The 53110-nt window shown below is 70.8% G+C and carries 58 protein-coding genes and 1 pseudogene; 35 read left to right on the top strand and 24 right to left on the bottom strand.

Annotated features, from left to right (window positions below; translation table 11 throughout):
- Positions 1-179, top strand: a pseudogene (locus VF330_RS29470) (acyltransferase); the annotation flags it as partial.
- On the opposite strand, the gene VF330_RS29465 reads toward VF330_RS29470, so the two are convergent.
- The 6 genes from VF330_RS29465 to VF330_RS29440 are packed head-to-tail and all read right to left on the bottom strand — an operon-like array spanning position 142 to position 5426.
- The gene (locus VF330_RS29465) at positions 142-897 is read right to left on the bottom strand and encodes an SGNH/GDSL hydrolase family protein (RefSeq protein ID WP_330854953.1); all 756 of its coding nucleotides are present in this window, start codon (positions 895-897) and stop codon (positions 142-144) included. The pseudogene VF330_RS29470 and the gene VF330_RS29465 sit on opposite strands and share 38 nt — an antisense overlap.
- A gap of 48 nt (positions 898-945) precedes the next feature.
- On the bottom strand, positions 946-2193 hold the full coding sequence (locus VF330_RS29460; RefSeq protein WP_330854952.1) for a glycosyltransferase family 4 protein: 1248 nt from the start codon (positions 2191-2193) through the stop codon (positions 946-948).
- A 4-nt stretch (positions 2194-2197) separates the two neighbouring features.
- A complete protein-coding gene (locus VF330_RS29455) occupies positions 2198-3661 on the bottom strand; it encodes a glycoside hydrolase family 57 protein (RefSeq protein WP_330854951.1) in 1464 nt (487 codons plus the stop codon).
- Positions 3658-4395, bottom strand: coding sequence for a class I SAM-dependent methyltransferase (locus tag VF330_RS29450; protein ID WP_414675482.1), 738 nt, complete (start codon positions 4393-4395; stop codon positions 3658-3660). Before VF330_RS29450 ends, VF330_RS29455 begins: the two co-directional genes overlap by 4 nt.
- A 1-nt stretch (position 4396) precedes the next feature.
- Positions 4397-4738, bottom strand: a complete 342-nt coding sequence (locus tag VF330_RS29445; RefSeq protein WP_330854949.1) for a hypothetical protein — start codon at positions 4736-4738, stop codon at positions 4397-4399.
- Between the two features lie 25 nt (positions 4739-4763).
- Complete coding sequence (locus VF330_RS29440; protein WP_330854948.1) at positions 4764-5426, bottom strand: SRPBCC family protein; 663 nt, start codon at positions 5424-5426, stop codon at positions 4764-4766.
- 113 nt (positions 5427-5539) lie between these two features.
- Here VF330_RS29440 and VF330_RS29435 point away from each other — a divergent pair, with 113 nt between their 5' ends.
- The gene (locus tag VF330_RS29435) at positions 5540-6175 is read left to right on the top strand and encodes a TetR/AcrR family transcriptional regulator (RefSeq protein ID WP_330854947.1); all 636 of its coding nucleotides are present in this window, start codon (positions 5540-5542) and stop codon (positions 6173-6175) included.
- Between the two features lies 1 nt (position 6176).
- Here VF330_RS29435 and VF330_RS29430 read toward each other — a convergent pair whose 3' ends face one another.
- Positions 6177-7019 (bottom strand): DegV family protein, encoded by an 843-nt coding sequence (locus tag VF330_RS29430; protein ID WP_330854946.1) that lies wholly within the window; start codon positions 7017-7019, stop codon positions 6177-6179.
- Between the two features lie 367 nt (positions 7020-7386).
- Here VF330_RS29430 and VF330_RS29425 point away from each other — a divergent pair, with 367 nt between their 5' ends.
- The 4 genes from VF330_RS29425 to VF330_RS29410 all read left to right on the top strand — a co-directional run bounded on the left by VF330_RS29425 (position 7387) and on the right by VF330_RS29410 (position 10626).
- On the top strand, positions 7387-8286 hold the full coding sequence (locus tag VF330_RS29425; protein WP_330854945.1) for a hypothetical protein: 900 nt from the start codon (positions 7387-7389) through the stop codon (positions 8284-8286).
- Entirely contained in the window at positions 8283-8837 is a 555-nt protein-coding gene (locus tag VF330_RS29420; RefSeq protein ID WP_330854944.1) for a hypothetical protein, read from the top strand. The genes VF330_RS29425 and VF330_RS29420 overlap by 4 nt, the downstream gene beginning before the upstream one ends.
- 76 nt (positions 8838-8913) lie before the next feature.
- The gene (locus VF330_RS29415) at positions 8914-9696 is read left to right on the top strand and encodes a hypothetical protein (RefSeq protein ID WP_330854943.1); all 783 of its coding nucleotides are present in this window, start codon (positions 8914-8916) and stop codon (positions 9694-9696) included.
- 123 nt (positions 9697-9819) lie between these two features.
- Positions 9820-10626, top strand: coding sequence for an isocitrate lyase/phosphoenolpyruvate mutase family protein (locus VF330_RS29410; RefSeq protein ID WP_330854942.1), 807 nt, complete (start codon positions 9820-9822; stop codon positions 10624-10626).
- On the opposite strand, the gene VF330_RS29405 is transcribed toward VF330_RS29410, so the two are convergent.
- Together VF330_RS29405 and VF330_RS29400 are read right to left on the bottom strand one after the other, a co-directional pair.
- Entirely contained in the window at positions 10623-10769 is a 147-nt protein-coding gene (locus VF330_RS29405; protein ID WP_330854941.1) for a hypothetical protein, read from the bottom strand. The two genes, VF330_RS29410 and VF330_RS29405, sit on opposite strands and share 4 nt — an antisense overlap.
- A gap of 64 nt (positions 10770-10833) precedes the next feature.
- On the bottom strand, positions 10834-11676 hold the full coding sequence (locus VF330_RS29400) for a DegV family protein (protein ID WP_330854940.1): 843 nt from the start codon (positions 11674-11676) through the stop codon (positions 10834-10836).
- 214 nt (positions 11677-11890) lie between these two features.
- Between VF330_RS29400 and VF330_RS29395 the strand changes: the two genes are divergently transcribed.
- The 7 genes from VF330_RS29395 to mnmA all read left to right on the top strand — a co-directional run bounded on the left by VF330_RS29395 (position 11891) and on the right by mnmA (position 18975).
- Positions 11891-12673, top strand: coding sequence for an electron transfer flavoprotein subunit beta/FixA family protein (locus tag VF330_RS29395; RefSeq protein WP_330854939.1), 783 nt, complete (start codon positions 11891-11893; stop codon positions 12671-12673).
- Positions 12674-12686: 13 nt separating this feature from the next.
- Complete coding sequence (locus VF330_RS29390) at positions 12687-13640, top strand: electron transfer flavoprotein subunit alpha/FixB family protein (RefSeq protein ID WP_330854938.1); 954 nt, start codon at positions 12687-12689, stop codon at positions 13638-13640.
- A 144-nt stretch (positions 13641-13784) separates the two neighbouring features.
- A complete protein-coding gene (locus tag VF330_RS29385; RefSeq protein ID WP_330854937.1) occupies positions 13785-14558 on the top strand; it encodes a GNAT family N-acetyltransferase in 774 nt (257 codons plus the stop codon).
- Complete coding sequence (locus VF330_RS29380) at positions 14555-15427, top strand: lysophospholipid acyltransferase family protein (RefSeq protein WP_330854936.1); 873 nt, start codon at positions 14555-14557, stop codon at positions 15425-15427. The genes VF330_RS29385 and VF330_RS29380 overlap by 4 nt, the downstream gene beginning before the upstream one ends.
- Entirely contained in the window at positions 15384-16727 is a 1344-nt protein-coding gene (locus VF330_RS29375) for an MFS transporter (protein ID WP_330854935.1), read from the top strand. Before VF330_RS29380 ends, VF330_RS29375 begins: the two co-directional genes overlap by 44 nt.
- Positions 16727-17896: a cysteine desulfurase family protein gene (locus tag VF330_RS29370; protein ID WP_330854934.1), complete on the top strand. Its 1170-nt coding sequence runs from the start codon at positions 16727-16729 to the stop codon at positions 17894-17896. Before VF330_RS29375 ends, VF330_RS29370 begins: the two co-directional genes overlap by 1 nt.
- Positions 17893-18975 carry a tRNA 2-thiouridine(34) synthase MnmA gene (gene mnmA, locus VF330_RS29365; protein WP_330854933.1) on the top strand — a complete coding sequence of 361 codons (1083 nt, stop codon included), beginning with the start codon at positions 17893-17895 and terminating at the stop codon, positions 18973-18975. The genes VF330_RS29370 and mnmA overlap by 4 nt, the downstream gene beginning before the upstream one ends.
- Before the next feature lie 224 nt (positions 18976-19199).
- Here mnmA and VF330_RS29360 read toward each other — a convergent pair whose 3' ends face one another.
- The gene (locus VF330_RS29360) at positions 19200-20051 is read right to left on the bottom strand and encodes a pyridoxal-phosphate dependent enzyme (protein ID WP_330854932.1); all 852 of its coding nucleotides are present in this window, start codon (positions 20049-20051) and stop codon (positions 19200-19202) included.
- Positions 20048-20551, bottom strand: coding sequence for a DUF6584 family protein (locus tag VF330_RS29355; RefSeq protein ID WP_330854931.1), 504 nt, complete (start codon positions 20549-20551; stop codon positions 20048-20050). The genes VF330_RS29360 and VF330_RS29355 overlap by 4 nt, the downstream gene beginning before the upstream one ends.
- Positions 20552-20587: 36 nt before the next feature.
- On the opposite strand from VF330_RS29355, the gene VF330_RS29350 reads away from it, so the two are divergent.
- Both VF330_RS29350 and VF330_RS29345 read left to right on the top strand, forming a co-directional pair.
- The gene (locus tag VF330_RS29350; RefSeq protein WP_330854930.1) at positions 20588-21730 is read left to right on the top strand and encodes a hypothetical protein; all 1143 of its coding nucleotides are present in this window, start codon (positions 20588-20590) and stop codon (positions 21728-21730) included.
- 38 nt (positions 21731-21768) lie between these two features.
- Positions 21769-22167, top strand: a complete 399-nt coding sequence (locus VF330_RS29345; RefSeq protein WP_330854929.1) for a hypothetical protein — start codon at positions 21769-21771, stop codon at positions 22165-22167.
- Here the strand turns inward: VF330_RS29345 and paaI are convergent.
- The 3 genes from paaI to VF330_RS29330 form a co-directional block, all read right to left on the bottom strand.
- Entirely contained in the window at positions 22106-22492 is a 387-nt protein-coding gene (gene paaI, locus VF330_RS29340) for a hydroxyphenylacetyl-CoA thioesterase PaaI (protein WP_330854928.1), read from the bottom strand. The two genes, VF330_RS29345 and paaI, sit on opposite strands and share 62 nt — an antisense overlap.
- Positions 22493-22721: 229 nt before the next feature.
- Positions 22722-23213: an SRPBCC family protein gene (locus tag VF330_RS29335; RefSeq protein WP_330854927.1), complete on the bottom strand. Its 492-nt coding sequence runs from the start codon at positions 23211-23213 to the stop codon at positions 22722-22724.
- A gap of 21 nt (positions 23214-23234) precedes the next feature.
- Positions 23235-24575: a cellulose binding domain-containing protein gene (locus VF330_RS29330; RefSeq protein ID WP_330854926.1), complete on the bottom strand. Its 1341-nt coding sequence runs from the start codon at positions 24573-24575 to the stop codon at positions 23235-23237.
- Between the two features lie 187 nt (positions 24576-24762).
- On the opposite strand from VF330_RS29330, the gene VF330_RS29325 reads away from it, so the two are divergent.
- Entirely contained in the window at positions 24763-25764 is a 1002-nt protein-coding gene (locus VF330_RS29325; RefSeq protein ID WP_330854925.1) for a methionine synthase, read from the top strand.
- A 92-nt stretch (positions 25765-25856) separates the two neighbouring features.
- Complete coding sequence (locus VF330_RS29320; RefSeq protein WP_330854924.1) at positions 25857-27710, top strand: glycoside hydrolase family 9 protein; 1854 nt, start codon at positions 25857-25859, stop codon at positions 27708-27710.
- 14 nt (positions 27711-27724) lie between these two features.
- On the opposite strand, the gene VF330_RS29315 is transcribed toward VF330_RS29320, so the two are convergent.
- The gene (locus VF330_RS29315; protein ID WP_330854923.1) at positions 27725-28204 is read right to left on the bottom strand and encodes an N-acetyltransferase; all 480 of its coding nucleotides are present in this window, start codon (positions 28202-28204) and stop codon (positions 27725-27727) included.
- Positions 28205-28299: 95 nt separating this feature from the next.
- Between VF330_RS29315 and VF330_RS29310 the strand changes: the two genes are divergently transcribed.
- The 4 genes from VF330_RS29310 to VF330_RS29295 are packed head-to-tail and all read left to right on the top strand — an operon-like array spanning position 28300 to position 32150.
- On the top strand, positions 28300-28857 hold the full coding sequence (locus VF330_RS29310) for a YdeI/OmpD-associated family protein (RefSeq protein ID WP_330854922.1): 558 nt from the start codon (positions 28300-28302) through the stop codon (positions 28855-28857).
- A 5-nt stretch (positions 28858-28862) separates the two neighbouring features.
- Complete coding sequence (locus VF330_RS29305) at positions 28863-29516, top strand: hypothetical protein (protein ID WP_330854921.1); 654 nt, start codon at positions 28863-28865, stop codon at positions 29514-29516.
- Between the two features lie 23 nt (positions 29517-29539).
- Positions 29540-31657, top strand: coding sequence for an NAD-dependent DNA ligase LigA (gene ligA / locus VF330_RS29300; protein ID WP_414675481.1), 2118 nt, complete (start codon positions 29540-29542; stop codon positions 31655-31657).
- Positions 31650-32150 (top strand): GNAT family N-acetyltransferase, encoded by a 501-nt coding sequence (locus tag VF330_RS29295; RefSeq protein WP_330854919.1) that lies wholly within the window; start codon positions 31650-31652, stop codon positions 32148-32150. Before ligA ends, VF330_RS29295 begins: the two co-directional genes overlap by 8 nt.
- A gap of 51 nt (positions 32151-32201) precedes the next feature.
- On the opposite strand, the gene VF330_RS29290 is transcribed toward VF330_RS29295, so the two are convergent.
- A complete protein-coding gene (locus VF330_RS29290; protein ID WP_330854918.1) occupies positions 32202-32618 on the bottom strand; it encodes a hypothetical protein in 417 nt (138 codons plus the stop codon).
- 102 nt (positions 32619-32720) lie between these two features.
- Positions 32721-32945: a hypothetical protein gene (locus tag VF330_RS29285; protein ID WP_090066770.1), complete on the bottom strand. Its 225-nt coding sequence runs from the start codon at positions 32943-32945 to the stop codon at positions 32721-32723.
- Positions 32946-33060: 115 nt separating this feature from the next.
- Between VF330_RS29285 and VF330_RS29280 the strand changes: the two genes are divergently transcribed.
- Entirely contained in the window at positions 33061-33744 is a 684-nt protein-coding gene (locus tag VF330_RS29280; protein ID WP_330854917.1) for a 3-keto-5-aminohexanoate cleavage protein, read from the top strand.
- On the opposite strand, the gene VF330_RS29275 is transcribed toward VF330_RS29280, so the two are convergent.
- Positions 33741-34394, bottom strand: a complete 654-nt coding sequence (locus VF330_RS29275) for an ACT domain-containing protein (protein ID WP_330854955.1) — start codon at positions 34392-34394, stop codon at positions 33741-33743. The genes VF330_RS29280 and VF330_RS29275 overlap by 4 nt on opposite strands.
- Positions 34395-34625: 231 nt before the next feature.
- Here VF330_RS29275 and gatC point away from each other — a divergent pair, with 231 nt between their 5' ends.
- The 6 genes from gatC to VF330_RS29245 all read left to right on the top strand — a co-directional run bounded on the left by gatC (position 34626) and on the right by VF330_RS29245 (position 41195).
- The gene (gatC, locus tag VF330_RS29270; RefSeq protein WP_189154510.1) at positions 34626-34925 is read left to right on the top strand and encodes an Asp-tRNA(Asn)/Glu-tRNA(Gln) amidotransferase subunit GatC; all 300 of its coding nucleotides are present in this window, start codon (positions 34626-34628) and stop codon (positions 34923-34925) included.
- On the top strand, positions 34922-36406 hold the full coding sequence (gatA, locus tag VF330_RS29265; RefSeq protein WP_330854916.1) for an Asp-tRNA(Asn)/Glu-tRNA(Gln) amidotransferase subunit GatA: 1485 nt from the start codon (positions 34922-34924) through the stop codon (positions 36404-36406). Before gatC ends, gatA begins: the two co-directional genes overlap by 4 nt.
- Positions 36403-36600 (top strand): hypothetical protein, encoded by a 198-nt coding sequence (locus tag VF330_RS29260; RefSeq protein ID WP_330854915.1) that lies wholly within the window; start codon positions 36403-36405, stop codon positions 36598-36600. Before gatA ends, VF330_RS29260 begins: the two co-directional genes overlap by 4 nt.
- Positions 36597-38099 carry an Asp-tRNA(Asn)/Glu-tRNA(Gln) amidotransferase subunit GatB gene (gene gatB / locus VF330_RS29255; protein ID WP_330854914.1) on the top strand — a complete coding sequence of 501 codons (1503 nt, stop codon included), beginning with the start codon at positions 36597-36599 and terminating at the stop codon, positions 38097-38099. The genes VF330_RS29260 and gatB overlap by 4 nt, the downstream gene beginning before the upstream one ends.
- 184 nt (positions 38100-38283) lie before the next feature.
- Complete coding sequence (locus VF330_RS29250; protein WP_330854913.1) at positions 38284-38538, top strand: hypothetical protein; 255 nt, start codon at positions 38284-38286, stop codon at positions 38536-38538.
- Positions 38539-38729: 191 nt separating this feature from the next.
- Entirely contained in the window at positions 38730-41195 is a 2466-nt protein-coding gene (locus VF330_RS29245) for a CHAT domain-containing protein (RefSeq protein WP_330854912.1), read from the top strand.
- Positions 41196-41486: 291 nt separating this feature from the next.
- Here VF330_RS29245 and VF330_RS29240 read toward each other — a convergent pair whose 3' ends face one another.
- Together VF330_RS29240 and VF330_RS29235 are read right to left on the bottom strand one after the other, a co-directional pair.
- The gene (locus tag VF330_RS29240; protein ID WP_330854911.1) at positions 41487-42647 is read right to left on the bottom strand and encodes a PQQ-dependent sugar dehydrogenase; all 1161 of its coding nucleotides are present in this window, start codon (positions 42645-42647) and stop codon (positions 41487-41489) included.
- A 10-nt stretch (positions 42648-42657) separates the two neighbouring features.
- Positions 42658-43560: an alpha/beta hydrolase gene (locus VF330_RS29235; protein ID WP_330854910.1), complete on the bottom strand. Its 903-nt coding sequence runs from the start codon at positions 43558-43560 to the stop codon at positions 42658-42660.
- Between VF330_RS29235 and VF330_RS29230 the strand changes: the two genes are divergently transcribed.
- The 3 genes from VF330_RS29230 to VF330_RS29220 all read left to right on the top strand — a co-directional run bounded on the left by VF330_RS29230 (position 43559) and on the right by VF330_RS29220 (position 45559).
- Positions 43559-44503, top strand: coding sequence for a 2-hydroxyacid dehydrogenase (locus VF330_RS29230; RefSeq protein ID WP_330854909.1), 945 nt, complete (start codon positions 43559-43561; stop codon positions 44501-44503). The genes VF330_RS29235 and VF330_RS29230 overlap by 2 nt on opposite strands.
- 70 nt (positions 44504-44573) lie before the next feature.
- Positions 44574-45305: a DoxX family protein gene (locus VF330_RS29225; protein ID WP_330854908.1), complete on the top strand. Its 732-nt coding sequence runs from the start codon at positions 44574-44576 to the stop codon at positions 45303-45305.
- A gap of 11 nt (positions 45306-45316) precedes the next feature.
- Positions 45317-45559, top strand: coding sequence for a hypothetical protein (locus VF330_RS29220; RefSeq protein WP_330854907.1), 243 nt, complete (start codon positions 45317-45319; stop codon positions 45557-45559).
- Here the strand turns inward: VF330_RS29220 and ilvD are convergent.
- The 3 genes from ilvD to VF330_RS29205 form a co-directional block, all read right to left on the bottom strand.
- Positions 45556-47400: a dihydroxy-acid dehydratase gene (gene ilvD, locus VF330_RS29215; RefSeq protein WP_330854906.1), complete on the bottom strand. Its 1845-nt coding sequence runs from the start codon at positions 47398-47400 to the stop codon at positions 45556-45558. The two genes, VF330_RS29220 and ilvD, sit on opposite strands and share 4 nt — an antisense overlap.
- 77 nt (positions 47401-47477) lie before the next feature.
- Positions 47478-47903 carry a vitamin K epoxide reductase family protein gene (locus VF330_RS29210; protein ID WP_330854905.1) on the bottom strand — a complete coding sequence of 142 codons (426 nt, stop codon included), beginning with the start codon at positions 47901-47903 and terminating at the stop codon, positions 47478-47480.
- A complete protein-coding gene (locus VF330_RS29205; protein ID WP_330854904.1) occupies positions 47900-48376 on the bottom strand; it encodes a PH domain-containing protein in 477 nt (158 codons plus the stop codon). Before VF330_RS29205 ends, VF330_RS29210 begins: the two co-directional genes overlap by 4 nt.
- A 232-nt stretch (positions 48377-48608) precedes the next feature.
- Between VF330_RS29205 and VF330_RS29200 the strand changes: the two genes are divergently transcribed.
- From VF330_RS29200 to VF330_RS29185, 4 genes are all read left to right on the top strand, one after another.
- A complete protein-coding gene (locus tag VF330_RS29200) occupies positions 48609-50441 on the top strand; it encodes an acetolactate synthase large subunit (RefSeq protein WP_414675480.1) in 1833 nt (610 codons plus the stop codon).
- Positions 50441-50947 (top strand): acetolactate synthase small subunit, encoded by a 507-nt coding sequence (gene ilvN / locus VF330_RS29195; RefSeq protein WP_045310681.1) that lies wholly within the window; start codon positions 50441-50443, stop codon positions 50945-50947. Before VF330_RS29200 ends, ilvN begins: the two co-directional genes overlap by 1 nt.
- A gap of 22 nt (positions 50948-50969) precedes the next feature.
- Entirely contained in the window at positions 50970-51983 is a 1014-nt protein-coding gene (ilvC, locus tag VF330_RS29190) for a ketol-acid reductoisomerase (RefSeq protein WP_330854903.1), read from the top strand.
- Positions 51984-52097: 114 nt separating this feature from the next.
- A complete protein-coding gene (locus VF330_RS29185; RefSeq protein ID WP_325522130.1) occupies positions 52098-52361 on the top strand; it encodes a DUF397 domain-containing protein in 264 nt (87 codons plus the stop codon).
- Here VF330_RS29185 and VF330_RS29180 read toward each other — a convergent pair.
- Positions 52294-52860: an AAA family ATPase gene (locus VF330_RS29180; RefSeq protein WP_330854902.1), complete on the bottom strand. Its 567-nt coding sequence runs from the start codon at positions 52858-52860 to the stop codon at positions 52294-52296. The genes VF330_RS29185 and VF330_RS29180 overlap by 68 nt on opposite strands.
- Positions 52861-53110 lie beyond the last annotated feature (250 nt).

The raw sequence follows: 53110 nt of genomic DNA, 5'->3' as shown, positions 1-53110 counted from the left end.
TGCGCGGGGACGTGCCGGACTTCAAGATCGCCGTCGGCATGCCGGCCCGCGTGGTGCGGGACCGGCGGGCCGACTACGAGGCGGACGCGCAGCGGCGGGCGGACATCGCGGACATGGCCCGCAAGGCCAAGGAGGCGCTGGCTAAGCGAGCGGAAGAAGCCTCGGACGCTTCGGCGTGAAGCCGTCGCCCGGCTGCCGGCCGATCAGCTTGTTGCGCGTCCGCGTGTAGGCGACGGGCAGCACCTGGTCGCGCAGCCACCGCCAGTGGTCCCGCAGCGACGACGGCGCCGCGGTGCCGTCGGGCAGGCTCGTCCACGCCGGGTCGAACGGGATGTCGAGCACCGACAGCAGGTGCCCGGCCAACCTCCTGTGCCCCAACGAGGACAGGTGCAGCCGGTCGGGGCCGAAGAAGCGCGGGTCGTGCACGCACGAGTCGGCCTCGACGTCGACCAGGACCGCGCCGTGGCGTGCGGAAGCCGTGCGCAGCGCGGTGTTCAGGGCCTCGATGCGGGGGCGCATCCGCCGGCCGAACGGCATGCGGTGCGAGATGTCGCTCAACGTGAACACGGCGACGGTGGGCGCGAACGACGTCACGGCGCGCACCAGGGCCTCGGCCCGCTCCGCCAGCTGCGCGGGCGTGGCGCCGGACATCACGTCGTTGCCGCCGCCGAACACCGCCACCAGGTCCGGCTCCAACGCCGCGGCGGACGGGACCTGCTCCACCAGCATCTGGTCCATGCGGCGGCCGCGCACGCCGAGGTTGGCGTAGCGGAAGCCCGGCGCGTCCAGCACGGACGCGACGCGGTCGGCCCAGCCGCGGTACCGGCCGTCGGGGAGCAGGTCGTCCAGGCCCTCGGTGCAGCTGTCGCCGAGCGCCACGAAGCGTTGGTATGTCATTCAGTCCTCGGTCACCTCTGGTTAACGGGACCGGCGACTGTAGCTCACCTAGGTGAACAGATTTCCGGTCGCGATCTTGGGGCGGCCGAGCACCCGCGGTTCGCGCACGGCCGCGGCCGAGTAGACGCGAGCCGTGTCCGACGCGATGGTGGACCAGTTGAAGTCCGTTGCCAGGCGCGCTTTCGCGGCACGCGCACGGGTGACGGCGGCTGCGGGGTCCGAAAGCACGTCGCGCACGGCACGCGTGAGTCCGTCCACGTCACCGGGTGCGAACGACAGGCCCGTCACGCCGTCCAGCACCACTTCGCCGAGACCGCCGGCGGTCGAGGCGACCAGCGGCGTCCCGGCGGCGGCGGCTTCCAGCGCCACGATGCCGAACGGTTCGTAGCGCGACGGCAGCACGACCGCGTTCGCCGCGGTGAGCAGCGCCGCCAGCGACCGGTCGGAGAGGTGCCCGACGAACTCCACCGCGCGCAGCACGCGGTGCTTGCGCGCCTGCTCCTGCAACCACTCGGTCTGCGAACCGCCGCCGGCCACGACGACGCGCGTGCCGCGGTGGTGCCGGCGGATCCGGGGGAGTGCGGCGATCAGGTCCTGGATGCCCTTCTCCCACTCGATCCGGCCGAAGAACAGCAGCAGCGGGTCGCCGTGCGGTGAGTACGCGCGCCGAGCCTTGCCGACGTCGGACGGGCGCACCTTCCAGCCGCCGGGCTCGATCCCGTTGTGCAGCACCGAAACGAGGTCGGTGTCCACGTCGAACAGGTGCGCCACCTCGCCGCGCATCGCCGACGAGCAGGTGATCAGCGAGTCGGCGCGGTTGGCCAGCCACCACTCCACCGAGTGCACCTGCTGGTTCAGCGGGTGCGACAGCCAGCCGGAGTGCCTGCCCGCCTCGGTCGCGTGGATGGTCGCCACCAGCGGCACGCCGAACGCCTCGGCGAGAGCGACGGCCGGGTGCGCGACGAGCCAGTCGTGCGCGTGCACGACGTCCGGGCGCCACGGGCCGAGCGCCAGCCCGGCGCGCGTCATCGCGTGGCCCATCGCGAGCGTCCAGGCCAGTAAATCCTTCTCGAACACGAAGTGCGCGGGGTCCTCGGCGACGCGCACCAGCCGCACGCCCTCGCTCACCACGTCCGTCGTGGGGTGCGTGACCGCGTCCGTGCCGGACGGTTGCCGGCACAGCACGACGACGTCGTGCCCCTGCGCGGCCAGCTGTGTCGCGAGCGCGTGGACGTGCCTGCCCAGTCCGCCGACCACCACCGGCGGGTACTCCCACGACAACATCAGCACGCGCATCCCGTTACCTCATTCCTCGCGCGTCCAGCTGCCCGAACGGGCCGTCCGCCGCGCGGAGCTCCGCCGCCCTGGAACGTCCACGACCGCCGCGCGCCAGCGCCGCCAGCTCGCTGAAGCGGTCGCTGTGAATCTTCGCGCGGTAGCGCGCGTAGTCGGCGGCCGAGTCCTTGGTGACCATGAAGGCCCAGTCGCTCGACAACGCCAGCAACGCCTCGCGCACCGCCTGGTCGAGCACCGGGTCCCGCACGTCCGACGAGAAGTCCAGGCCCAGGAGCTCCTGCTGCACCGAGGAGTTCAGCGACACGAGGTCGGAGACCTGCGCGCCGTCCCAGACCCGCCAGTCCTTGCCGCTGCCCCACGACGACGCGGGCAGCTCGACCGGCGCGCCCACGTGCCCCGCCTCGACGGCGCCGCGCAGCGTCGTGACGCGGACCCCCGCCTCCGGCAGCGCCCGCAGCACGGCCTCCAGCCACTGAGGACCCTCGTGCCACCAGTGCCCGTACAGCTCGGTGTCGTACGCCGCCACGACCAGTCCGCCGTCGATCGCGCGCAACCGGCGCACGACCGTCTCGACGAAGTCCTCGACGTGGCGCGAAAGAGCTTCCCGCGCCAGCAGCGGGTCGTACGGCCGCTTGTCCTCGGGTGCGACGTTCTTGCCCGTCACCCGCGACGGCTTCAGGCCCGTCGGGTGGTCGTAGGTGTGAAAATCTCGATACGCGGCATCACCCGGATAGCCGACCTTGGGCGACCACACGCGGTACGAGACCTCGAGATCGCGGCCGAACGCCAGCACGTCCGACGACCCGACGGGGTGCGCGACCGACGTGTCGCCGTGCAGCGCGGGCCCGTCGACCATGAACCGCCGCACGCCCGCCGCCGCGTACCCGGCCTCCATGCCCGGCGAGTAGCCGCACTCCGGCGCCCAGATCCCTTCCGGCGCACGGCCGATCCGCAACGCGGTGTCGTCCAGCCCGGTCCGCAGCGCGAACGTGCGCACCCGCGGGTCCAGCAGCGGCTGGAACGGGTGCGTCGCCGGTCCGCCGAGCAGCTCGATCGTCGAAGAGTCCACAAGGGACCTCAGGATCGGTGAGAAGCCGTGCCGCCAGTGGGTTTCGAACTGCTCCAGCGCCCACGACGACGCGCGGTGCTCGTACGCGGACAGCTCCGGCAGGCGTTCCGCGGCGTAGTGCGAGCGCAGGTGCCAGTTGCCGAGCCAGTCGTGCACGCCCCGCAGGCAGTACGGGTCGTCCAGCTGCGCGGCCAGCACCGGGGTGACGCCGAGCGTCAGGACGTCGGAGCGGCCCTCGTCGGCGAACCGGCGCAGCATGTCCACGACGGGCAGGTAGGAGTGCGCCCACGCCTGGTAGAGCCACTCCTCGCCCACCGGCCACGTGCCGTGGTGCGCGAGCCAGGGCAGGTGGCTGTGCAGCACCAGGCAGAACGTGCCCTCCGACGCCTCCGGGGTCACGCGCGCACCGCCACGGCCACCAAGTCGAGGCACGTGTCCATGTCGTCGGACGTGATGTCGAAGTCCCGCACCGTCACCGACTCCACAGCCTCCTTCAGCTCGGCGGGCCACGGCGCACCGGACAGGGCGACTTCGACCTGTGCGTCGATGATCTGTCCGTTCAGGAGCGTGTCAAGCCTGCTCCCGTGACGCAGCCCCGTCAGTTCGTCAACGCGGAAACCAGCCTCCCGCAGCATCTCGTCCAGTTCGGACGGTGCGAGCTCCCTGGTGTGGAACGGGTTGAGCGGCGTGTCCTGGCCCGGCGAGAACGTCAGCCTGTTCGGTGTCGTCACGATGAGCGTCCCGCCGGGACGCAGCACCCGCCGGCACTCCGCGAGGAACTGCTCCTGGTCCCACAGGTGCTCGATGACCTGCAGATTCGCCACCACGTCGACGCTCCCGTCGCGCAACGGCAACGCCGCGAGGTTCCCCCTCAGGACGTCGAGCTGCGGGTACGCGCGGGCGACGTGCTGAGACGTCAGCTCGTCGTAGTCCAGCGCGACCACCCGCCGCGCCACCGTGCGGATCAGCTGGGCGCCGTAGCCCTCGCCGCAGCCGGCCTCCAGCACGACGGCGCCGGCGCAGTGGCCGAGGAGGTGCAGGTAGGCCGCTTCGTGCCGCCGGAACCAGTAGTTCTCTTCCGCGATACCGGGGACGGTGCGTTCGCCGGTCAGGGGGAGGGTCACGCCCGCCAGGTTACTTGTGAGTAGAGCGCCGGCGAACCACCTGGTGCGCGATGGCGGTGACGACACCGGTCGCCGCCAGCAGCCAGGTCGTCGTCGGGTCCATGTACTTCGTCAGGCTGGGCGCCTCGCTCGGTCCGGTCAGCCACATCGTCAACGGGGTGGCGTAGGCGAGCGTGAGCGCGCCGGTGAACCAGCGCAGGTGCTTCGAGCGGCGGTCGCGCAGGCTCGCGACGAGCGTCGCGGCGATCGGAATCCCGGAGAGCAGTCCGAAGCCGCCGATGACCATGACGGGGGCGGCCCAGGCCGCGACGAGGACGGGCGTCGACGGGTGCGCGGAGGTGGGGGTGGACATGGCGGTTTCTCCTCGTGGTCTCGGGTCACTTCTGGGGCGAACGGGCTTCGGCGGTGGCCTTGAGGTCGGCCAGCCAGAAGTCCAGGCCGGGCGCGAGGTAGGTGATCGACGTCGCCGGGTCGGCCTCCAGCTGCGGGCCCGCCCAGCTCTCCTCGGTGCGGACCAGCACGCCGCCGTCGACCTCGGTGAACGTCCAGACGTGCACGCCCTCGTCGATGCGCAGGCCCTCGCCGATCGCCGGGCCGCGCCACCGGACGCACTCCCGTTCCTGCACGTCGAGCACGGTCGAGGTGATGTTCAGCGTGGTCGCGGCGGTGGTCGCGGTCGCCGGCGCCGGGGTGGTCCACTCGAACTTCGACCCCGGTCGCAGGGCGCCGGAGTCGACCCTCTTCGCGGTGGCGACCGCCTTCTGCCAGCCGGGCCAGCCGTCGATCGACGTCTGCGTCTCCCAGACCGTGCTCAGCGGTGCGTTGATCCGCGTCTCCGTGCGGTGGCTGAGCTTCGTGGCGGGGTTGATGCCGTTGCCGCCGCAGGTCACCGCGCCCGTCGGCACCGCGGAGGCGCTGGTCGGAGCCGTGGAACCGCTGGTGGGGGCCGGTGCGCCGGTCGGCGCGCCCTGGCAGGCGGCGACGGCGAGCAGGCCGGTACCCAGCGCGAGGGCGGTCAGGGCGGAGCGGGTGCGGGTCATGGGAGCGTCTCCTGTTGCTAGATGCAGTCGCGTTAGTTAGAAGCTGTAACTGGAACTAGACGGTAGAGTGCCGCCGAGCAGGAGTCAATAACGGAAGTGAGAGGATCTAACGGATGACGGACTCGGCGCGGAGCCCGCGGGAGCGCTACCGGGAGCAGGTGCGCGAGGAGGTCAAGCGGCACGCGTGGGCGCAGATCGCCTCGGCCGGCGTGACCGCGTTGTCCCTCAACGCCATCGCCAAGGAGATGGGCATGAGCGGCCCCGCCCTCTACCGGTACTTCGCCGGCAGGGACGAGCTGATCACCGCGCTCATCCGGGACGCCTACCGCGGCCTCGCCGACACCGCGCGCGCCGCGGCGGACCGCGGCACCACCGCGGTGGCGCTGGCCGGCGTCATCAGGGGGTGGGCGCTGGAGGACCCGCACCGCTACCTGCTCATCTACGGCACGCCGGTGCCCGGCTACCACGCGCCCGACGACATCACCGCGATCTCGGACGAGCTCCTCGCGGTGCTGCTGGAGGTGTGCGCGGACCCGCCCGCGGGGGAGGCGGAGAGCCCGTTCGAGGCCGAGCTGGGCTCGGGGCACGGGTGGGCGGCCGCGGTGCCGGCGTCACCGGCGACCGTGCACCGCGCCCTGTCGTTCTGGACGCGCGTGCAGGGCGTGCTCTCGCTGGAGCTCGCCGGTCACTTCGCGCCGATGGGGATCGACCCCGGCCTGCTGCTCGCGGAGGAGGTCGCGGCCCTGTAGCTCAGAAGGGCGAGACCGTCACCGCGAGCGCGCCGGGGCCGACGTGCGCGCCGATGGCCGCGCTGACCTGGGTCAGAACGATGTCGCGCGCGTTCGGAATCCGCTTCTGCAGCTGCTGGAGCAGAACGTGTCCGTCCCTCTCGGCGCCGAGGTGCTCCACGGCGATGTCCACGTTGCGCCCGTACGCGACCGCCACGGCCTTGTCGACGAGCTTGCCCAGTGCCCTGTCCCTGCCGAGGACCTTGTCGAACGGCTTGATCTCGCCGTCCACGACCGTGAGCAGCGGCTTGAGCGACAGCGCGTTGCCGAAGAGCTTCGCCACCGCGCTGATCCGGCCCGACTGGCGCAGGTACTGCAGCGTGTCGACGTAGATGATCCCGGTGGCGCCGCGCCCGCGCTGCTCGGCGACGGTGCGCGCGTTGTCGGCGTTGCCGCCCGACTGCACGACCCGCGCGGCCGCGAGCGCCGCGAACCCGAGCGTCATGCCCGTCGAGTGCGAGTCGACGATGAACACCGGCACGCGCGACTTGGCCGCCGCCTGCCTGGCCGACTCCACCACCGCGGACAGCTTCGGCGTCACGTGCACCGACACGATCGTCTCCGCGCCCCTGGCCCACGCGTCCTGGTAGGCCCAGGCGAACGCGTCCGGGCCAGGCGGTCGCGTCGTGATCGGGATCTGCTCCTCCATCGCCCGGAGCAGGCGGTCCGCGGGCAGCTGGCCCTCGTCGACCACTTCCGACCCGATGGTGATCTGCGCGGGAACCGTGATGATGTCGAACCGGTCCGCCAGACGCGCGGGGAGTGACGCGGTCGAGTCGGTGACGACGGCTACTCGTGAGGGCACGAACGAGGAGGTTAACGAAGCGTGATCGCAGTAGCCACCAACGATCGAAGGCAATTCGTGTGATCTAGGCCTGAGTGGTTGCTTTCCGTGCACGACGAACGCGCGCGGTAACCCCCTCGAAATGGGCCGCTGCCTGACACAATCGGGTGACTGCACGTTCTTGGCAGTTGATCTAGAGATCTCTTGTTTGCGCTGCAAGCCGTGGTTGTCGCGCACGGCGGAACGCCCCGGTTCGTCCTTTGTCGACGCTGGTTGGGTGTAACGGGCATGGGTAAGCTCCGCCCAATCTTCGGCCCGGTTGAGCGAGTAGGTGACCATGGGTGCAAAAGAGCAGGAACTAGTTCCGCTGCACACCGCTTTCGACGTTGTGTACCGAGGTTTTCACCGGCGTCAGGTCATCGAGCACATCGAGAACCTCGAGGAGCAGCTGCGCTTCACGAGCCTGGACCGGGCTGAGGCGCTCGCGCAGGCGGCCGATCTGCGCAAGCTGCTGGAGATGACGCGCCAGGACCTGGAGGAGGCGCGCGCCAGGATCGAGCGGCTGGAGACGACGTCGGGGTCGCACGCGAGCGCGACCGAGCGGATGCACCGCATGCTGCGCCTCGCCGAGGACGAGACCGCGGAGATGCGCCTGCAGACCGAACGGGAGTGCGCCGACCTCCGCGTCCGCACCGACGTCGAGCTGGCCGAGCTGCGCGCCGGTGCCGAACGCGAGGCGGCGGCGATGCGGTCGGAAGCCGAGTCGGAGCTCTACGCCACCCGCCAGGACTGCGCGTCCCGTGCGGCGGCGGTGGAGCGCCGCGAGGTCGAGATGGAGCGCCGCTGCACCGATCTCGAGGCCCAGCACCGGCAGCGCGCCGACGAGGTCGAGCGCGAGTGCGCGGAGGCGGTGGCGCAGGCCCAGACCGATGCCGACCGGTTGCTGCGCGAGACGGCGCTGCAGTGCAACTGGCTGGAGGCCGACTCCGAGCGCAAGCGCGAGAAGTCCCAGCAGTTCTTCGAGCTGACGATGACGCGGCGCCGCAACGAGGCCGCGCAGCACCTGCAGGAGCAGGAGGCCCTGGCGCGGGCGCGCGCCGAGTTCGTCGTGAAGGTGGCGTGCCGCGAGGCGAACCGCCGGCTGGCCGAGGTGGCCGAGAAGACCGGCGAGCTGCACGAGCTGCGCCGCTCCGTCCACGCGCAACTGTCGGCGGCGCGCGCGGCCCTGTCGGTCGCCGCGGACCGCGTTGCCCCGGTGCACATCCCGGAGCAGGTGGCCGCGTCGTGAAGAAGTGGGTGCCGTTGGTCGTCGGCGCGCTGATGGTGCCCGCCTCGGTGACGGCGTTCGGTTTCTCGGTGTACGGCGAGGAACTGGAGACGGCGCTGTCGTCCTCGCCCGCCGTGCCCGTGGTGGTGGCGGGCCCGGTGCCGGTGACGGACTTCGTGGCACCGCTGCGGATGGAGCCCGCCGCGCCGGTGGTGCTGTCGGCGAGCGCCGCCCAGCAGACCGTGCGCGAGCTGTTCTCGGCGCACGCGGTCAAGGGCATCACGTTCGCGCCCGGCACCTCGTCGCTGGTGGGCCGCGGCGAGGCCGTGCGGCGCTCGCTCGCCAGCGTCCTGCGCAACGCCAGCGGTTCCGTGACGTTGGTGGCGCACGCGTGGAACGGCGAGACCGCGTCGCACCGCTGCGACGTGCTCGCGATGGAACGGGCCGGTCTGCTGCGGCAGTACCTGGCCGAGCAGGGAGTGCACGGCGACATCACGACCCGCGTGGTCGTGGACCCCGTCTGGGGCCCGCCGGCGGACTCCGGACCTCAGATCGACGTCCTCATCAGCTAGGAGCCTGGCAATGGCAGGGGCAGTCGGGATCGTCTTCGGGCTGTGCGCGCTGTCCTTCACGTTGGGGGCGGCCCTGATGTACGTGCTGGTGCGGCGCCGCGAGGACGCCGCGCCCTCCCCGGCGGACCAGCCGGTGGAGCGCACGTGGGTGGAGAAGCCCGCGGCCGTCGAGCCGGTGGCCGACGACTACGAGACGCGGCCGATCCACCGCAACCCCGTGGTGGGGTTGCCGCGGCTGGAGCCGGCGCTGGCGGCGTTCGCGGAGCCGGTCTCGCGGCGTGGGCCCGGGGTGGACCAGTCGGCGGTGGACCAGTCGGCGGTCGAACAGCCGGTGGTCGAACAGCCGGTGGTCGGGCGGCCGGTGGTGGAGCAGGACGTCGTGGCCGAGCCGGTGACGGCTCCGGAGACGGTCGGGTCAGCCGAACCCCCACTGGTCGCGGAAGCCGCGCCGGTTGCGGGAGCAGCGTCGGCAGCGGAGCCGGTGGAGGCCGTCGAACCCGCGCCGGTCGTGGAAACCAAGCGGATCACCGAAGTCGAACCCACGCTGGTTGCGGAAGCCGAGTCAGTCGCGGAAGCCAGGCCAGTCGCGGCAAACGAACCAGTTGCCGCAGCCGAGCCGGTCGAGGCGCCGGACACTGTCGGTGTCGCTGGATACGATCGGGATGGGGACTCCACGCCCCCCTTGGGGGAGTTCGAAGCCCCCGAACCAACGGTAGCGGCCGGCACCGACATTCCCGAGCTGCCGCCGCCCGCCGCACCCCAGCCGGTCGAGCAGACGACGTGGCTGGAGCGGGAGGACTTCCGCCGCCGCTACCTGCAGACGTTCGAACAGGTCCGGCGCAGGGCGGACACGAACTGACGATCGCCCGACGTCCCAACGGATGCGGCGCGAGGCGGACGCCAACCGGCCGTGTCCGGAAGTCTTCGGTTCGTGTCCGAAACTCGCCGGACCCGCACCGCCTCCCCCTGATATCACTCGATCATGACTTCCACCGCTGACCGCACCGAGCTCTTCCACGCCCTGCACCGGCCCGGCCCGCTGGTCCTGCCGAACGCCTGGGACGTGGCGTCGGCCCTCGTCGTCGAGGCCGCCGGCGCCAAGGCCGTCGCCACCACCAGTGCCGGCGTCGCGTGGAGCCTCGGTGCCCCGGACGGCGACCGCCTCCAGCGCGACCTCGCGGTCGACCTGGTGGCGCGCATCGTCAGGGCCGTGGGCGTGCCGGTGAGCGCCGACATCGAGTCCGGGTTCGGGAGCACCGCCGGCGAGGTCGCCGAGACGGTGAAGGCGGTCGCGGAGGCCGGGGCGTCCGGCGTGAACATCGAGGACGGCCTCGGCGCGGGCCAGCGCGACGTGGGCGAGCAGGCCGAAAGGTTCGCGGCGGCACGGGAAGCGGCGCCCGCGTTGTACGTCAACGCGCGCATCGACACGTACCTGCGCGGTGTCGGGGATCCGGCGGACAGGCTCGGCGTCACCCTGGAGAGGGCGGCGCGGTACCTCGAGGCCGGGGCGAGCGGCATCTTCGTGCCGGGCGTGGTCGACCTCGCCACGGCAGCCGAGCTCGCGAAGGGCGTCGACGCGCCGCTCAACGTCCTCGTGTGGCCTGGCGCGCCCGCCGTCGACGAGTTCGTGGAGGCGGGCGTGGCGCGGGTCAGCCTCGGGTCCGGTGTGGCCGAGGCCGCCTACGCCGTCGCCAGGAGGGCAGCGGAGGAGATGCTGACCCTGGGCACGTACAGCAGCGTCGAGAACGGCATCCCGTACGGGGACCTCAACGCGTTGTTCCAGCGTTAGTGCTTCCTGCCGCGGAACTTGCGCAGCAGCTGCTCGGCCTGCGCGCGCTTGCGCGGGTCCTGGGCCATCTGCCGTGCCTTGGTCTGCAGCTTCTGGCCCTGCGGGCTGCGCAGGAACCTGGTGATCTTGTCCATGAACGCCATCGGTCCTCCAGGTGTCCGTTACGTCCATTTCAACGGACGAAACCGCACCCGGAGTTCCCGGTGCTCACACCGGCGAAACGGTGATGCCCAGCGCACCCGGTCCGACGTGGGCCCCGATGGCCGAACTGACCTGCGTCAGCATGAACTGGCGGACGTTGGGGAGGCGGCGCCGCAGGGTGCGCAGCAACCGCGAGGCCTTCTCCTCCGCGTCGAAGTGCTCCACGGCCACGTCCACCGCTCCGGTGCCCGCGCGCTTGGCCGCGATGTCCAGCATCCGGTTGAGCGCGCGGTCGGCGCCGATCACCTTGTCCAGCGGGGTGATCTGGCCGTCGGTCATGGTCAGCAGGGGCTTCATCGACAGCACACCGCCCACGAGGGCCGCCGCCGCACCGATGCGCCCGCCGCGGCGCAGGTACTCCAGCGTGTCCACGTAGATCAGCTCGGTCGACCTGTCGAAGCGGCTCCGCGCGGTCGCGAGCACCCTCTCGACGTCCCCACCGGCCTCCGCGATCTTCGCCGCCGCCTGGACCGCGTAACCGATGCTCATCCCGCACGTGTGGGTGTCGACGACGTGCACGGGGATGCGGACCCTGGCCGCAGCCGCGCGGGCCGCCTCGACGGTCTCCGACTGGCGGCCCGACACGTGGACGGACACGATCGAGCGAACGCCCTGCGCCGCGAGATCGGAGTACGTCCAGTGGAACACGCCGGGGTCGGGCGGGATCGTCGCCACGGGCACGTTGGCGCGCATGGCCGAGACCAGGTCGGGGACCGGGACGCGGGACTCGTCGTCGGTGTGGTCGCCGATCCGGACCTGGATCTGCACCACCTCGATGCCGAGCCGGTCGGTCAGCTGAGCCGGGAGACAGGCCGTGGAGTCCGTCACGATAGCTTCTCGCCGGTACATGCCGCCGCAGCCTAGTCGCCCGAATGGGTTAGGTCTCAGTTGGTGGCGTCGACGGGTGACTACTGTCACGCTAGCGGGGTGCTTGCTCCTGTTTGCGGGGGTGCTACTGGCGGGTAACATCCGGGTGATGGCAGGGTCGTGAACACCCGGCGGCGCACGTCTGAAGTCCTCTGTGCAGCGTCGCCGCCCGTCCGCAGGAGGTCGAAGAGGACCTATGAACATTGTTGTCCTGGTCAAGCAGGTGCCTGACACCTGGTCCGAGCGCAAGCTCACCGACGCCGACCACACCCTTGACCGCGAGTCCGCGGATGCCGTGCTCGACGAGATCAACGAGCGCGCCGTCGAAGAGGCCCTGCAGCTGCAGGAGGCCCACGGCGGTGAGGTCACCGTGATCGCCATGGGTCCCGACCGCACCACCGACGCCATCCGCAAGGCGCTGTCCATGGGTGCCGACAAGGCGATCCACGTCAACGACGAGGCGCTGCACGGCTCCGACTCGCTGGCCACGGCGAAGGTCCTCGCGAAGGCGATCGGCACGGTCGAGAACGTCGACCTCGTCATCGCCGGCAACGAGGCCACCGACGGCCGCGCGGGCGCCGTCCCGGCCATCCTCGCCGAGCTGCTCGGCCTGCCACAGGTCACCCAGCTGCGCAAGGTCACCGTCGAGGGCACGACGATCAAGGGCGAGCGCGAGACCGACGAGGGCGTCGCGTTCCTCGAGGCGTCGCTCCCGGCCGTGGTCTCGGTGACCGAGAAGATCAACGAGCCGCGTTACCCGTCCTTCAAGGGCATCATGGCCGCGAAGAAGAAGCCCGTCTCCACGGTCACCGTGGCGGACCTCGGCATCGACGCGTCCGAGGTCGGCCTCTCCGGTGCGTGGACGCAGGTGCTGGAGGCTTCTCCGAAGCCGCCGCGCAGCGCGGGTCAGCGCGTCGAGGACGGCGGCGACGGTGGATCCAAGATCGCCGAGTACCTCGTCGGCCAGAAGCTCATCTGAGGGAGGGGAAGTCATGTCTGAGGTACTGGTTCTCGTCGACCACGTCGACGGCGAGGTCAAGAAGGTCAGCTACGAGCTGCTGACGGCCGCGCGCCGCCTGGGCACCCCGGCCGCCGTGGTCGTGGGCGCTCCCGGCACCGCGTCGAAGATCCGCGAGTCGCTCGGCCGGTTCGGCGCCGCGAAGGTCTACGCCGTCGAGTCCGACGACGCCGTCAACTTCCTCGTGACCCCGAAGGTCGACGCGCTGGCCGCTCTCGCCCCGAACGCGTCCGCGGTGCTCGTCTCCGCGACCGCCGAGGGCAAGGAGGTCGCGGGCCGGCTCGCCGTGCGCATCGGTTCCGGCTGGCTGGTCGACGTCGTCGACGTCGAGGCCGACGGCACCGGCGTGCAGTCCATCTTCGGTGGCGCGTTCGTCGTCAAGGCGAAGGTCAGCAACGGCACCCCGGTCATCACCGTCCGCCCCGGCGGCGTCGAGGCCGAGGAGTCTGCGGCGGACGCCGTCCTGGACGAGTCGGTCTCCATTTCCGTGGACGCCGCCAAGTCCGCCCGCGTGACCTCGCGCGAGACCGTCGTCGGTGGCGACCGCCCGGAGCTCACCGAGGCCTCGGTCGTCGTCTCCGGTGGCCGCGGCGTCGGCTCGGCGGACAAGTTCTCGACCGTCGAGGACCTCGCCGACTCGCTCGGTGCCGCCGTCGGTGCCTCGCGCGCCGCCGTCGACTCCGGCTACTACCCGCACCAGTTCCAGGTCGGCCAGACCGGCAAGACGGTCTCGCCGCAGCTGTACGTGGCGCTGGGCATCTCCGGTGCCATCCAGCACCGCGCCGGCATGCAGACCTCGAAGACGATCGTCGCGGTCAACAAGGACCCCGAGGCCCCGATCTTCGAGATCGCCGACTTCGGCGTCGTGGGCGACCTGTTCGCCGTCGCACCGCAGCTGACCGAAGAGGTCAAGAAGCGCAAGGGCTGAGCCTCCCGCTCAAGCACAGGGCCGTCCCGTTCACGGGGCGGCCCTTCCGCGTTCACGCGACTACCCGCGGTTCACCGACCTGCCACTGACCGGTCATCGTTCCGACCTGCTGTCATTCGCCTGCACAGGATCACCCTGGTGCCCATGACGCAGCCGGAACTGCTTGTCAGCACCCCCGTCCAGCAGGACGGGGACGCCCCCCGCTACTCCCTCCTCGTCGCCCGTGACGGCGAAGAGGTCGTCGCCGCGCAGCGACTGCGCTACGAGGTGTTCGCCGGTGAGATGGGGGCGACGCTGCACACCGCCGTGCCCGGCCACGACGTCGACGAGTTCGACGAGCACTGCGACCACCTCGTGGTGCGCGACGACCGCACCGGCCGGATCGTCGGCGGCTACCGCATGCTGCCGCCGGAGCGTGCGAGGGAGGCCGGACGTCTCTACGCCGACGGCGAGTTCGACCTCTCGAACCTCGACGAGCTGCGACCCGGCATCGTCGAGACCGGCCGGTCGTGCGTGCACCCCGACCACCGCAACGGCGCCGTCGTCAGCCTCGTGTGGGCGGGCATCGCGCGCTACATGCTGCTGAGCGGCCACAAGTGGCTGGTCGGGTGCGCCTCGATCCCCCTGCAGGACGGCGGGAGCTTCGCCGCCGGGGTGTGGGACACCGTGCGGGCCAAGCACCTCGCGCCCGAGCAGTACCGCGTCACGCCGCGCAACCCGTGGGACGTCGACTCGGTCGAGCGGCCCGCGAAGGCCGCGCTGCCGCCGCTGCTGAAGGGCTACCTGCGGCTCGGCGCCAAGATCTGCGGACGGCCCGCGCTCGACGCGGACTTCGGCGTCGCCGACCTGTTCATCCTGCTCGGCATGGACCACGTGGACCAGCGCTATCTCAAGTTCTTCCTGGGGGAGACGGCATGAGTCACGCCTGGATGCCCTCGTCGCCGTGCGGCGACGGCTGCGTCAGCGGAACACCACGAGAAGTCGGCAAGGTCAGGCAGGTGTGGCGCGCGGTCACCGCCGTCACGGCGATCCTGTGCGGCGCGCTGGTCGCGGTCGCGCTCCTGTTGCCGAGCAGGCAGCGGGAGCGCGTCGTCCGCCTGTGGTTCCACGCGGTGCTGAGGGCGTTCGGGGTCAGGCTGCGGGTCCACGGCGCCCGCAGGTACCAGGAGATCCCCGAACGCGGCGTGCTCGTCGTGAGCAACCACGTCTCGTGGCTGGACGAGCTCGCGATCGACTCGGTGCAGCCGATCAAGCTCGTCGCCAAGAAGGACATCAAGAGCTGGCCGGTGCTCGGCCCGATCATCACGGCCGTCGGCACGGTCTACCTCGACCGCGAGAAGCTGCGTGACCTGCCGCGGACCGTCGGCGAGCTCACCGCGACGCTGCGGGGCGGCAGCGCGGTCGGCATCCACGCCGAGGGCACCACGTGGTGCGGGCTCGCCTCCGGGCGGTACCGGCCCGCGCTGTTCCAGGCCGCGCTCGACGCCGGTGTGCCGGTGCGGCCGATCGTGCTGAAGTACCGGATCGGCGACCACCCCACGACGCAACCCGCGTTCATCGGCAGCGACACGCTCATCGACTCGATCCGGCGCGTGCTCAAGGTCAGGGACCTGGTCGTCGAGGTGCACGTGCTCGACGAGATCGCGCCCGGCCGCGCCGCGACGCGCCGCGAGCTCGCGAAACTTGCCGAAGAGCAATCAAACCGCTTGACCTCGACCGAACTGGAGATAGCACCATCAAGGGGTGACAGTCACCGCGCCCGCACCGTCTCGCCTCTGGTCGCCTGACCGCCGCTGGCCCACCACGGGCATCCTGCTGCTGGTCACCCTCCTCGCCTTCGAGGCGATGGGGGTCGGCACGGCGATGCCCACCATGGTCCGCGAGCTGCACGGCGAGTCGCTCTACGCCTGGCCCTTCCTCGCCAACCTCGCGGCCAGCGTCATGGCCACGGTGTTCTCCGGACGGCTCTCCGACCGGAGAGGCCCCAAGCCCGCGGTGCTGGTCGGCGTGGTCCTGTTCCTCGCGGGGCTCGTGGTCGCGGGCGTGGCGGAGTCGATGGCCGTGCTGCTCGCCGGTCGCGCGCTCCAGGGCTTCGGCGCCGGGTTCCTGATCGTCGCGGTCTACGTGCTGATCGCGGTCGCCTACCCCGAGGACGCCCGGCCCGCCGTGTTCGGCGCGCTGTCCGCGGCCTGGGTGGTCCCGTCGCTCGTCGGACCGGCCGTCGCGGGCTGGGCGACCGAGCACCTGACCTGGCGGCTGGTGTTCCTCGCGATCGTGCCGCTGGTCCTCATCGGCAGCGTGCTGCTCGTGCCGGTGCTGCGCAGCCTGCCGCCGCACTCCGCGACCCCGCCGGTGCGCCGCCACCTGCCGGTCGCCGCCCTGGCCGTCGGCCTCGGCGTGGCGGGCCTGAGCTGGGCGTTGCAGCACCGGACGTGGTGGCTGCTCGCGGTGGCGTTGCTGCTGCTGGCGCCCGCGCTGCGGATCCTGCTGCCCCGGGGCACGCTGCTGGCCCGCCGCGGCCTCCCCGTCACGATCCTCGCCCGCGGCATGCTCGCCGGCACGTTCTTCGCGGTCGAGTCGTTCATCCCGCTCACGCTGACCGTCGTGCACGGCTACTCGCCGCTGGAGTCGGGCCTGCCGCTGACGCTGAGCGCGCTCGGCTGGGCGGGCGCGTCGAACTGGGCGTCGCGGCACCCGAAGATCGAGCGCCACACGCTGGTGCGGACCGGGTTCCTGTTCACCGCGACCGGCATCGCGGCCGTGACGCTCATCGCACCGTCGTGGGGTCCCGCCTGGCTGACGCCGGTCCTGTGGGCCGTCGCGGGCGCGGGCATGGGCATGGCGACGTCGAGCGTCGGCGTGCTGATGATGGCCGCGTCGCCCGAGGCCGACCGCGGTTTCAACTCGGCGGCGCTGCAGATCTCCGACATGGTCGGCTCGGCCACCATGATCGGACTCGGCGGCGTGCTGGTCGTGGCGACCGCGCCGACCGCGGGCGTGGTCGCGCTGAACCTGTCCATGGCGGCGTTGGCCGTGGTGGGAGCGATTCTGACCGGGCCCCGCATGCGGGCTACGCTTGAGCCCTGATGGCTTATCTCGACCACGCGGCCACGACCCCCATGCACCCCGAGGCGGTCGCGGCGATGACCGAGGCGTTGTCCACCACGGGCAACGCCTCGTCGCTGCACACCTCGGGCAGGCGGGCGCGCCGCGCCGTCGAGGAGGCCCGCGAGACCATCGCCGACGCCCTGGGCGCCCGGCCGTCCGAGGTGCTCTTCACCGGCGGCGGCACGGAGAGCGACAACCTCGCGGTCAAGGGGATCAGCTGGGCCAGCGGCAGGCGCCGGGTCCTGGCCTCGGCCGTCGAGCACCACGCCGTGCTGGACGCCGTCGAGTGGCTGGAGCAGCGCGGCGCCGAGGTCACCTGGCTGCCGACCGACCGCTTCGGCCGGGTGTCCGCCGAGTCCGTGGCCGAGGCGCTGGACGACGACGTCGCGCTCGTCACCACGATGTGGGCGAACAACGAGGTCGGCACGATCAACCCGGTGCACGACATCGCCCGCGTGTGCGCGGAGCGCGGTGTGCCGTTCCACACGGACGCGGTGCAGGCCGTCGGCGCTGTTCCCGTCGACTTCGCCGCGTCCGGCGCCTCCGCGCTCACGATGACCGGTCACAAGGTCGGCGGCCCCTACGGCGTCGGTGTGCTGCTGCTGGCGCGTGACGTGAAGTGCGCGCCGTTGCTGCACGGTGGCGGCCAGGAACGCGACGTGCGGTCGGGCACGCTGGACGTGCCGGCGATCGTCGGCCTGGCGCGCGCGGTGCGGATCGCGGTGGACGAGCAGGAGAAGCGCGCCGTCGAGCTGGCGGCGCTGCGCGACGAGCTGATCGCGTCGGTGCGCGCGGTGGTGCCGGACGTCGTCCTCAACGGCGACCCGTCCGACCGGCTGCCCGGCAACGCGCACCTGACGTTCCCCGGCTGCGAGGGCGACAGCCTGCTGATGCTGCTCGACGCCCGCGGTGTCGAGTGCTCGACGGGGTCCGCGTGCACGGCCGGAGTCGCGCAGCCGAGCCACGTGCTCGTCGCGATGGACGTCGAACCGGCGCTGGCCCGCGGGTCGCTGCGGTTCTCGCTCGGGCATACCTCGACGCGCGCCGATGTTGAGGAGCTCGTGTCGGTGATCGGTCCGGTGGTGGAGAGGGCCCGCACGGCGGGTCTGGCAGGCATGAGGCGTTCCCGGAAGGTGGTCGAGCGGTGAAGGTCCTCGCGGCGATGAGCGGTGGTGTCGACTCCGCGGTGGCGGCGGCACGCGCCGTCGAAGCGGGACACGACGTGACGGGTGTGCACCTGGCGTTGTCGGCGAAGCCCGGCACGTTGCGCACCGGCGCCCGTGGCTGCTGCACGATCGAGGACGCGCACGACGCCCGTCGCGCGGCCGACCTGATGGGCATCCCGTTCTACGTCTGGGACTTCGCCGAGCGCTTCACCGAGGAGGTCGTCGAGGACTTCGTCGCGGAGTACGCGGCGGGCCGCACGCCGAACCCGTGCCTGCGCTGCAACGAGCGGATCAAGTTCGAGGCGTTGCTGGACAAGGCGATCGCGCTGGGCTTCGACGCCGTCTGCACGGGCCACTACGCGCGGTTGGAGGTGGTCGGCGGCCGTCCCGAGCTGCGCCGGTCCGCCGACCTCGGCAAGGACCAGTCGTACGTGCTGGCGTCGCTGACCGCGGACCAGCTCGCGCACGCCATGTTCCCGCTGGGCGACACGACGAAGGACGACGTCCGCGTCGAGGCGGCATCACGCGGCCTGTCGGTCGCGAAGAAGCCGGACAGCCACGACATCTGCTTCATCCCGGACGGCGACACGCAGAAGTTCCTGGCGAACCGCATGGAGACCAGGCCGGGTCTGCTGATCGACGACGCCACGGGTGCCGTCCTCGGCCGCCACGCGGGCGTGCACGAGTTCACCATCGGCCAGCGCAAGGGCCTCGGCATCGACGGTCCCGCCGCCGACGGCCGCCCGCGCTACGTGCTGGCGCTGGAGCCGGTGTCGGGCACCGTGCGGGTCGGTGCGGCGGAGAAGCTCGCGGTGACGGGCATCTCGGCGTCCTCGCCGGTCGCGCACGTCCTGCTCGACGGACCGGTGGAGTGCGTCGCCCAGGTCCGCGCGCACGGCGGCACGGCCCCGGCGGTGGCCGAGCTCGTCGACGGGGTGCTGCGGGTGCAGCTGCGCGAGCCGTTGCGCGGTGTCGCGCCGGGACAGGCCGTGGCCATCTACCGCGAGGACTCGGCCGGCGACGTCGTGCTGGCCAGCGCGACCATCGACGCGACCAGCTAAATCGCTTGTAGCGCCAGGGGAAGCGGATCTAGCGTTCGCTCTCGTGACGTTCATTGACGCGACGTTCCCGCAGTCGGACCTGACCGCCCGCGCCCGCAGCGCGTTCCGGTGCTTCGTCAGCCCCTCCGACCGGCGCAAGCTGGCCGGTCAGGCCCGTCGCGACGAGCTGCCGGTGTGGGTCGTGTCGCCGTTGCGCCGGTTGGGCGCGCGCCGGTTCCGCCGGGCTAGCTGGGACGCCACTCCGAGTTCGCTCCGCACAGGAGCACGCAGGGCAGATCGGTCGTCACGTCGCCCTTGAGGAACGACGCGAACGCCGCCGCTCCGGCCGGTTCGACCGCGATCCGGAACTCCTCCCAGAGGCGGTCGCGCGCCGCGAGGATCTCGTCGTCGGTCACCAGGGCCGACGTGACGTTGTTGCGCTGCAGGATCTCCAGCGCCAGCGAACCGGCCCGGGTGGCGCCGAGCGCGTCCGCGGCCACGGACCTCACCGTCGAGTCGACGGGCGCGCCGGCCTCCAGCGCGTTGTGCATCGCGCGGCAGTTCTCGGGTTCGACGGCGATGATCCGCCGTCCGCCGGAAGCGAGTGCGGCACCGGCGACGAGCCCGCCACCGCCGGCCGCGACGAAGATCGTGTCGACGTCCGGGACGTCCTCGACGATCTCCTGCGTGACGGTCGACTGGCCCTCGATCACCGTCAGGTCGTCGTACGCCTCGACGTAGGTGACTCCGAAGTCGCGGGCGGCGAGCGCGGCCTCCGCGTAGGTGGCGCCGTGGCGGATCAGCTTGGCGCCCAACGCCTCGATGCGCCGGGTCTTGGTCTCCGGCGCGGTCACCGGGACGAACACGGTGGCGTGCGCGCCGAGCAGCTGCGCGGCCTGGGCGACGGCGATGCCGTGGTTGCCGCCCGACGCCGTGACGACTTCGGACACCCCGAGCGACAGCAACTTCTGCACCGCGCCGCGGATCTTGAACGACCCGGTGAGCTGGAGCTGCTCCAGCTTGAACACCAGCGGCCGCCCGTCGGCGGACGCGTGCAGGACCGGGGTGCGGCGGACGTACTGCGACAACGCTCTCATGTGAACAGCTTCCACAAGAACTGCGCCAGAGTCACGATCCCCAGCAGGAAACACACCAGCACGAACGTGCCGCCGACCATCACGACCAGGCAGCCGCCCCAGGACGTCTCCTCGTCCGGCGTCGCGTCGAGCTCGCGGCGCAGCTCCTCGCGGGCCTCCTCGCGCAGGTCCACCAACCGGGTTCGCGCCGTTTCGGTGGGAGCGTCCTCGACGGTGCCCTGCCACGAGAGCGCTCCCAGTTTTGCTTCCGCGCGCCGGTACGCCCGTTCGAAGGCCGCGGTCTCGTCCGGGTCGCGGTCGTCGGACAGGTACGTCCAGCGGCCCGCCTGGGCCGGCTGGCCGAGCACGCGGTAGACCTCGGCGAGGCGCTCGCGCAGGTCGAGCCGGTGGGGATAGGTGCCGACGAGTCCCGCGACGCGTTGACGTGCGCGAAGCACGCTCGCGAGGTCGCCTCGCCGCAACTCCTCGGCCGCTTTGTGGAGCGTCAGCTCTACCGGCATGGCACACAGTTTTGCAGGTGGGGCTAGCTTTGACCCGTGCTCGGCCTATCGCTGCTGGTCTGCGGCCTCGCCTGGTGGCTGGGGCTCTACCTGCTCGCCCGCGACCCCCGCAAACCGCTGCTGTGGTGGGCGGGCGCCGGGCTGATCGGGTACGCGGTGGCGGTCGTCGTGCCGCACCCGGTGCTGCTCGGAGTGCCCGCGGTGGCGTGGACGGGCGCGATCCTGCTGCTGGCGCGACCGGACCTGATCCGGTGGTGGCTCGCCGCGGTGGTGCCGTTCCTCGCGGCGTCGTTCTGGCTGCCGTGGGTCGTGTTGCTCCCTTTGGCCGTGTCGACGGTGCTAGCCATAAGGAAACGCACTTACTTTTCACTCGTCGGAGTGATGTTCGGGCTGTCTGCTGCCGCTTTCCTGCTCCGCCTGCTGCCCGACGCGGTGACGCTCCCGATGATCGGCTTCGACCTCGTGGTGTTCGGGGTGCTGGTCGCCGTCACCGACGCCGTCGAGGAGGGCGAGGCGATCCGCGCGGACATGCTGCGGTCGCTGGTGATCGCGGGTTTCACGGCGGTGCTCTTCGGGTCGCAGGTGGTGTTGTTCGGCGGTCCCGACCTGCTCGCGTTCACGACGGTCGCGGCCGCCGTCGCCGTGCAGGTGCTCGCGAACCCGCTCGCGTCGGTGGTCGACCGCCTCGCCGTGCCCGCGGTCGCCGCCGAACGCGCCGAGCTGCGCGAGGCCGTGGAGTCGTTGCCCAAGCGCCGGCCGCTGGTCACCGACGACCCCGCCGAGTTCGCGCGTCTCACGCGCAAGGCGTTGAGCCACTACGGCGACCTCGGCAAGCTCGTCGCGAGCCCGTTGATCGCGCTGACCGACGACGGCCCGCCGCTGGACCGCGCGGCGCAGCTGAAAAGCCTGTTGCTGGACAGCATTCGCCGGCTCAAGCCCGCGGACGGCGATTTCGGCACGAGCGACGAATGGCGTTACTACAACGCCGTCTACTTCTATTACGTCAAGGGAATCCGGCCGTATTCGGTGCGGACCAAACGGGAGGACCTCGACGCCGAGGACCGCCGCGCGTTGCAGTGGTTCGTCACGCAGGTGCCGGAGCGGACCCTGCACAACTGGCAGAACGCGGCCGCGCGCCTGGTCGCGGCGGACCTGATGGCAGGTGTTGGCAGCGTTTGACGTGGTCCCGGCAGCGTTAGCCGGGCGATCGTCGGGCCATGTTGAAATTCGCCTTGAAACTCGACGGTGTCGCTTCGTTCGCACTCGGTCTGCTGACGCTCCTGATCCGCCCGGAGGTCGGAGTTCCGGTGGGCTGGCAGATCGGGTTGGGTTCTTTCTGCGTCGTGTACGGCCTGGGTGTCTTCTTCTTGGGAACCCGCGCCGTTCCGGACCGCCGGATCGTGCTGCTGGTCATCATCGGCAACGCCGTGTGGGCGCTGGACAGCGTTCTCACCGCGGCGCTGGGGTGGTTCCCGCTGACCGGACCCGGTGTCGCGCTGGTGCTCGCCCAGGGCCTGGCCGTGCTCGGGTTCGCGGTGCTGCAGGCCGTGGGCCTCAGTCGCGCAGGGTCCGCGAACGACCGCGGAACTCGGCCACGACCTCGTTCGCACGCCTGACGGTGATGTCGTAGATCCCGCTGCGGCCGAACCGGGTCCGTTCCACCGCCTCCGCCACCAGCTCGTCGCCTTCGTGCACGGGCCGGATGAAGTCGATCTCGGCCGTGGCGGCGACGGTGACGGACCCGGCCCGGTTGCAGGCGCAGGCGAACGCCGTGTCCGCCAGCAGGAAGACGTACCCGCCGTGCGCGATGCCGTGCCCGTTGAGCATGTTCTCGGTGACCGCCATCCGCACCAGCGCGTACCCGTCGCGCAGCTCGACCGGTGCGATGCCCAGTGCGGACGAGGCCTTGTCGGCGGCGAGCATCTCAGCAGGACCATTCATTCGTGGCAGCGTAATCACCCTGGCGGTGGTGTCACGCAGCGTTCACGCCGACTTACTGTCCGATTGCATGCATGATCGATCAACTTCGGAGGTGGTCACCATGGGTGGTTGTTCTTGCTGTGGCGGGTGCACGGGTCCCGGCTGCGGGTGCTGCAGCTCCTGCTGACGGTCGCGGGCGAATGAGGAGAAGGCCGGTGCGCACGCCCGCACCGGCCTTCTTCCACAGCGGTCAGGCCTCCGTGGCCCGCACGTCGGTCCCGTGCTCGGCGAACGCCTTGAAGTCCCGCATGTGCAGCAACGACTGCTTGCGGAACGCGCCGGGCACCACCTTCCCCACCAGCCGCATCAGCAGGCCGTCGAACCGGTACTCGTTCTCGCTTTCCCAGAGCGTCGCCTCCGGGCCGGCCTCGGTCAGCCGGTCGCGCGTGGCGCTCCACATGCCGCCGCCGACGATCTCGCGTTCGAAGCGCACGACGCTCCCGGCCGGGATCTCGCCCAGGTCGGCCGGTTCCCGGCGGATGATGGTCTCGGTGACCTCGGACTCCTGCCGCCCCATCCGAAGCACGACCCGCGACCGCGTGCCGACCTGGCCGTGCTCGCCGTTCAGCGGCTCGTGCAGCACCAGACCCCGCAACCACATGGGCAGGTGTGCGGGGTCGGCGAGCAAGCGGGCCACTTTCTCCCGCGGCAGGGCGATCTCGATCGAGACGGTGTACTTCATGCGGTGATTCTGACGGCTGCCTCAGCCCGTGTAGGTCCTGAACAGGTTCGTGAACTCCCAGTTGGACTGCGAGATGCCGCTGCACGTCGGCGACACCCCGCCACCGGGGCAGCCCTTGTCGCGACCGGCGGACCAGAACGCGATCCGGCCGACGTGGTTGGCCTTCGCGTAGTCGACGACCTTGCGCGCGTCGTCCTGCGTCGTCGTCGGGCCCGTGTCGTTGCGTCCGATCATCGGCGTGAGGCCGAGCAACGCCTTCAGTTGCGCGTCGGACTTCGACGGCCAGATGGTGCGCATCTGCCCGAGGGTGGCGTTGGAGGCGGCGACCATCGCGTCGCCCCAGTTGCCCGTGTAGCCGAAGTTCATCAGCATCGGGTTCACCAGCACCGTGACGCCCTTGGCGGCCGCGTCCTTGAGCACGTCCACCGAGTACGGGTCCATGCCGTAGTCCTGGCCCTGGATGCGCATCGTGTAGCTGACGGTCGTGCCGCGGGTGTCCTGCAGGCGCTTCAGCGCCGTGTTGACGACCGCCTGCGGGATGGTCGCTTCCACGTCCACGTCGATGCTGTTGGAGCCCACGGCGTCCAGCACCTTCACGTAGGCGTTGTAGAGGGCGTCCGCGGTGGAGCAGACGTGCTCCAGGTACGGGCCCATCGCGCCGCCGGTCGCGACGATGACGCTGCCGCCCTGGGCCTTCAGCGCCTTCGTGTCGTTCACGATGCGGCTGTCGTTCAACGGGACCGTGCCGCCCCACGCGGGGTCGCAGCCGGCGGACGAGCCCAGCGCGAACGCGAGCGTGAAGTGCTTCTGGCCGGTCGCGTTGGCCACGTCGACCAACGACGGCGACGGCATCGTGATGTCGATGTACGGCGCGACGAGCGCGCTGCCGGGCACCGGCGGCACAACGGACGTCGTCGTGGTGGTGGGCGCGGTGGTCGTCGTCGACGTGGTGGTGGTCGTGGTGGTGGGGTTGCTGCCACCGCCGCACGGGACGCCGTTGAGCTTGCAGTTGGTCGGCAGTGCCGAGCCGCTCACCAGGAAGCCGAAGCTCGTGGAGGCGCCCGCGCCCACGGTGCCGTTGTACTCGCGGTTGGTGAACGTGTGGTGGTTGCCGCTGCTGGTCAGCGTGGCGTCCCAGTAGGAGCCCAGGGTGGCTCCGGCGAGGTCGAACTCGAGCTTCCAGCCGGCCAGCGCGGTCGTGCCCGCGGTGACCGTGGCCTTGCCCTGGTAGCCGGAGCCCCAGTTCGAGTCCTGGCTGATCACCGCGGACTCGCCGGCGGCGGAGGCGGTGGGGGCTATGGCGACGAGTCCGGCCACGAGAGCGGCAGCGGCCCCGGCGGAGAGAAGAGCGAAGCGGGCCATGGAGGTGGTCCTTCCGGCAGGGAGAGGAAGGGAGCGGTGTGGGAACGCGGGGCGCGTCGCGTTCCCACACCACGTCTGTCGGGTGCTTCGACTGTCAGCACCTGCTCAGTCACGGTAAGTGGCCTAGACCACAGCGTCAATGGGTCTAGACCTCTTCTGTCTCGCGGACAGTGGAACAATTCGGCGGGTGCGTGGAGCCACTGGAATCGGATCGCTGCCCGGAACCGACATCGACGAGGCGGCGCGGGTCGTCGTCGGTGAGCTGCCGGAGCTGCCGCACGTGCCGGAACTGCCCGCTCGGGGCGTCGGCGCGGACATGGTCGGCCGCACCGCCGGCCTGCTCGTCGACCTCGCGATCGAGGTCGTCACGTCCGGCTACCGCGTGACGCCGCGTCCCGGCCGTGACCACCGCCGTGCCGTCGACCTGCTGCGCGGCGACCTCGACGCGTTCGACGAGGCGTTGGAACGCGCGGGTGCGCAGCCGTCGGTCGTGAAGGTGCAGGCAGTCGGGCCGTGGACGTTGATGTCGAACATCGAGCTGATGCGCGGGCACCGGGTGCTCACCGACTACGGCGCCGTGAAGGAGTTCTCCGAGTCGCTGGCCGAAGGACTGCGGCAGCACGCCGCGGAGGTCGCCAAGCGGACGAGGGCGCAGGTCGTCGTGCAGATCGACGAACCGGGCCTGCCCGCCGTGCTCCAGGGCCTGCTGCCGACGCCGTCGAAGCTCGGCACCGTGCCCGCCGTGCCGGAACCGGACGCGCGCGCGGTGCTGGCCACCGTGATCGAGGCGCTGGGCGACCACGAGGTCGTCGTGCACTGCTGCGCGCCGCACCCGCCGCTGACGCTGCTGCGCGAGGCCGGCGCGTCCGCCATCGCGTTCGACGCGACGCTGGTCAAGGGGGCGGAGGCGCTCGACGAGATCGGCGAGACCTGGGAGGCGGGCACGACGCTCGCGCTGGGCCTGGTGCCGAGCACGGACCCCGGCGTGCCGGTGACGTTGAAGGAGGTCGGGCAGCGGGCGTTCACGCTGGCGGACCGCCTGGGCTTCCCGCGCTCGATCCTGGACGAGAAGGCGCTGCCCACGCCGACGTGCGGTCTGGCCGGAGCGACGTCGGCCTGGGTCAAGCGCGCCCTGTCGCTGACCCGCGACCTGTCCTCGGCCTTCGCGGAGCCGCCCGAGGGCTGGTGATGTCCGGTTCGTGGGGCTAGTCTGCTGCGCACTATTAGGAAACTTTCTTAACCGAGGGCCTGAGGTCGGGGCCTGGACCGGGAGTTCCCCTCATGCGCATCAGACGTGCGGCTCTCGTGGCCGCAGTGCTCACGGGCGTGGTCGCGGCGCCCGCCCAGGCCGCTCCGGCCGCCCACGTCCGGCTGGACCAGATCGGGTTCGGCACCTCCGAGGCGAAGCACGCCTACGTCCTCGGCGGTGCCGCGAACACCAGGTTCTCCGTCGTCGACAGCCGCGGCCGGACCGTGCTCACCGGGCGGACGGGTGCGTCGACGGGGTCGTGGAGCGAGAAGTTCCCCGCGGTGCACCCGATCGACTTCTCGGCCCTGAAGACCGCCGGGACCTACCGGATCAGGGTCGGCTCGGCGGTGTCGCCGACGTTCGAGATCGACTCGCTGCGCGCGCTGTTCTCGCCGGTCGCGTCCAGCACCGTCGAGTTCTTCCAGGCTCAGCGCGACGGTGCTCACGTGGTCCCCGGCCGGCTGAACCGCAAGCCCGCGCACCTCACCGACCGGTCGGCGATGGTCTACGAGGCGCCGGTGTTCGCGGGCGAGGGCGGCGACGAGATCGCGGCGCCGTTGCAGCCGACCGGCACGCGGGTCGACCTCGAAGGCGGCTGGTTCGACGCCGGTGACTTCGTGAAGTTCACGCACGCCTCGTCGTACTCGACGGCGTCGATGCTGCTGGCGTTGCGCAACAGGCACGACGACGCGCTGTACCGGGAGGCGAAGTTCGGTCTCCGGTGGCTCGACAAGGCGTGGGACGAGAAGTCCGGCGTCCTGTACGCGCAGGTCGGCATCGGCACGGGGTCCGAGGAGTTCGGCTTCGTCGGCGACCACGACGTGTGGCGGCTGCCGGAGGCCGACGACGAGCTCGACGTGCAGCCCGGCGACAGCCGGTACTTCATCAAGTACCGGCCGGTCTTCCGGGCCAACAGGGCCGGCGAGAAGATCAGCCCGAACCTGGTCGGCCGCGTCGCCGGGTCGTTCGCGCTGGCCGCGCAGGTCGAGGCCCCGCGCGACCCGCGCCTGGCCCGGTCGTACCTGGACAAGGCGGCCTCGCTCTTCGCCCTGGCCAAGACGTCGGACGTCGGTGAGCTCGTGACGGCGTTCCCGCACGCCTACTACCCCGAGGAGTCGTGGACCGACGACATGGAGTTCGGCGCGACGCAGCTCGCGCTGGCCGCCAAGTCGTTGAACGACAAGCGTTACGCGTCCTTCGCCCGTGCCGCCGCGCACTGGGCGCACGAGTTCCTCGCCACGGGTGACCCCGACACGTTGAACGTCTACAACATCTCCGCGCTCGGCCACGCCGACCTCGCGCCGTTGTTGAGGAAGGGCGTTCCGGGCGCCGAGGTGACCGAGAAGCAGGTCGTCGGCGACATCCGGCGGCAGCTCCGCAAGGGCGCCGACGCCGCGCGGACGTCGCCGTTCCGCACCGCCGCGAACGTCGAGACCTGGGACGTCGGCTCGCGCACGTTCGGCTACATCACCACCGCCGCGCTCTACCGGAAGCTGACCGGTTCCAAGGAGTACGCGACCTTCGGCACCCAGCAACGCGGCTTCGCGCTCGGCACGAACGCCTGGGGCACGTCGCTGATCGTCGGCGTCGGCACGAAGTTCCCCGAGTGCCCGCACCACCAGGCGGCGAACCTGTCCGGTTCCACGACCGGCGGCTCGAAGGTGCTGGCCGGCGCGGTGATCAACGGCCCCAACGACGCCTCCCTGTTCGGCGACCTGGGCGAGATGCCCGCGGGGTCCGTCGACTGCACCAAGCCGTACACGGTGGAGTTCGACTCCGCGAAGTCCGTCTTCGCCGACGACCTGCGCTCGTGGCCGAGCTCCGAGCCCGCCATCGACTTCACGGCGACGGGGGTGCTCGGCTTCTCGCTGATCGCGCACTCCTGACCGGCGGGCGCCGCTCAGAGCTCGTTGAACGGCTCCGCGTAGCGGAACGGCCCGGCCGGGACGTCCCGGAACAACCGGGCCTGGAAGTGCGGCGCCCACGCGGACTCCGGCGGCGTGATCCCGAACTCGGACGCCAGCCGGAACCCGAACCGCGAGTAGTAGTTCGGGTCGCCGAGGAGGACGACGGCGCGCTCGTCGCGCGCCTCCGCCGCCCCGAGGACGGCGTGCACCAGGGCCTTGCCGATGCCGGCCCGCTGGCGGTCCGGGTGCACGCTGATCGGCCCGAGCCCCAGCACGGGCACCTCGCCGACGTACCCGCGCGTGCACACCACGTGTCCCACCACCCCTTCCACCACCAGGGAGAGCTCCGGGATCCACCCCTCGTCGGCGCGCAGCCGGTCGATCAGCGGAGCCTCCGGCCCGTTCTTGAAGGCGAGGTCGGTGACTTCGCGGATGGCGTCGATGTCTGCGGGCGTCTCCCGCCGGATCAGCATGGTGCGCACTGTGGGCGAACTCGCCGTCGCGCGCCACCGGATTTCGGTTCCGTGGTTCGCTGTGCGCAGTGGACGCTCTGCCTGAGGAGGGTGCGTTGATCGTCTTCGAGGGTCCCGCGGAGTTCGACGCGTGGCTGCACGAGAACGGCGCGACCGAGACCGAGCTGTGGATCAAGTACGCGAAGAAGGGGTCGGGGCTCAGGACCATCACCTACGACGAGGCGTTGGACGTCGCCCTGTGCCACGGGTGGATCGACGGGCTCGTGCGGTCCGTGGACGAGACCTACTACTCGCAGCGCTGGACGCCGCGCACGACGCGCAGCAAGTGGTCCAAGCGCAACTGCGGCAAGGTCGAGCAGCTGATCGCGGACGGCAAGATGCTGCCGGCGGGCCTCAAGGAGATCGAGAAGGCCAAGGCCGACGGGCGGTGGGACGCCGCCTACGCGGGACCGGCGACCATCGAGGTGCCGGCCGACCTCGTCGAAGCGCTCGACGCGAACCCGAGGGCCGCCGAGTTCTTCAAGACGCTGAACAGCCAGAACCGGTACGCGGTGCTGTTGCGCATCCACGACGCGAAAAGGCCCGAGACGCGCCAGAAGCGCATCGCGCAGTTCGTCGAAATGTTGGCCGAGGGGCGCAAGCTCTACGCTTGAGAATCATGAAGTGGTTCCGCCGCCGCAAAGCAGAAGACGTCGTCCCCGCCCACCTGCCGAACGCGGGCGAGGCGGCGCAGCGGTTCTGGGAGCGGTGGTTCGAGCTGGTGCCGGTGGTGAGCGCGGCGCTGGGCGACGGTGAGCCGCACCGCGTCGAGGGCGAGCTGCGGGACCTCGTCGCGGGGCTGCACCCGGACCTCGTCTTCTCCCTCGAACAGGGCCACATGGCGATGTACGCGCTGGTCGTCACCGGTCAGGAGGACCCGCGGCTGCGCCCGTACACCGACGCGTGGATCGCGGCCGCGCCGCCGGCCGACATGGTGTGGGAGTTCCACGACTCGGTGCCGCCCGTGCCGGACCCGACCGAGGTCGTCGTCAACCTCGGCGAGGTCAGGATGCGGCTCGGCGACTACCGGGTGGTGGCGCAGGTGGACGGGGACGTCGTCGACGTCGCGGTCTACCACCCCGCCCTGGCCGAGCTGAGCGACCAGCAGCGGCGGACGATGACGTTCCTGCCGCTGGACGTCACTCTCGGCGAGCGGCTGGCGGGGGAGCGGCTGCGGCGCGTGGAGACCGCGCAGCTCGAACCCGAGGGCACGATCAGCCTGCTCGAGCTCCGGTCGCTCGTGCGGGAGCTCGCCGGGCAGTCGTCCGGCTGAGACTGTCGGACCTGCTCACTAAGCTGTCCCACGTGACCAGCGAGAGCCTTGAAGACGTCCCCGCCGAGGTGCGCGAGCGGCATGCCGTGCTCGCGGAAGAGGTGCGCTCCCACCAGTTCCGCTACTACGTGCTGGACGACCCGATCGTCACCGATGGTGAGTTCGACGCGCTGCTCAAGTCGCTGGAGGCGCTGGAGGCCGAGCACCCCGGCCTCGCCACGCCCGAGTCGCCCACACAGCGCGTCGGCGGCACGTTCTCGACCGAGTTCAAGGCGGTCGACCACCTGGAGCGCATGCTCAGCCTGGACAACGTCTTCGCCCAGGACGAGCTGACGGGCTGGTTCGAGCGCGTCCAGAAGGAGATCGGCGCCGGCACGCACTTCCTGTGCGAGCTGAAGATCGACGGTCTCGCGATCAACCTGCTGTACGAGAAGGGCAGGCTCACGCGGGCGCTCACCCGCGGCGACGGCCGCACGGGCGAGGACGTCACGCTGAACGTCCGCACGATCGGCGACGTGCCCTCGGTGCTCAGGGCCTCCGCCGAGCACCCGGTGCCCGACCTGGTCGAGGTGCGCGGCGAGGTGTTCTTCACGGTCGACGACTTCCTGGCGCTCAACGAGTCGCTGGTCGAGCAGGGCAAACCGGTGTTCGCCAACCCGCGCAACACGGCGGCGGGATCGTTGCGGCAGAAGGACCCCAAGGTCACCGCCTCGCGCAGGCTCCGGATGATCTGCCACGGCATCGGCAAGACCTCCGGCTTCGAGGTCGCGCGCCAGTCGCTCGCCTACGAGGCGCTGAAGGCGTGGGGCCTGCCCACGTCGGAGCACACCGAGGTGCTCACGGACCCGGCCGCCGTGCGCGCGAAGGTCGAGTACTGGGGCGAGCACCGGCACGACGCCGTCCACGAGATCGACGGCCTCGTCGTCAAGGTCGACGAGGTGGCGCTGCAACGGCGCCTGGGCACGACGTCGCGCGCCCCGAGGTGGGCCATCGCGTACAAGTACCCGCCGGAGGAGGCCACCACGACGTTGCTGGACATCCAGGTCCAGGTGGGGCGCACCGGCCGGGTCACGCCGTTCGCCGTGATGGAGCCCGTGAAGGTGGCGGGCTCGACGGTCGCGCGGGCCACGCTGCACAACGGCTCGGAGGTCAAGCGCAAGGGCGTGCTGATCGGCGACCGCATCGTCATCCGTAAGGCGGGCGACGTGATCCCCGAGGTGCTCGGCCCGGTGCTCGCCGCGAGGCCCGACGACGCGCGCGAGTTCGTCATGCCGACGCGCTGCCCCGAGTGCAACGCCGTGCTGCGGCCCATGAAGGAGGGCGACGTCGACATCCGCTGCCCCAACGCGCAGACGTGCCCCGGCCAGCTGCGCGAACGCCTGGCGTACCTCGCCTCCCGCGCCGCGCTCGACATCGAGGTGCTCGGCTACGAGGCGGCGGCCGCGATCACCGAGTCCACCGTCTACACCAACGAGGCCGACCTCTTCGACCTCGACGCCGACGCGTTGCGGCAGGTCGAGCGGTTCAAGACCAAGAACGGCGAGCTGTCCGCGAACGCGCTGAAGCTGCTCGACAACCTGGAGGCGGCCAAGTCGCGTCCGCTGTGGAGGGTGCTCGTCGCGCTGTCGATCCGGCACGTCGGCCCCACCGCCGCCCGCGCGCTGGCCCAGGAGTTCGGGTCGATGGACGCGATCGTCGAAGCTGACGAGGCCGTTCTGGCCGGCGCCGAGGGCGTGGGTCCGACGATCGCCGCGGCCGTCGTCGAGTGGCGCGAGACGGAGTGGCGCCAGGGAGTCGTGCAGCGGTGGCGCGAGGCGGGCGTGCGGATGGAGGACGAGCGCGACGCGTCGATCACCCGCAACCTCGAAGGCCTGTCCATCGTGGTCACCGGCTCGCTCGCGGAGTTCTCCCGCGACTCGGCCAAGGAGTCGATCCTCGCCCGCGGCGGCAAGGCGGTCGGCTCGGTCTCGAAGAAAACCTCTTTCGTCGTGGTCGGCGACTCACCAGGATCCAAGTACGACAAGGCGATCTCCCTCAAGGTCCCCGTCCTCGACGAGGCGGGCTTCCGCGTCCTGCTGGAGCAGGGCCCGGACGCGGCGAGGGACGTGGCCGTCATCGGGGAAGAAGGCACAGATGGCTGACCTGCTCATCCGCCCGGCCCGCGAGGCCGACCTGCCCGTCGTCGGCGCGATCACGGTCGGGGCCTACAGCGCCGACGGCTACGTGAACGAGCACGACGACTACGCGAAGACCCTCGCGGACGCCGAGTCCCGCTTCCGCGACGCCGAGGTCCTGGTGGCCGTGGACGAGACGGGCGAGATCCTCGGCTCGGTCACCGTGGTGCACCCCGGCACGCCCTACGCCGAGATCTCGCAACCGGGCGAGCTGGAGTTCCGCATGCTCTCGGTCGCCGCCGCGGCCCGCGGCAGGGGCGTCGGCGAGTCGCTGGTGCACGCGGTGATCGACAGGGCGCGGGCCGCCGGGGTGAGCCACGTCGTGCTGTCGTCGTCGGAGAAGATGCTGGCGGCGCACCGCCTGTACCAGCGGCTGGGCTTCACCCGCCTGCCCGAACGCGACTGGTCGCCGCTGCCCGGTCTCAAGCTGATGGCGTACGCCTACGGCCTGCCGCTCTGAGCGGGGCCGGCGCCGGACGGCGGGTGGCGTGGCTTCGAGCCGCGCCACCGGTCAGAGTGCCGAGATGATCCGCGCCCGCAGCTTGAGGTCGCCGGCCGCCTGCTCGTACAGCAGGTCGCGCAGCACCTCCGCGGGCAAGGCTCTCAGCACGTCCTTGAGCTCCACGTCCTCCGCGTCGGGCGGCGGCACCGTCTCACCCCGGTCCAGCAGCACCAGACCGACCGCGACGCAGTGCTTGCAGAAGAACCCCTCCGAGCCGTGCGGGCAGCTGCAGGCCCCCACCAGGTGCGTGCCGGACCACGACAGCTCCACCGCGTAGGCGTCGTCGTCACCACCGCGGACGCGGGCGGCCACGTGTCGGCTGTGCACCCGCAGGGACAGCACGGCGTCGCGATAGGTCAGGCCGCGCCAGTACGACTTGGTGCCCGCGCGGTGCAGCAGCAGTTCGGTGGTCAGGTCCGTCGACACGGGGGTCATCCAACCGGGTGACCACACCCGGGAACAACATGATCGTGATCGGCCTGCTCAGCCGCCGGACGGCCCGCGGGGCGAGCCGTCGCGGCCGGCGCGCTACCGCGCGGTGGTCTCCAGGTCGAGCAGGGTCACGGCGGCGCGGAAGTACTTGTTGGTGCCCAGGTCCCGCACCGTCTTGATGTTGAAAGCGGCCTTCAGCTTCTCCGCGTCGCCGGGGCTCACGCCCTGCAGCGCGTCGACCGGGGCGTCCAGGATCTCGGTGAGCGGCAGGTTCTCGTAGGCCTTGTCGAGCAGCATGTCCAGGTTCACGGTGATGGCCATGATCTTCATACCTCCTGGGGGGAGCGGAACGACCACGGCAGATTCTCGAGCGGGTTCCCCGATCCCGCAGAAGATGCCCGACACGTGCACGCGTTCGTGTGGGACCGTGTGAAGCGTGCTGCAAGCCTGTCTGAACGGCTCCCGCACAGCCGAGGAGCACCCGGCCCTGCCGCTGACCCCCGAACGCCTCGCGGAGGACGCGGCCGACGCCGCCGCGCTCGGCGTCACCTCCGTGCACCTGCACCCGCGCGACGTCATCGGCGCCGAGACGCTGGCCGGACCGGAGATCGCCACCACGATCGCCACCGTCAGGGCCGCCGTGCCGGGCGTCGAGATCAGCGTGTCGACGAACGTCCCCGGCCACCGCGAGACCCTCATCGCCAGCTGGGGCCCGCTCGCCGCCGGCCGCCCCGACGTCGCGAGCGTCCACGCCGGCGACCCCGCGTGGCGTGAGCTCGCGCGGGCGCTGCACCGCGTCAACGTCGCGGTCGAGCTCGTCGTCGGCGCTCCCGCGGACCTGCGGGACCTGCCCGGCGGCATCAGCCGCGTCACCGTCACGGCGACGCGGGCGACGGCGGAACCCCTGCTGCGCCTGGTGGAACCGCTCGGCCTGCCGGTCCTGCTGCACGGCGCGGACGCCGACGCCTGGCCCGTCCTCACCTACGCCGCACGGCTCGAACACCACGTGCGCATGGGACTGCAGGACACGCTCGTGAAGCCGGACGGCACTCCGGCCAGGAACAACGCCGAACTGGTCTCCCTGGCCCGCCGCAACCAGCGGGCCAGAGCTCCGCGTTAGTCCGGCAGCACGACCGCGACGATGCCGGCCAGGTGCGCCAGGCGGGCCACCTCGGCCGCGCGGAACATCGGGCCGCCCGGACGGCCCACGACCAGCACGCGGTCCGGCTTGCCCAGCGGCGTCGCGGCCAGCTCGGTGCCCAGCTCGCGCCAGGTCTCCGGCACCCACTCGTCCTCGCCGTCGAGCACGGTCGCGCGCTCCAGCGGGAACCACGGCACGTCGGCCATGCGGGTCTCGGGGGCGGCGGAGGAGGCGGTCAGGCGGTTGATGCCGGTGCCCTCCGGGCCCACGACGACGGCCCAGCCCGCGCGGATGATCTTCGGGACGCCCTCGGTGAAGATCGCCAGGCCCTTGCGGGGCTCCTCGGCGATCTCCTCGACCAGCTCCAGCTCGCGGTGGGTGTCGAGGATGCCCGCGTAGGGGCGGACGGCGTCGACCTCGACGCCCTCGATCGACTCCGCGGCGGTGATCAGCGTGTCCGGCAGGCGGCCCGACGGGAGCTCCACCACGAGGTCGTCGATGGCGAGGCCGGAACCGCGTTCCACCACGTCCACGCTGAGTATGTCCGCCCCGATCTCGCCCAGGGCCGTAGCGACCGCGCCGAGGGTGCCGGGACGGTCCGGGAGCTGGACCCGGATCAGGAACGACAAGGTGAACGCCTCCATAGCTCGTGCGAGAGACCCCGCGTCTCGCGCCGTTGCCGGTCGGTGATTCTCGCAGACGCATCGTCGGCGCATGACCTGCTGTCCGCGTTGCGGAACGGTTAAGTTGACGTGCCAGTCAACCCTGGAGGCGGCAACCGGTTCGAAGGCGCGCCTGACCAGCCCATAGACTCACGGGGTTCCCGATTCGTAATCCCGACCCTACGGGGGTTGACAGGAGTGCCCAGCATCTCCCGCGACGAGGTCGCGCACCTGGCCAAGCTCGCCAGGCTGGCTGTGTCCGAGGACGAGCTCGACCTGTTCGCCGGCCAGCTCGACGTGATCCTCCAGTCGGTGGCGTCCGTCGGCGACATCGCCACGGCCGACATCCCGCCGACGTCGCACGCCGTTCCGCTGACCAACGTCTTCCGCGAGGACGTGGTCCGTCCGAGCCTCGGTCAGCAGCAGGCGCTCTCCGGCGCTCCTGAGGCCGAGGACGGCCGGTTCCGCGTGCCCCGCATCCTGGGTGAGGAAGCATGACCAACGACCTGATCCACGCCACCGCGGCCGAGCTCGCCGCGAAGATCCACAGCGGTGAGGTCTCCAGCGTCGAGGTCACGCAGGCCCACCTGGACCGCATCGCCGAGACCGACGGGAAGGTCCACGCCTTCCTGCACGTCGACACCGAGGGCGCGCTCGCGCAGGCCCGCAGGGTGGACGAGGCCGTCAAGGCCGGCGAGCAGGTCTCGCCGCTCGCCGGCGTGCCGCTGGCGCTCAAGGACGTCATGACGACGGAGGGCGTGCCCACGACCGTCGGTTCCAAGATGCTCGAGGGCTGGCTGCCGCCCTACGACGCGACGGTGACCCGCAAGCTCAAGGAAGCCGGCGTCGTCATCCTCGGCAAGACGAACATGGACGAGTTCGCCATGGGTTCGTCGACCGAGAACTCGGCCTACGGCCCCACGCACAACCCGTGGGACCTCGACCGCATCCCCGGTGGCTCCGGCGGTGGCTCGTCGGCGTCGCTCGCCGCGTTCCAGGCCCCGCTCGCGATCGGCACCGACACAGGTGGCTCGATCCGCCAGCCCGGCGCCGTCACCGGCACCGTCGGCGTGAAGCCCACCTACGGCGGTGTGTCGCGCTACGGCCTCGTCGCGTTCTCCAGCTCCCTGGACCAGGCCGGTCCGTGCGCGCGCACGGTGCTCGACGCCGCGCTGCTGCACGAGGTCATCGCGGGCTACGACGAGATGGACTCCACGTCCATCGACGCACCCGTGCCGCCGGTCGTCGCCGCCGCCCGCGAGGGCCTGAGCGGTGACCTGTCCGGCCTGCGCATCGGCGTCGTCACGCAGTTCAGCGGTGAGGGCTACCAGCAGGGCGTGCTGCGCAGCTTCGAAGCCGCCGTGTCGCAGCTCAAGGAGCTCGGCGCGGAGATCGCGGACGTGTCGTGCCCGAGCTTCGACTACGCGCTGCCCGCCTACTACCTCATCGCGCCGAGCGAGTGCTCGTCGAACCTCGCCCGGTTCGACGCCATGCGCTACGGCCTGCGCGTCGGCGACGACGGCTCGCGCAGCACCGAAGAGGTCATGTCGCTGACCCGCGAGGCCGGCTTCGGCCCGGAGGTCAAGCGCCGCATCATGATCGGCACGTACGCGCTGTCGTCCGGCTACTACGACGCGTACTACGGCTCGGCGCAGAAGGTCCGCACGCTCATCACGCAGGACTTCGCGAAGGCGTTCGAGAAGTTCGACGTGCTCATCTCGCCGACCACGCCCACCACGGCGTTCAAGATCGGCGAGCGCGCGGACGACCCGATGGCCATGTACAAGGCCGACCTCTGCACCATCCCCGCGAACCTCGCGGGCACGCCGGCCATGAGCGTGCCGAGCGGTCTGTCCGATGAGGACGGTCTGCCGGTCGGCCTGCAGATCATGGCTCCGGCGCTGCAGGACCACCGCATGTACCGAGTCGCCGCGGCGTACGAGGCGGCGCGTGGAGCGTTTGGAGGCCCGTCGCTGTGAACATCAAGAGGGCAAGGGGATTCCTCGGCCTGGCCGGCGCCGTCGCGGGCGCGGTGGGAGCGTTCTCCGGCTTCCGCAACGCCCGTGCGAAGAACGACAAGCTGATGCTGGCGAACGCGATCGCCAGCATCGCCGTGGCGGTCACCGGTGCCGCGCTGGCTGCGCGTGCTCTGCGGAAGGACGACTTGGCATGACCGCTCTGGTTGAGCTGATGGACTACGACGAGGTCGTCGAGAAGTACGACCCCGTCCTGGGCCTGGAAGTGCACGTCGAGCTGCACACCAACACGAAGATGTTCTGCGGCTGCGCCAACGTCTTCGGCGGCGAGCCGAACACGAACACCTGCCCGACGTGCCTCGGCCTGCCGGGCGCGCTGCCGGTGGTGAACGCGAAGGCGATCGAGTCCGCGATCCGCATCGGCCTCGCGCTGAACTGCGAGATCGCCGAGTGGTGCCGGTTCGCGCGGAAGAACTACTTCTACCCGGACATGCCGAAGAACTTCCAGACGTCGCAGTACGACGAGCCGATCGCCTTCAACGGCTGGCTCGACGTGACGCTGGACGACGGCGAGGTCATCCGCGTCGAGATCGAGCGCGCGCACATGGAGGAGGACACGGGCAAGTCGCTGCACGTCGGCGGCGCGACCGGTCGCATCCACGGCGCCGAGCACTCGCTGCTCGACTACAACCGCGCGGGCGTGCCGCTGATCGAGATCGTCACGAAGATGATCCCGGGCACGAAGGAACGCGCCCCCGAGGTCGCGCGTGCGTACGTGACGGCGTTGCGCGACCTGCTCAAGGCGCTCGACGTGTCCGACGTCCGCATGGACCAGGGCTCGCTGCGCTGCGACGCGAACGTGTCCCTGTCGCCGAAGACCACCGGCGCACTGGGCACCCGCACCGAGACCAAGAACGTCAACTCGCTGCGCAGCGTCGAACGCGCCGTGCGCTTCGAGATGACGCGCCAGGCCGCGGTGCTGGAGTCCGGCGGTGAGGTGACCCAGGAGACCCGCCACTTCGACGAGTCGTCCGGCAGCACGTCGGCGGGCCGCAAGAAGGAGACGGCGGAGGACTACCGCTACTTCCCGGAGCCCGACCTGGTCCCGATCGCGCCGTCGCGCGAGTGGGTCGAGGAGCTCCGCGGCACCCTGCCCGAGCTGCCCTGGGAGCGCCGCGCGCGCATCCAGAAGGACTGGAACCTCACCGACGAGGTCCTCCGCGACCTCGTCAACGCCGGCGCCCTCGACCTGATCGAGGCCACCGTCGTCGCCGGCGCCAAGCCGGACGAGGCCCGGTCGTGGTGGGTGTCGTACCTCGCGCAGCAGGCCAACACCCGCGGCGTCGAGCTGTCCGCCCTGCCCATCACGCCCGCGGACGTGGCACGCGTGATCGAGCTGGTCAACACGGGCGCGCTGACCAACAAGCTCGCCCGTGAGGCCGTCAACGGCGTCCTGGAGGGCGAGGGCTCCCCGGACGACGTCGTCGAGAAGCGCGGCCTCAAGGTCGTGTCGGACGACTCGGCGCTGGAGAAGGCCGTCGACGAGGCCCTCGCGGCCCAGCCGGACGTCGCGCAGAAGATCCGCGACGGCAAGGTCCAGGCCGCCGGCGCCATCGTCGGCGCGGTCATGAAGGCCACCAAGGGTCAGGCCGACGCGGCCCGCGTGCGCGAGATCGTGCTCGCACGCTGCTCGTAGATACACAATCGACGGATAAATCACAAAGGGTCACCTGTTTGTGCAGGTGGCCCTTTGTGATCTTAGGCCGACCGAGTGGCTGTTAGCTAAATGAGACGTATACCCGTAGCCGTGTGTGTCACTCTCTCTGGGCAACTCATCTGGGGGGATGGGTAGTAATAGTCCAAACGAGGGGGGAAACCTCATGACTACGCAGCGCGAAGGATTTCTGGGCGACATCCTGGACAAGGTCAAGGACCTGATCACGGATGACGAGCCGAGGGACCCGAAGACCCCGCCGAAGGAAGACCCGCCGCTGACGCCGCAGTGCTGTGGCATGCCTCCCGGCCACCCGCTGGTCGGTCAGCCGAAGCCGGTCTCCGAAGGTTCGGTGGAGCACGACAGGGACTGCCCGAACCACCCGGACAACCTGGCCAAGGAAGAGGTAGTGGCCGGTTAGTCACGCTGTGCGCTGTCCTTCAGCCGGCGTCTGCGCCTGGTTGGAGGACAGCGCCATTCGGGTGCATGTGGTGTGATGATCACATGCCCGCTCGTGCCTTGACCACAGCGCGCGAGTTGTACCTGAAGGGATCTGCGGAGCAGGGCCGCTACCGGGTTCCATCCGCTATCCGGCTTCTCAAAAGAGCACTCGTGCACGCCGATCGCGCACCCGACGGTCCCGAACGGACTGAACTGCGGGTGCGAATCCTCTACAACCTCGGCCGGTGCGTCGGTGAGGCCAGCGGCATGGACGCCGCCGTGAAGCTCTTCGACGAGGCCCGCCGCGATGTCGCGCGCCTGACCGACCCGTGGATGTCGGCCCAGCTGGCGGGGAGCATCGACTACAGCCAGGGCGTCCTGATCATGAGACGCGGGCAGCCGGAGAAAGCTGTCGCCTGGTACGGCCCGTTCATCACCTACGCCGAAGACCTGATGCGCACGGCGCCGGACCGGGTCGACACCGAGCTCGCGCAACGGCTCGCGTCCTCGTTGATCGCGCGGGCGTTCGCGAACGCCGCCATCCGCCGCACCGATCCCGCCGTTACCGATCTTGAACGGACTCTCGCGCTTTCCCGCGAGCACGGCCTGGATGATTTGTACCCGTACGCGATCTACGCGCTCGCCAACACCCACAAACAAAGCGGTGATCTTGCCGAGGCGTTGCGCCGGTACGAGGAAGCGGAGCGGATCTTCCGTGCGAAGGAGTGGTTCTCCCTCCTTTCCGGCGTGCAGCTCGACCAGGCCGAAGCCCTGATCATGATCGGGTTGTTCGACGAGGCCGGTGTGCAGCTCGACGAGGCCTTACCCGTGATGAGACGCGAGAAGCTCAAGCAGGGCGTCGCCGAGGTGGAGATGTTCCGCGCGTCGGCGGCGTTGCTGGACGAGCAGTTCGACCTCGCCCGCCGGATGGCGAAGGCTTCGATGCGCAAGCTGGAGAAGCGCGGGAGCACGTGGTGGATGATGGCCGCGCTGATCGAGCTGTGGGCGCACGCCATGCAAGCCAGGCGCGTCACGAACACGTTGGTGCAGAAGGCGCTCACCGTCTCAGGCCACCTGGAGACAAACCACCTCCTCGACGAGGCTCGGCTGGCGAAGCTGCTGGCGGCCCGGTTGGAGATCCGAAGGAGGAGGCTGACCGACGGAGAGGAGCTGCTGCGGCAGCTGCCCGGTCCTCGTGCCGTCACGCCGATCGACCACCGCATGCAGCGCAGGCTCGTCCTCGCGGAGCTGGCACTCGCCAAGGGCAACCGCCGTGCGGCCCTGGTGCACGCCCGCAAAGGGCTGGAGGAGCTGGGGCAGGTCCGGGACCAGCTCGGCGGGCTCGAGCTGGTGTCCGCCACGGCTGTGCACGGCCGCGAGCTGGGCGAGCTGGCGATCCGGCTGGCGCTGGAGAACAACGACGCGCGCCAGCTGTTCGTGTGGCTGGAACGCACCCGCGCCCAGACCTACCGCTACGAACCTCTGGAGCACGTCGAGAACGCCGAGCTGGCTGAGCGGATCGTCGAGGTCCGGGGGCTCGGCCGCGACCTGATGCGAGCGGGTCTCGACGGCAGGCCGACCGCCGAGCTGCGCGCGAAGCTGTCGAAGGCGCAGCGCGAAGCCAACAGGCTGGGCTGGAACGCCCAGAGCTGGGGCAGGCCGCGTCCGATGGCCGCCGTCCGCGAGATCGTCGCGGGACTGGGCGAGCGGGCCATGGTCAGCTTCGTCGTGTCCGGCGGCGACATGGTGGCCGTGGTCATCGCCGGCGCCAAGGTGCGGCTAGTACGCCTCGGCGACGCGACCGAAGCGTTGGAAAGCGCGCAGAAGCTGCACTTCGACCTCAACGCGCTGGCCCCTGACCACCTGCCGCAGCCGCTGGTGCAGGTCATCGGCGCATCCGCGCGCAAGCAGGCCGACGCGCTGGACGCGTTGCTGATCAAGCCGTTGATCCACCTCATCGGCGAGCGCGAGCTGGTCGTGGTGCCGACGGGCGCGCTCTACGCCGTGCCGTGGGGTGTCATCCCGAGTCTGCACGGGCGGCCTGTCGTCACGGCGCCCAGTGCCACGGCGTGGCTGGCCGCGAGCCAGGCGGACCGGCCCCGGTCCGACAAGGTGTTGCTGGTGCGCGGGCCCAGTCTACTGTTCGCGGACGGGGAGCTGGACCGGCTGGCGGCGCACCACGAGAAGGCGACGGTGCTGTCGGGGGAGGACGCGACGGCGGCGGAGGTGCTCGCGCACCTCGACGGCGCGGACCTCGTGCACGTTGCGGCGCATGGGGAACACGAGAACGAGAACGCGTTGTTCTCGCGGCTCGAACTGGTCGACGGGCCGTTGTTCGCCCACGAGCTCGGACGGCTCCGCACACCGCCGGCACATGTCGTGCTGGCGGCGTGTTCGTTGGCGCTCAACAGGATCCGGCCGGGTGACGAGGCGCTCGGGTTCGCGGGCGCGATGCTCGCGGGCGGGACCAGGACGGTGGTGGCCGCGGCCAGCAAGGTCGGCGACGAGACCAGTGCCGCCGCGATGGCCGACTACCACCGGGCGCTGGTCGCGGGGGCGGCGCCCGCGGTGGCGCTGGCCGAGGCGATGGCCAAGGACCCGTTCCGGCGGCCGTTCCTGTGCCTGGGATCCGGCTAGACGACCCGGCCAGACGGGGACAAAGCGGGGGCGGGAAGGCCCCGACAGCCTCTCCCGCCCCCGCTCGCAATACCCCGCTCCAGGGTTCCCAGCTGACTCGCGGGGAAACCTCCTGATGAGGTTTCCGCTGGTCAGGCGATTCCTGGTGGCAGGAAACCGTGCGCGGACAGGTCGCACCAGTTGCCCTCCGGGTCGATCGCCCGGTACGCGGCGAACGGCCGGTCGCCGCCGCGCAGCGCCGGACGCGGTTCCAGCGACTCCAGGTACGGGTCGCCGCCGACGCGTGAACGCTCAGTCCTTCGTGCCGCCGCCGTTGTTCGGGCGCACGACGATCACGACCCGGTCGTCCGACGAGACGGGCTGGCCCGCGGCCTTGTTGACCGTGCCGACCAGCGACGCCGAGTCGTTCAGCATCTCCACCGGGCCGATCCGGCCGAAGCCGTCCTCCGCCATCATGATCTCGGGCTTGCCGGTGAACGCGCCGGTGGCGTTCATCGTGAGCGTCTGCAGGCCCGGCGTCTTGGCCGTCGACACGGTCAGCGCGTCCGTGTACGACGCGCAGCCCATGACGCCCGGCTTGTCCGGCCAGTTCCACGCGACCTCGCCGAGCTTGCCCGGCACGACGCGGTAGACGACGTCGGCGTTCGCGGTCCAGTCGGTCACCCAGATCTTCTGCGCGTCCGCGGAGACGCACAGGCCGCCGGGCAGCGTCAGGCCGGACGAGAGGACCGCGGAGCCCGCCGTCGGGTTGCCCTGCGCGGGCTTGCCGGAGCCGTCGATCCGCAGCACCTTGCCGGCCAGCGAGTTCGGGTCGGCGGCCAGCGCCGGGTTGCCCGCGTCACCGGTCGCGACGAGCAGGGCGCCCTTGCGGTCGCTCGCGAGCACGCCGCGGTTGCCGGTCGGGCCCTTCGGGATGCCGGTGAGGATCGGCTTGGGCGTGTCGCCCGGCGCGATCCGCAGCACCCGGTTGTCCGTCGCGGTCGTCACGTAGACGTAGGCGAGCTGGTCCTCGGCGAACGTCGCCGACAGCGTGAGGCCGCTCAGCCCGCCGTCGGTCGACGTGTCGGTCTCGATCTGCGCGACCACGACCGGGTCGACGTCCTTGGTGACCTTGAGCAGGCGCCCGCCGCGTTCCGTGGCGTAGGCGGCGACCCCGCCCTGGGCGTCCGCGCCGATCGGGGCGACGCCCGTGACGGTGTTCAGGCAGGTGGCGATCACGGCCGGGTTGAAGTCCTTGCAGCCCTGCGGCGGTGGCACGCTCTGCGGCGTCTGCCCGCGGCCCTGCTCGCCCGGCGTCGGCCGGAACTCGCCCGGCAGCTCCGGTTTCGGACCCGCCTGCGGGGTCAGCTGTGGTTGGGCGCTCCAGCTCGTCGGCGCCGGCTCGTCGGGAAAGCTCGCACAGCCCCCTGCCAGCAGGCAGGCGGCGGTCAGCAACGCGATGGAACGAACCACGACTCCCAGGCTAGGTGCGCGACCGTGAATCCGGGGTGAACGCCTCGGACCGGGCGAAGTCGACCGAGCTCACCCGGCCGAGCAGCAGGTCGAGCTCCGCGGCGACCACCTCGGGGGCCTCCAGCGGCAGGTAGTGGCTGCACGGCAGCACCCGCAGCCGTGCCTGGGGCAGTGCCGCGACGGGCCCGGACATGCTCTCCGTCGTCGCCAGCAGGTCGTCCCGGCCCGCCAGCAGTGTGACGGGACACACGATCGGGGCGAGGTCCTGGCGCGGCGTCTCGCCCAGCGCGAGGGCCAGCGTGAAGTACCAGCGCCAGTCGTGCTGCAGGAACCGGCCCACGGCGTTCGTGACGGCCTTCTGGTCGCTGCTCGGCTTGATCACGCCGCTGTGCCGCAGCAGGAACGTCGTGGCGTCCGTGACGGGGACGCGGTGCAGCACCTCGTCGAGCACCGGCCCCGCCTGCCGCAGCAGCTTCGCGCCGGTCAGCCCGACGAACCGGCGGATGTTCCTCGGGACCAGCGGCAGCATGGCGTCGAACGAGTCACCCGGCGCGCCCGCGACCAGCAGCAGGCCCGCGACCCGTTCCGGGTGGCGCAACGCCAGCTCGGCCGCGATCGTGACGCCCATCGACCAGCCCATGACGACGCACCGCTCGATGCCCGCGTCGTCCAGCACGGCGATCGCGTCCGACACGTGGTCGTCCAGCGAGATGTTGCGCTCGTCGACCGGCCGGTCCGACCCCATCGTGCCGCGCATGTACCAGCTGACCAGGCCACCGCGGTCGGTCAGCGACGGCCACGACTCGGGCCCGGACCCCACGCCGGGGCACAGCAGCACGGGTGGTCCCTCACCCGTCGCCTGCCATGTTCGGATCTTGGTGCCGTCCCAGGAGGTGACGTCGTGCTCCCGCATGCCCGCCATTCTGACGTACGTTGACCTGGTGACGCTCACCGTGCTCGTGCCAGATGAATTCGGAGTTCAGGCGCTGTCCCAGGTGGACGGTGTCCGCCCGGTCCGCTACACGCCGGGGGAGGAGCTCCCCGCGGAGGGGCTGGACGCCGAGGTCCTGGTGCCGAGGTTCCTCGCCGGGACCGATCCGCGCGACGTGTTCGCGCAGCTGCCGAACCTGAAGCTGGTGCAGCTGCTGAGCGCGGGCGCCGAGAACTTCGTCGGCCGCGTGCCCGACGGCGTGCTGCTCTCCACGTGCCGTGGCGCACACGGGGGCAGCACCGCGGAATGGGCCATCGGCGCGTTGATCGCGATCTACCGGGACTTCCTCGTCTTCGAGCGCGCCCGCGCCGAGGGCCGCTGGGACTACCACCTGACGGACACCCTGCAGGACAAGAAGGTCCTGATCATCGGCGCCGGCGACCTCGGCGAACAGCTGCGCCGCCGCCTCGAACCGTTCGACGCCACCGCCACCCTGGTCGGCCGCACCGCCCGCGACGGCGTGCACGGCGTCGACGAGCTGCCGGCGCTGCTGCCGGAGTTCGACGCGGTGGTGGTGTTCACGCCGATGACCGAGGAGACCCGGCACCTGGTCGACGCGAAGTTCCTGGCGGCGATGAAGGACGGCGCGATCCTGGTCAACGGCGCGCGCGGCCCCGTCGTCGACACCGACGCGCTGCTCGCGGAACTGACCTCCGGGCGCCTGCGCGCCGCCCTCGACGTCACCGACCCCGAACCGCTGCCCGAGGACCATCCACTGTGGACGGCGCCGGGCCTGTTCCTCACCCCGCACGTCGCGGGCAGCTGCACCGGCCACACCCGGCGCGCCTACGCGGTGGTGGCGTCCGAGATCGCTCGGTACGGTGCGGGGGAGCGACCCCGGAATCTGGTCAACGGGACGTATTAGTCCGTACGGGTGAAACTGGGCTGCCGTTCGGCTCTCGCGCGCCCGCACGCGGCCTCACTAGCGTGCGGGCGTGGCTACTCACGACAAAGGCTCGAGCACCTCGAGCGCCTTCTCCGACGACTCGTTCTACTCGAGCAGCGGAGGGGGAGTGCACCACTTCGACGACGGCACGGACAGAGTCGCCGGGAGCTCGACCCAGCCCTACGACTCGTCGACGAAGGCGTTCGACAACACGGGCTACACGCCGCTGGACAAGTCCACTGAGGACGACAAGACCTACGACGACCCGTTCGACGACGACCGCAAGAAGTTCGGCTGGACCGCGGGCCCCGACCTCGGCCTGCTGGGCCTGCGCGCCGTGCTGGGCGGCATCTTCGTGCTGCACGGCCTGCAGAAGGTCTTCGGCCTCTTCGGCGGCCCCGGCATCGACGGCTTCGCGCAGTCGCTGGAGAAGATGGGCTACCGCGAGTCCGTCGTGCTCGCCTGGGTCACCGGCGTCACCGAGCTGGCGGGCGGCGGCCTGCTGGTCCTGGGCCTGTTCACGCCGCTCGCCGCGGCCGGCCTGCTCGCCGTGATGGCCAACGTCATCGCGCTGAAGTACAAGGGCGGCTTCTTCGGCCCCAACGGCGTCGAGCTGGAACTGGCCCTCGCCGGCATGGCGTTCGCGGCCCTGTTCGCGGGCCCCGGCCGCGCAGCGCTGGACTACAACCGCAGCTGGTTCCGCCACCCGGTCGCGGCCGGGTTCATCGCGCTGCTGCTCGGAGCCGGTGGCGCCGCGGTGACGTTCTTCGTCTTCCGGTAGGAACGTTCCTCGTGGGGAAGAACCTGACGGGCGCCGTGCTGCAGCTGGCGTTGCTCGTGATCGGGATTCCGGTCGTGTACCTCGTGGCGTTCCCGTTCGGGTTGACCGGGCGGTCGCTGCTGCCGCCGATCGGGTTGCTCGCGGGGCTGGTCGTCGCCGGCGTCATGGTCAAGAGGACGAACCAGCCCGTCAGCGGACCGCTGACGGGCTGGCTGGTGTTCGGCGCCTGCCTGGCGCTCGCCCTCGTTCTTTAACGGCTCGGGTCGCGCACCGCGCCCGTCGACGCGTCCGTCGCCATGCGCGCGTAGGCCCGCAGTGCGCCCGTGACGGGGCGGACGCGGTCCACGGGCTGCCACGGCCGTTCGGAGGCCTCCATCTTGGCGCGGCGCTCGGCCAGCACGTCGGCGTCGACGAGCAGTTCGAGACGGCGCTCGTGCACGTCGATCAGGATCCGGTCGCCGTTCTCGACCAGGCCGATCGTGCCGCCACCCGCCGCCTCCGGCGAGATGTGGCCGATCGACAGGCCGGAGGAGCCGCCGGAGAACCGGCCGTCGGTGATCAGCGCGCACTTCTTGCCGAGGCCGGAGCCCTTCAGGAACGCCGTGGGGTGCAGCATCTCCTGCATGCCGGGGCCGCCGGACGGGCCCTCGTAGCGCACGACCAGGACGTCGCCGGCCTGGATCTCCTTCTTCAGGATCACCGAGACGGCCTCCTCCTGGGACTCGACGACGCGCGCCGGGCCCTCGAAGTGCCACAGGTCCTCGTCGATGCCCGCGGCCTTGATGATCGCGCCGCGCTCGGCCAGGTTGCCGCGCAGCACGGCCAGTCCGCCGTCCTTGGTGTAGGCGTGCTCGAAGTCGCGGATGCAGCCGCCGGCGGCGTCGGTGTCCAAAGAGGACCAGCGGTTCGACGTCGAGAACGCCTCGGTCGTGCGCACACCGCCGGGAGCCGCGTGGAAGAGCTCCAAGGCTTCGGCCGACGGTTCCGCGGCGCGGATGTCCCACTTGCCGAGCCACTCCGCGAGGGTCGGCGTGTGCACCGACGTCACGTCGTCGTTCAGCAGGCCGGCGCGGTAGAGCTCGCCCAGCAGCGCGGGGATTCCGCCCGCCCGGTGCACGTCCTCCATGTGGTAGTCGCTGTTGGGCGACACCTTGGACAGGCACGGCACGCGGCGGGACAGGTCGTCGATGTCCTGGAGCGTGAAGTCGATCTCGCCCTCCTGCGCGGCGGCGAGGATGTGCAGCACGGTGTTCGTCGAGCCGCCCATGGCCATGTCGAGCGCCATCGCGTTCTCGAACGCCTTGCGGTTCGCGATCGACCGCGGCAGCGCCGACTCGTCGTCCTCGCCGTACCAGCGCTTGCACAGCTCCACGACCACGCGGCCCGCCTCGGAGAACAGCTCGCGGCGCGCGGCGTGCGTCGCCAGCGTCGAGCCGTTGCCCGGCAGCGAGAGGCCGAGCGCCTCGGTGAGGCAGTTCATCGAGTTGGCGGTGAACATGCCGGAGCACGAGCCGCAGGTCGGGCACGCGGAGCGTTCGACCTCGGTGAGCCCGTCCTCGCTCACGGCGGGGGAGGCGGACGCGGAGATCGCGGTGATCAGGTCCGTCGGCGCGACGGCGACGCCCTCGACGACGACGGCCTTGCCGGCCTCCATCGGCCCGCCGGACACGAACACGACGGGGATGTTGAGCCGCATCGCCGCGTTGAGCATGCCGGGGGTGATCTTGTCGCAGTTGGAGATGCAGACGATCGCGTCGGCCTGGTGCGCGTTGACCATGTACTCGACGGAGTCGGCGATGATCTCGCGGCTGGGCAGCGAGTAGAGCATCCCGCTGTGGCCCATGGCGATGCCGTCGTCGACCGCGATGGTGTGGAACTCGCGCGGCACGCCACCCGCCTCGCGCACCGCCTCGGCCACGATGTCGCCGAGGTCGCGCAGGTGCACGTGACCCGGCACGAACTGCGTGTAGGAGTTGGCGATCGCGATGATCGGCTTGCCGAAGTCGCTGTCCGTCATGCCGGTCGCGCGCCAGAGGGCACGGGCTCCGGCTGCGTTGCGGCCGTGGGTGGTGGTGCGAGAGCGGAGCTGAGGCACTGCTCCTCCAGATTCAGTTCATGACAAAGGCGCGCGGGACGCGGGGGTGAGGCGTCCACCAGTCTGGGAGCGGTGCCTCAAAGGCTACTTGTGCGCAGGCTCGTCGTGACCAGCAGATAGGCCAGCGCGAGCGTGATGACGTGCACAACGGTGCACCACAGGCAGATCTTGCCGATGATGAGGAGCTCGGCCGCGACCAGGTAGACGACCATCAGGACGCCGGCGCCGGCCGCCGCCAGCCGCACCCACCTCAGCGCGTCGACCCGCCACGCGAACGGGAGGCAGATCACGGTGAGGAACGCGAAGAAGGCCAGTCCGAGGAACGCGACGGGAACGCCGAACAGCTCCGACTGCTCGCTCGTCGTCACCGTCTCGCAGTCGATCACGGCGTCCGCCGAGCACAGCAGCGCGCTCGCGTTGAAGTGCGTGTACGTCAGGTAAGCCGAGGTCAGCAGGCCCGCGATGGACAGCAGCAGGCTCAGCAGCGGAACTCGTTTGGTCACTTCTCCGACTGTACGGTCTTGCCCGCGGCCGTCCCGGGAGCCTCGTCGGCCACGTCCGCTGTCACCTCTTCGGTGACTTCCTCCGCGGCCTCGGGCTCGGGGTCCTTCGCCGTCGGGTCGGGCACGCGCCCGCCGCTCACCAGCGACAGCGCCGGCAGGTGCATGAACCGCACCGCGGGCAGCGTCACCTCGGACGCGTCCTGCCGGACCGCCCGCAGCCAGCCCTTCTCGACCAGGCGGATGTACTTGACGTCCGTCCACTTGAGCGTCGTGGTGCCGAACACACCGCGGGCGACGATCTCCTCCTCCGTGACCGTCGTGCGGTTGCGCAGCACCCAGTAGGCGTAGGCGAGCGGCAGGACGTAGAGCACTTGCAGCCCCGGAGCGACCCACGCCACGGGGGTGACGCAGATGACGATCAAAGCCGCTGCGAGCAGGGCTGTTGCCGGGATGCGAAAGACCAGCTTCTTCACCCGGTCGATTGTTCCACGTCCAGGATCCGGGATTTCCGTCTCGCAGAGTTGACGCCCTCTTGCCGGAGGGGATAACGTCCCGGCCATGCAGCGCACGCTCGTTCTCGTACTTCTCAGGCGCGTCGACGCCTGAGCCGAACAGCCTGCGTCGACGCGCGACCCTCGCACGACCCATCTTCGGGTTGTCGAGGGTTTTTTCGTGTCCGGACCCCGATACCCACGAGGCAATGAGATGACCAGCGCACCATCGCGACAGGCTCCCGAGCCCACGTCGCCACGTCCAGGTCCGCGGCCCAAACCGGCCCCGCCGACGGGCGCACCGATCCGTGTAACCGGTGCTCAGTCGCTCGTCCGCTCCCTTGAGGCGGTCGGCTGCGAAGTGGTCTTCGGCATTCCCGGCGGGACGATCCTGCCCGCGTACGACCCGCTGCTGGACTCCACGAAGGTCCGGCACGTCCTGGTCCGCCACGAGCAGGGCGCAGGACACGCGGCGACCGGATACGCGCAGGCCACCGGCAAGGTCGGTGTCTGCATGGCGACCTCGGGACCGGGTGCGACGAACCTCGTCACCCCGCTCGCGGACGCGAACATGGACTCCGTGCCCGTCGTCGCGATCACCGGCCAGCAGTCGCGGCCGCTGATCGGCACGGACGCCTTCCAGGAGGCGGACATCTGCGGCATCACGATGCCGATCACCAAGCACAACGTCCTCGTGACCGACGCCGCGGAGATCCCGCGGGCGATCGCGGAGGCGTTCCACATCGCGGCGACCGGCCGACCCGGCCCGGTCCTCGTCGACATCCCGAAGGACGTGCTGCAGGAGCAGACCAGCTTCTCGTGGCCGCCCGAGATGCGCCTGCCCGGTTACCGGCCGACGACCCGGCCGCACGGCAAGCAGGTCCGAGAGGCCGCCAAGCTGATCGTCAACGCGCGCAAGCCCGTCCTGTACGTCGGCGGCGGTGTCATCAAGGCGGACGCCCACGCCGAGCTGCTGCGCCTGGCCGAGGAGAACAACATCCCGGTCGTCACGACGCTGATGGCGCGCGGCGCGTTCCCCGACTCGCACGACCAGCACCTGGGCATGCCCGGCATGCACGGCACCGTCGCGGCCGTCGCGGCGATGCAGAAGTCGGACCTGCTGGTCGCTCTGGGCGCCCGCTTCGACGACCGCGTCACGGGCCAGCTGTCGTCGTTCGCCCCGGACGCGCAGGTCGTCCACGCCGACATCGACCCGGCCGAGATCTCCAAGAACCGCCGCGCGGACGTCCCGATCGTGGGCGACTGCAAGGAGATCATCACCGAGCTGATCGACGCCGTGCGCGCCGAGCGCGAGAACACCAAGGCCGTCGACCTCACGCCGTGGTGGGACACGCTGAAGTCGCTGCGCGAGACGTTCCCGCTCGGCTACGACTGGCCGGACGACGGCACGTTGTCGCCGCAGTACGTCATCGAGCGCATCGGCGCGCTGTCGCCGTCCGACACGATCTACACCGCGGGCGTCGGCCAGCACCAGATGTGGGCGGCGCAGTTCGTGAAGTACGAGCTCCCGCGCACGTGGATCAACTCCGGCGGCCTCGGCACGATGGGCTTCGCCGTTCCCGCCGCCATGGGCATCAAGGCGGGCCAGCCCGGCCGCACGGTGTGGGCCATCGATGGCGACGGCTGCTTCCAGATGACCAACCAGGAGCTGGCCACCTGCGCCATCGAGGGCCTGCCGGTGAAGATCGCCGTGATCAACAACGGCAACCTGGGCATGGTCCGCCAGTGGCAGACGCTGTTCTACGGCGAGCGGTACTCCAACACGGATCTGGGCACGCACAAGCACCGCATCCCAGACTTCAAGCTCCTGGCGGAGGCTCTCGGCTGCGCCGGCCTGCGGGCCGAGTCGCGCGAGGAGGTGGACGAGGTGATCGGGAAGGCGCTGGAGATCAACGACCGCCCCGTCGTGATCGACTTCGTCGTCGGCAAGGACGCCCAGGTGTGGCCCATGGTCGCGGCGGGCACCGGCAACTCCGAGATCATGGCCGCCCGCGGCATCCGCCCCCTGTTCGACGAGGACATCTGATGACCAGGCACACGCTGAGCGTTTTGGTCGAGGACAAGCCCGGTGTGCTCGCGCGCGTCGCCGGCCTGTTCTCCCGCCGCGGCTTCAACATCGAGTCGCTGGCCGTCGGCCGCACCGAGTACCCCGACATCTCGCGCATGACGATCGTGGTGTCGGTCGACGAGCTGCCGCTGGAGCAGGTCACCAAGCAGCTCAACAAGCTCATCAACGTCATCAAGATCGTGGAGCTGGAGCCGGCGGCTTCGGTCCAACGGCAGCTGGTGCTCATCAAGGTCCGCGCGGACGCGACCGTGCGGTCGCAGGTCCTCGAGACCGTCCAGCTCTTCCGCGCGAAGGTCGTCGACGTGTCGCCGGAGGCGGTCACGATCGAGGCCACCGGCACGTCTGAAAAACTCGACGCGTTGCTGCGCATGCTGGAGCCCTACGGGCTCCGCGAGATCGTCCAGTCCGGCATGGTCGCCATCGGCCGTGGCGCTCGTTCCATCACCGCCACCGCGGTCCGCTAGAAACCACAAAGAAGGAAACACAGTGAGCGTTGAGATCTTCTACGACGACGATGCCGACCTGAGCGTCATCCAGGGCCGCAAGGTGGCCGTGATCGGCTACGGCAGCCAGGGCCACGCCCACGCGCTGTCGCTGCGCGACTCGGGCGTCGAGGTCCGCATCGGCCTGCAGGAGGGCTCGAAGTCCCGCGCCAAGGCCGAGGAAGAGGGCCTGGAGGTCGGCACGCCGGCTGAGGTCTCCGCGTGGGCCGACGTGATCATGATCCTGGCGCCCGACACCGCGCAGCGCCACATCTACGCGAACGAGATCGCCGCCAACCTCAACGAGGGCGACGCGATCTTCTTCGGCCACGGCTTCAACATCCGCTACGGCCTGATCACCGCACCGTCCGGTGTGGACGTCGCCATGGTCGCCCCGAAGGGCCCCGGCCACCTGGTCCGCCGCCAGTTCGTCGACGGCAAGGGCGTCCCGGCGCTCATCGCGGTCGAGCAGGACGCCTCGGGCAACGCGCAGGCCCTCGCCCTGTCCTACGCCAAGGGCATCGGCGGCACCCGCGCGGGCGTCATCAAGACGACGTTCAAGGAAGAGACCGAGACGGACCTCTTCGGCGAGCAGGCCGTCCTGTGCGGCGGCGCGTCCGCTCTCGTCCAGGCGGGCTTCGAGGTCCTCACCGAGGCGGGCTACGCCCCCGAGGTCGCGTACTTCGAGTGCCTGCACGAGCTGAAGCTGATCGTCGACCTCATGTACGAGGGCGGCATCGCCCGCATGCGCTACTCGATCTCCGACACCGCGGAGTTCGGTGACCTGACCCGCGGCCCGCGCGTCATCACCCCCGCGGTCAAGGAGGAGATGAAGAAGATCCTGGGCGAGATCCAGGACGGCACTTTCGCCAACGAGTGGGTGGCCGAGGACGACAACGGCCGCGCCAACTACCGCAAGCTCCAGCAGGAGGGCGAGAACCACCCGATCGAGGCAACGGGCAAGAAGCTCCGCGACATGATGTCGTGGGTCGACCGCCCGATCACCGAGACCGCCTGAGTCTCGTCGGGGGTTCCACCCCAGGTCTTTCCCCCAGGGAGGCCCGTGGCGCGTGTGTGACGCGCCGCGGGCCTTTCCGCTTTTCGTTCGCGTCCATCCGCTAACTTCTTGCGCATGACCGAGAGCGCGCCGATCTACGACGACAAGGCCCACGTGCGCGGCAACCTGGACCTGCGCAACGCGGAGTGGAAGCGCCCGCCGGAGCCGGAACCGGAGGACGGCCACGTCGAGATCGCCTTCGTGGAACACACCGACGGCGCCACCTACGTCGCGATGCGCAACTCCAAGCAGCTGGAACCCGTCCTGGTCTTCACGATGGCGGAGTGGGACGCGTTCGTGGCGGGCGCGAAGGACGGCGAGTTCGACGAGCCGTGGTGACCAGCCCGGCCACCTCCTCCAGCGGCAACGTCCCGTCCACGATCACCGCACCCCGCCTCCGGTAGTCACCTTCGGCGTGCGCGTTGTGCCGCAACGCCGCGGCCAGCTCCTCCGGGTGCTTCCCGAAGGAGTTCCCGGTGCGCCCCCGCAACCGCGAACGCACCACGTCGTCACCGACCACCAGGCACACGGCCACGTCGAAGAGGTCCCACACCTCGTCCTCGTTCTCGACGCACCCGCAGAGGTACCCGTCTGCCTCCCGAGTCAGCGCCGCCAGCCGTTCGACCCGCGCGCGGTCGATCCGCCACCCGTACCGGTCGAGCCACCCCGGCGGCACCGGGTCGGGCGGATCGACGACGACCTGCCCGGACACCCGGTCCACCCACCGGTTGTAGCCTTCCCAGTCGGCGTCGACGGTGAGCTCTCCCCGCTCCCGCAACACCCCGCAGACGCTCGACTTGCCCGCCCCGGGCGTGCCGGTCACCCACACCAGTGACATGGACAGAGCATGGCGGCACGACGAACAACCCCGCACCCGCTTTTCGCGCAACAGCAGGCAGGGCCGACGCCAAGCTCAAGCGACGCCGAAGGCGAGCCGCCTCCCGCACGCGATGCCGAAGGCGAGCCGACAAGACCCCCGCACTTCCAAGCGATGCCGAAGGCGAGCAGTCACCCCTGACGCCGATTAGAGCCGGTGAACCCACCCGTGGTTTGCGATTGGGGCTTGACTTTGGGTGCGAGGTGCTACC

This window comes from Lentzea sp. (genome assembly GCF_036380075.1).
Lineage (GTDB): Bacteria > Actinomycetota > Actinomycetes > Mycobacteriales > Pseudonocardiaceae > Lentzea.
The sequence above is the reverse complement of the archived record's forward strand: the minus strand, read 5'-3'. Positions and strand labels throughout refer to the sequence as shown.

Excerpts from the sequence above, each read along its gene's own strand:
- VF330_RS29330 (WP_330854926.1), bottom strand. The coding sequence starts at position 24,575 with ATGGCCCGCTTCGCTCTTCTCTCCGCCGGGGCCGCTGCCGCTCTCGTG.
- VF330_RS29200 (WP_414675480.1), top strand. The coding sequence starts at position 48,609 with ATGACCAGCGCACCATCGCGACAGGCTCCCGAGCCCACGTCGCCACGT.
- VF330_RS29180 (WP_330854902.1), bottom strand. The coding sequence starts at position 52,860 with ATGTCACTGGTGTGGGTGACCGGCACGCCCGGGGCGGGCAAGTCGAGC.
- gatA (WP_330854916.1), top strand. The coding sequence starts at position 34,922 with ATGACCAACGACCTGATCCACGCCACCGCGGCCGAGCTCGCCGCGAAG.
- VF330_RS29335 (WP_330854927.1), bottom strand. The coding sequence starts at position 23,213 with ATGAAGTACACCGTCTCGATCGAGATCGCCCTGCCGCGGGAGAAAGTG.
- VF330_RS29250 (WP_330854913.1), top strand. The coding sequence starts at position 38,284 with ATGACTACGCAGCGCGAAGGATTTCTGGGCGACATCCTGGACAAGGTC.
- VF330_RS29400 (WP_330854940.1), bottom strand. The coding sequence starts at position 11,676 with ATGTACCGGCGAGAAGCTATCGTGACGGACTCCACGGCCTGTCTCCCG.
- VF330_RS29445 (WP_330854949.1), bottom strand. The coding sequence starts at position 4,738 with ATGTCCACCCCCACCTCCGCGCACCCGTCGACGCCCGTCCTCGTCGCG.
- VF330_RS29360 (WP_330854932.1), bottom strand. The coding sequence starts at position 20,051 with ATGAGAGCGTTGTCGCAGTACGTCCGCCGCACCCCGGTCCTGCACGCG.
- VF330_RS29345 (WP_330854929.1), top strand. The coding sequence starts at position 21,769 with ATGTTGAAATTCGCCTTGAAACTCGACGGTGTCGCTTCGTTCGCACTC.
- ilvN (WP_045310681.1), top strand. The coding sequence starts at position 50,441 with ATGACCAGGCACACGCTGAGCGTTTTGGTCGAGGACAAGCCCGGTGTG.
- VF330_RS29415 (WP_330854943.1), top strand. The coding sequence starts at position 8,914 with ATGTACGTGCTGGTGCGGCGCCGCGAGGACGCCGCGCCCTCCCCGGCG.
- VF330_RS29315 (WP_330854923.1), bottom strand. The coding sequence starts at position 28,204 with ATGCTGATCCGGCGGGAGACGCCCGCAGACATCGACGCCATCCGCGAA.
- VF330_RS29380 (WP_330854936.1), top strand. The coding sequence starts at position 14,555 with ATGAGTCACGCCTGGATGCCCTCGTCGCCGTGCGGCGACGGCTGCGTC.
- VF330_RS29320 (WP_330854924.1), top strand. The coding sequence starts at position 25,857 with ATGCGCATCAGACGTGCGGCTCTCGTGGCCGCAGTGCTCACGGGCGTG.
- VF330_RS29305 (WP_330854921.1), top strand. The coding sequence starts at position 28,863 with ATGAAGTGGTTCCGCCGCCGCAAAGCAGAAGACGTCGTCCCCGCCCAC.
- VF330_RS29460 (WP_330854952.1), bottom strand. The coding sequence starts at position 2,193 with ATGCGCGTGCTGATGTTGTCGTGGGAGTACCCGCCGGTGGTGGTCGGC.
- VF330_RS29285 (WP_090066770.1), bottom strand. The coding sequence starts at position 32,945 with ATGGCCATCACCGTGAACCTGGACATGCTGCTCGACAAGGCCTACGAG.
- VF330_RS29395 (WP_330854939.1), top strand. The coding sequence starts at position 11,891 with ATGAACATTGTTGTCCTGGTCAAGCAGGTGCCTGACACCTGGTCCGAG.
- VF330_RS29410 (WP_330854942.1), top strand. The coding sequence starts at position 9,820 with ATGACTTCCACCGCTGACCGCACCGAGCTCTTCCACGCCCTGCACCGG.
- VF330_RS29185 (WP_325522130.1), top strand. The coding sequence starts at position 52,098 with ATGACCGAGAGCGCGCCGATCTACGACGACAAGGCCCACGTGCGCGGC.
- VF330_RS29440 (WP_330854948.1), bottom strand. The coding sequence starts at position 5,426 with ATGACCCGCACCCGCTCCGCCCTGACCGCCCTCGCGCTGGGTACCGGC.
- VF330_RS29355 (WP_330854931.1), bottom strand. The coding sequence starts at position 20,551 with ATGCCGGTAGAGCTGACGCTCCACAAAGCGGCCGAGGAGTTGCGGCGA.
- VF330_RS29385 (WP_330854937.1), top strand. The coding sequence starts at position 13,785 with ATGACGCAGCCGGAACTGCTTGTCAGCACCCCCGTCCAGCAGGACGGG.
- paaI (WP_330854928.1), bottom strand. The coding sequence starts at position 22,492 with ATGAATGGTCCTGCTGAGATGCTCGCCGCCGACAAGGCCTCGTCCGCA.
- VF330_RS29435 (WP_330854947.1), top strand. The coding sequence starts at position 5,540 with ATGACGGACTCGGCGCGGAGCCCGCGGGAGCGCTACCGGGAGCAGGTG.
- VF330_RS29235 (WP_330854910.1), bottom strand. The coding sequence starts at position 43,560 with ATGCGGGAGCACGACGTCACCTCCTGGGACGGCACCAAGATCCGAACA.
- VF330_RS29405 (WP_330854941.1), bottom strand. The coding sequence starts at position 10,769 with ATGGCGTTCATGGACAAGATCACCAGGTTCCTGCGCAGCCCGCAGGGC.
- VF330_RS29390 (WP_330854938.1), top strand. The coding sequence starts at position 12,687 with ATGTCTGAGGTACTGGTTCTCGTCGACCACGTCGACGGCGAGGTCAAG.
- VF330_RS29465 (WP_330854953.1), bottom strand. The coding sequence starts at position 897 with ATGACATACCAACGCTTCGTGGCGCTCGGCGACAGCTGCACCGAGGGC.
- VF330_RS29230 (WP_330854909.1), top strand. The coding sequence starts at position 43,559 with ATGCCCGCCATTCTGACGTACGTTGACCTGGTGACGCTCACCGTGCTC.
- VF330_RS29295 (WP_330854919.1), top strand. The coding sequence starts at position 31,650 with ATGGCTGACCTGCTCATCCGCCCGGCCCGCGAGGCCGACCTGCCCGTC.
- gatB (WP_330854914.1), top strand. The coding sequence starts at position 36,597 with ATGACCGCTCTGGTTGAGCTGATGGACTACGACGAGGTCGTCGAGAAG.
- VF330_RS29370 (WP_330854934.1), top strand. The coding sequence starts at position 16,727 with ATGGCTTATCTCGACCACGCGGCCACGACCCCCATGCACCCCGAGGCG.